Below are 57,356 nucleotides of genomic sequence, written 5' to 3'. Positions count from 1 at the left end.
GCCCGACTGGTAGACGCTGACACTAGCTCCAGGAAGCTTGAAAAAATGCTTCATATAGGGATTTTTACTAGGGGCCAAGTCTTTTTGATGTTTCTGAATAAAGGCCTCCAGCAAGTCTCTTGCTGGGCTTAAACTAATACTGTCCATGCTATCTATTGTACCATAAAAAGCCCAGACTGACTTAAATCATCTTTGCTTTAAAGGGCCAGCTCTAGAAAAAATCAGCTAGGTCAGTTGACATCTTGAGGGCTGACAGAAATCGGGACAGGAAAAAAGGAAAGCAGGATAGAGTTCTAAGTCGAGGGGAAGAAAGCTAGGAAAAATAGGCAGAAAGCCCTACTTTGTTAGCCCCTCTATCTCTTTTGGCCTGACAAAAATCTGGATTTTTGGTATAATATCATGAGGTGATTTTATGGCAAATTTGAATCGATATAAGTTTACATTCGGAAAAAAAACATTAACCCTGACTACAGGACATGATAATCTTTTTATGGAAGAGGTCGAAAAGGTGGCCAAGGAAAAATACCAGGCCATCAAGGAGCGTATGCCTAATGCAGATGATGAGACCCTGGCTATCCTTCTTGCTATCAATAGTCTGTCCACCCAGCTCAATCGTGAAATCGAGTTTGATGACAAGGAAAAAGAATTGGACCGCTTGCGGCAGAAGGCCTTGAGCGATTTGCGTGGAAAATCTATTAGCAAAGAGGGAAGAGCATGATTTCAATTCTCATATTGCTGATTTTGGCCTGGGCCTTTTATATCGGCTATTCAAGAGGTCTGGTCCTTCAGGTCTATTACAGCTTGGCGGCCCTTATTTCCATGCTTTTGGCTGGCCAATTTTACCAAGGTCTGGCTTCCTTTTTAAGTCTATGGGTCCCCTATGCTAGCGCAACACAAGGATCCTCCACCTATTTCTTTCCCAACAACCTACTCTTTCAATTGGACAAGGTTTTTTATGCTGGCCTAGCCTACCTACTTCTCTTTAGCTTCTTTTATAGTCTGGCCCGCTTTTTGGGAATCTTTATCCACCTCATTCCCAAGGGTTCAACTGAGTCCACGAGCTTGAATATTACAGGAGGAATCTTGGCTGTCCTAGTAGCCCTCTTTAGCCTTCAGATGTGCCTGACGATTTTGGCAACCATTCCCATGAGCCTGATTCAAGACCAGCTAAATGCTAGTGGTCTGGCTCGTTTTATTATTAACCATACCCCGCTTACATCAGGTCTCTTAAGGGACCTTTGGCTAACAAAAATAATTGGGTAAGAGCCTGGCTCTTGCTCTTTTTCGTAGGAGAATGATGAACAATAAGATTTTAGCAACCCTAGAGTTTGACAAGGTCAAGGCCTTGTTTAGCCCCTATTTACAAACCGAGCAGGGCCAACTAGAATTGGCCCAACTCCAACCAGCCAACCAGGCTTCAAGGATTGAGCAGGCCTTCTTGGAAGTCAAGGACTTGCAGCAGATTTTAATAGAGGAACCGCATTTTACTCTGGCGGCCATCAAGGACATAGCAGGGCCTGTCAAGCGCTTGGAACTTGAGACTGATCTCAATATCGAGGAGCTCTTGAAAATCAAGCAAGTATTAGCTGTTAGCCATCGGCTCAAGGATTTTTATGAGGAGCTCGAAAATGTTCGTCTACATAGCCTTGACCGCCTTTTTGAAAATCTGGTCAGCTTCCCCCAGCTCCAAGGGAGTTTGGAAGCGATTAGCAATCGAGGCTTGATTGAAGATTTTGCTAGTGAGGACTTGCTTAAGATTCGGCGCAAGATTCGGGAGAAGGAGAGCGAAGCCCGCCAGATTTTACAGGATATTTTAAAAAATCAAGGCCATCTCCTGGCTGACCAGGTCTTGGCCAGTCGCAATGGTCGCCAGGTTTTACCGGTGAAAAATACCTATCGCAATCGCTTTGCTGGGGTGGTCCACGATATTTCAGCCAGTGGAAATACCGTCTATATTGAGCCTAGAGCCCTGGTGGCTATCAATGAGCTAATCTCCAATTACAAGGCAGATGAAAGTTATGAGTGCCTGCGCATCTTGCAGGACTTGTCCAATCTCCTTAGGCCCCATGCAGCCATTTTGGCCAATAATGCTTGGATTATCGGTCATTTGGATTTGGTCTTAGCCAAAATCAGCTTTATGCGAGCCAAGGGAGGCCAGATTCCTGACCTAGCTCAGGAAGGAGACATCCAACTGCTCCAAGTCCGCCATCCCCTGATTGAGCAGGCAGTAGCCAATGACCTGCATTTTGATGCAGACTTGCAGGCTCTTTTGATTACCGGTCCCAATACGGGGGGGAAGACCATTATGCTCAAGACCCTGGGGCTGGCCCAGCTTATGGCCCAGTCTGGCCTACCAATCCTGGCAGAGGCTGGCAGTCGGGTTGGCCTCTTTCGAGAAATATTTGCGGACATCGGTGATGAGCAGTCGATTGAGCAAAGTCTGTCCACCTTTTCGGGTCACATGACCAATATTGTTTCCATTTTAGAAAGAGCAGGAGACCAAGATTTGGTCCTTCTGGATGAATTGGGGGCAGGGACAGATCCTCAAGAGGGGGCCAGTCTGGCCCTAGCAATCCTAGAGGACCTGCGCCTCCGGCAAATCAAGACTATGGCCACCACCCATTATCCTGAACTTAAGGCCTATGGGATAGAGACTGCCGGGGTGCAAAATGCTAGCATGGAATTTGATACAGCTAGTTTACGTCCGACCTATCGCTTTATGCAGGGAGTCCCTGGCCGCAGCAATGCCTTTGAAATTGCTCGGCGTCTGGGTCTGACTGCTTGGATTGTCAATCAGGCCCAAGACTTGATGACCACAGATAGTGATGTTAATCGGATTATCGAGCAGCTGGAGGAAGATAGTCTAGAAAGCCGAAAGCGCCTGGACAATATTCGCCAGGTTGAGCAGGAAAATCTCAAATTTAATCGTGCTTTGAAAAAGTTGTATAATGAGTTTAACCGCGAAAAGGAAAATGAGCTGGGCAAGGCCCGCAAGGAAGCCCAGGAAATTGTAGATTTGGCTCTAACAGAGAGTGAGAGCATTCTAAAAGAACTGCACGATAAGGCCAGTCTCAAACCCCATGAAATCATCGAGGCCAAGGGCCAGCTCAAGAAACTAGTACCCGCGGGCCCAGACTTGTCCCAAAACAAGGTCTTGAAACAGGCCAAGAAAAAACGGGCGCCAAAAATTGGCGATGAAATTATGGTCACTAGCTACGGCCAGCGTGGTAGCCTGACCAAGCAGCTCAAGGACGGCCGCTGGGAGGCCCAGGTTGGCTTGATTAAGATGACTCTGGCAGAAGATGAGTTTAACCTCCTTAAGGCTGAAAAAGAAGAGGCCCCTAAGAAGAAACAGGTCCATGTCGTCAAGCGGACCAATACTTCTGGTCCGCGGGCCCGCCTTGATTTACGAGGCAAGCGCTACGAAGAAGCCATGCGCGAGTTAGACGAGTTTATCGACCAAGCCCTGCTCAACAATCTAGCCCAAGTGGACATTATCCACGGAATTGGAACGGGTGTCATTCGCGAGGGCGTGACCAAGTATCTGCGTCGCAACAAGCAGGTCAAGTCTTTTGGCTATGCTCCCCAAAATGCTGGTGGCTCTGGTTGCACCATTGCGGTATTTAAGTAGCCATTTGCTTTTTGTAGATAGAGTGGAATGATTGGAGGACATATTATGGAATTTAAGGAACTAATCCCCGAATTATCTGTCTTTGATATTAGACAAACTCAGGATTTTTATGAAACATTAGGTTTTAAAGTAGAATATGAACGAAAGGCAGACAAGTTTGTTTTTATGTCTTTTCAAGGCAGCCAGTTTATGTTTGAGCAAATCCACGATGATGGCTGGAATATTGGTGAGTTAGAATATCCATTGGGGCGAGGCATTAACTTTTCCATTGCTGCCGATAATGTCGAAGAGCTCTATCAAACGGTTAAAAATGAACAAATAGAGATTTACAGAGAGTTGACCAGAACTTCTTATCAAGTCCAAGGTGGCGTAGAAGAACAAATCGAGTTTCTCATTCAAGACCCCAACGGTTATCTATTAAGATTTACAAATTGATAGGTCGTGGTTTGTGGCATACTAGAAAATAGAGGGACCTTAGATGAAACAATTAGATGAATTGCACGAAAATTTGCCTATCATATCATACGAAACAAGCGGTGAGTTACATGATTGGTTACTAGAAAATGAAAATAAATCCGACGGGATATGGGTGAGGATATATAAGACAAAAAGCAAGGTAAAATCTATCACTTTTCATGAAGTGCTGGAAGAAGGTTTGTGTTTTGGATGGAGTGAAAGTCTTAGGCATTCCTATGATGATTTGTCCTATTTGCAGAAATTTACACCGAGAAAAGGGAAGCAGACTCAATCAGAACGCAACTTAAATCTAGTTAAAAAATTAGAGAGTGAAAATAGAATGAGACCGTCAGGCTATCTTGCACTTGGATTGAAGAAGCCAATGTCGAAATAAAAAACAAGGGCAAACTGGGTTGATAAGGCGAAGCTTGTGCGGTACCCTCGTTTTTCGACATTTTCCAAGCAAAACGATCATTTTTGCTTGAAAAATTAGTGCAAACTGTAGAAAGAGCACGCTAATGACTTTCGTTTCAGAGCATTGCGTTTCGCAATAGCGATGAAGCAGTCTGCTAACGGGCTTTGTATCTTGTAATTGAATTCGAGCTAAAATCCTAGTAAAAAAGACTCGCTCTCCTTGCTTCATGGAAGAAGCATCAACCTCCCTATTTTTATAAGGATTTCTTGACGCCCTTAGTATCTTAGAAATTGAACACGCCCTAAAAACTTCGGAAAAATCACGAATGAAAGAGTTGTGACTTTAAAACGCAGTTGCTCGCAACTCCTGTTCGGCCTCCTATTTTTCTCTCGTTTTTCGACATTTTTCAAGCAAAACGATAATTTTTGCTTGAAAAATTAGTGCAGACTGTAGAAAGGGCACGCTAGTGGCTTTCGTTTCAGAGCATTGCGCCTAGCAATAGCGATGAAGCAGTCTGCTAACGGGCTTTGTATCTTAGCGTAGCACTAAAAGATTTGGAAAATTGCGGAGGGAGCTTGCGACCGTAGCAAATATTTTGCAAATTGCTTCTTTTGGTGTAGAATATTGTCATAAAACTAATAGAAGGTTAGATTCTTTGGGAATCTAATAAAGGAGATGAATTTATGGTAGTAGCTGTTACTGATGCAAATTTTGTTGAAGAAACAAAAGAAGGTTTGGTCTTGATTGACTTTTGGGCAACCTGGTGTGGTCCATGTCGCATGCAGGCACCTATCTTGGAGCAACTAGCTGATGAGCTTTCTGAAGATGAACTAAAAATCGTTAAGCTTGATGTGGATGAAAACCCCAATACTGCGCGTGAATTTGGCATTATGTCAATTCCAACCCTTATCTTTAAAAAAGATGGCCAAGTGGTCAAGCAAGTAGCCGGTGTTCATACCAAGGAGCAACTTAAGGCCCTAGTCACTGAATTAAGCTAAATATAAATAAAATAAAAACTCTCGCTGTATCGGGAGTTTTTGCTTGTCCTAGATTATGGTATAATAAGGGAGAGTTGCGGTTTTAAGATACCTAGTCGCAAAGAGTCAGATGCTCGGAAAATCCAGACCCTAAATAATAGATGCTTGAAGGCTAATCACAAGCAGTTTAACTAGGGATTTCTTTTTCTCGCCAAACTGGCCGTTAACTTTTATATTTTACTAAAGAAGGAGCTAGCTTTGATTTTACTAGCAAGTAATGTTTTTCTCAGATATTTTGAACGAATTGATTGGACCAAAATCGTCGATGAACTATTTTCTAAGACCATTTCCCTGGTCTTATTGATGTTGGTTTTTTATATTGCCAAGAAATTGGTCCACCTAGCCGTCAATAAGATTATTGCACCATCTTTGAAATTATCCAATCAAGGAGCGGCCCGGCAGCGGACCATTTCGCGCCTGATTGAAAATCTGCTCAACTATGCCCTTTATTTTTTTCTCATCTACTGGCTCTTGTCCATCCTGGGTCTGCCCGTTTCCAGCCTTCTTGCTGGTGCGGGAATTGCCGGGGTAGCTATTGGGATGGGAGCCCAAGGTTTTCTTTCAGATTTGGTCAATGGCTTTTTCATTCTCCTTGAGCGTCAGCTAGATGTGGGAGATAATGTTAAGCTGACCAATGGCTCTATCAATATCGCAGGAACAGTGGTTAGTGTTGGGATTCGGACCACTCAGGTGCGTGATGCAGACGGGACCTTGCACTTCGTACCTAACCGTAACATTACTGTTGTCAGCAATCTCTCTCGTGGGAATATGCGGGTCTTGATTGATATTCCCCTCTATGCCCAGACCGATTTGGATCGGGTTTACCAGCTGATTAACCAGGTCAATCAGGAAAAGGTTAGCCAGCATCCTGAAATTCTCAAGGAACCCTCTATCCTAGGTCCTCAAAGGAACCAGCAGGGGCAATTTTCCTTTCGAGTCAGCCTGACTGTTCAGGCAGGTATGCAAACAACCATCTACCATCTCTTTTACGGTTTTTATCATGAAGCCTTACTCAAGGCCGGGATTGAACTACCGACTCTTTTCAGTCATACTTAGTTTGCCAGTTAATATAAGGAGGAATAATGGGACAAGCTATCGCCAAAGAAATTACCAGTCCAGACGGTCGCATCTATCGTCTAAAAAAGCCCCTCTACAAGCAGGGCCTCTTTTGGGCCAGTTTAATCGGCTTTGTCTTAGCCTTTATCCTGCTTCTTTTGGTCCTGGGCCTAGTCATTGTAAATGGGAGTTTATCTGAGGAAAATGCCAAGTTAGGTGGACGTTCCCAGTCTAGCCTCTATTATAATGACTACCAGCAAAAGTTAGACAGCTATCAGCTAGGGGAGAGTGTAACCTTTAAAGATGGGGCCAAGGTTACTGTCAAGTCAATCGAGACCAGCAAGCAGCGTAAGATGAGCGATGAAGCCACAGGTGAAGCAATCGTGGTTCAACTAGAGGTAGAAAATACCTCCAATCACCGCCTCTTGATTAACCCCTATGCCTTCAATCTCTATGATGAAGATGGGAGTTTCTATGTTTTGGACGGGTCAACCTTTGATAAGGCCCAAATCGGGACCAATCTAGGTCCAGCCAAGCGCATGGAGCTAGAGCTAATCTTCGATGGAGAAAATAACGATTATGATATCTATCACCTGGCCTACGACCGGGCAGAATGGAGTAAAAGAGGAGCATCTTCGACTTCTTCTGATGATAGGGATTAAAGAAGCAGAAAAAAGCTTCTTTTTTTAATCCCTTGACTATCACCTAAGGTTATAGTTTATAATAAGAGATGAAAGGAAAGTGAAACAATGAAAATAGAAATGATTCGTTCGGATAAGGCCTATCAAGACTTACTAACTCTACCGCTGGAAGAAAGGGAGCGAGTTTTCCGCGAACAGGTGCTCCAGCCTTTTAAACAAAAGTTCTATCTGCAAAAAATTCCCTTTGAGGCCAAGAAACCCGGCGGTTTTGACATCATGATGTTACTTAGCTGGATGAACCGGATGCCCAAGGATTTTACAGAGGCAGACCGAGCGGCGATTGAAGCGATTAGCTCTGACAAGCTGTGGCAGGAAAGTAAGGCTACGATTGAGAGGAGTTTTTCACTCTTTGAACAAGCAGGAATAAAACTTCCTGTTGAAGAATATATGTTTACCATTTTGCTGGGAAATCCTGCCAGTCCGATGCTTCAACTCAACAAGGGTTACAGTGGCGACGGTGGTATTCCAGGCTACATCATGGCTTCGCTCACGCCCAATGACTATACCTTACCACGCTTGCAGGCAGCTCTGGCTCATGAGTGCAACCACAATGTCCGCTTCCAGTTTATCAAGTGGGGGGAGGATACCAACCTAGCTGATTGGCTTGTGAGCGAAGGCTTGGCAGAATCTTTTGCGGCGGCCTTGTTCGGCCAAGACTTGATTGGGCCCTGGGTCAGTGAGACAAGTAGAGAGGATTTAGAGGGCTTTAAATCTCAGATTAGCCAGCATTTCTCCCTAACTGGTATGGCAAAGATGTCACCCTATCTTTATGGGGATGAAATTGCTCAGATACAAGGACAGAGGCCTGTAGGGCTGCCCTATGCAGCAGGCTATGCTTATGGCTATCATTTGGTTCAAGCCTACCTCAAAAATACAGGGAAGACAATTGTCCAAGCGACTCTTACCCCGACTCAAGAAATTTTACAGGAGACAGAAGATTTTTGGAAATGAACTATTCAGTAGCTGATTTGGTCAAGATTACAGGAATCACTAGGCGAACTTTGCACTACTATGATAAAATAGGTCTGTTATCGCCCCAGCGCAATCCGGACAATGATTATCGTTTTTACGGGCAGGAGGATTTGCTGCGCTTACAAGAAATCTTATTTTTGAAAGCGGTCGGTTTGTCCTTGGCTGAAATCAAAGATTTTTTGGAAAGGGGGCGAAGCGAGCAGCAGGAATTGCTTAAAGGTTATCAGGTGCGTTTAAAGGACAAAATTGCTTATCTGCAAAAATTGGCCTGTGGTGTAGAAAATTATTTGGACGGCCAGCCAATTCTCGAACTGGATTTAGAATTGACACGTCCTCTTAAGGAGCAGTATCAGAGTGAGGCGGAGTACCGTTTTGGTCAGACAGCGGCCTTTCAGTCTTTTAAGAAAAAGCAGGAAAATCTGAGCCTAGAGGAAAAAGACCAGCAAGGTCAGGACATAGAAAGAGAGCTATCAGCTATTTTTGAGCGACTCTACCAGCAGCGCCATTTACCGGTGTCTGCTGACAGTATCCAAGCAGAAATTGCCCAGTGGCGAACTTCTTTGGCCAAGGTTATGGAAGTAGACCAGGCAGTCTTGCAGGGGATTGCCCTCTCCTACCAAAAAGATGCCCGCTTTCACGATTATTTTGATCGCAAGTATGGAGCAGGCTTTGCCGACTATCTAAGCCAAGCGATTTACTTTTATTTGGACACTCACTGAATGCTTTTATGTTTTGCGTAGTAAATCTCTTGCAGTTAAAACTTGGATAAAAAAGTAATTCTGCCAAAAAAAGACCACTAAAAAGTGGCCCCAGATAAAAGATAGACCAGCTACTCTTGCTGGCCTATCTTTTTACTATATGCTTGAATCTCTAGAATAGGAAAGGGTTTATTAGGCCTCTAGCCAGATTTTTCTTGAATAAATCATGGCTAGCTAGGCTTAGATAAAAGTCCTTGACCCTAGGGCTCAATTTTCTTTCTTTTTGGATATTTTGTACAGCTAGTTGCCGCAAGTCCTCAACAAGCTTGGCAAGTTCTCCCTCAAAATCCTGCTTCTTATCCATGGCTTTTTTAAAGGTCAGAAAAATACGGCGTTCATTTTCTAAAATGTCAGTATCTGAGATGAGTTGGTCAATCTGTTGCAGAATGTCTTCCTCTTTAATCTTTTTAGTCATGAGCGCGCTCCTTTAAATGACGGAAAAACTCATAAATCAAAGAAATTTATGAGTTTTTGATAGTTTAAACGATTCCTTGGGCAATCATAGCGTCTGCCACATTTTCAAAGGCTGCAATATTGGCACCCGCCAAGTAGTCCTTACCGAGGTCATACTTTTCAGCAGTTGTCTTAGCAGTATTGAAGATGTTAGTCATGATACCTTGCAAGCGAGTGTCTACCTCTTCACGTGTCCATGAGAGACGGAGGCTATTTTGGCTCATTTCAAGGGCAGATACGGCTACACCACCGGCATTAGCAGCCTTGGCAGGTCCGTAGTAGACACCGTTTTCCTTGTAGACAGCGATTGCTTCAAGGTCACTTGGCATGTTGGCACCCTCAGAGACACAGAAGACTCCTTGAGCGACCAAGCGTTTAGCAGCAGCGCCATCGATTTCATTTTGAGTGGCACATGGTAGGGCAATGTCGTATTTTTCAGCGTAAGTCCAGACAGAACCTTCATGGTAAGTAGCAGTTGGCTTTTCAGCTGCATATTCGGTCAAGCGAGCGCGACGTTTTTCCTTGATATCTTGAAGGAGGTCAAAGTCAATTCCGTTTTCGTCGATGACATAACCGTTAGAGTCAGAAACAGAGATGACAGTAGCTCCTAGTTCAGTCGCTTTTTGCAGAGCGTATTGGGCAACGTTACCAGAACCAGAGACCACAACCTTCTTACCAGCAAAGCTTTCGCCATTAGCCTTGAGCATTTCTTGGGTATAGTAAACCAGACCATAACCAGTTGCTTCTGGACGGATAAGGCTTCCACCAAAACCAAGAGGCTTACCAGTCAAGACTCCAGCATCAAATTGATTGAGGCGTTTGTATTGGCCGTAGAGGTAGCCAATTTCGCGACCACCAACCCCGATATCACCAGCTGGGACGTCTTGAGAAGGGCCGATATATTTTTGCAATTCAGTCATGAAACTTTGACAGAAACGCATGACCTCAGCATCTGTCTTGCCCTTAGGATCAAAGTCAGATCCTCCTTTACCTCCACCGATAGGTAGACCAGTCAAGACATTCTTAAAGATTTGCTCGAAACCGAGGAATTTAAGGATTGATTGGTTAACGGTTGGGTGGAAACGAAGTCCGCCCTTGTAAGGACCAACTGCTGAGTTAAATTGAACCCGGTAACCACGGTTAACCTGCACCTTGCCCTCGCGGTCAACCCAAGGGACGCGGAAGGAAATCACGCGCTCAGGTTCTGTGATGCGAGCCAAGATATTTTCTTCGATGTATTCAGGGTGTTGTTCAAAGACTGGTTCGAGAGTGCTGAGAAATTCTTCAGCCGCTTGGAGGAATTCTGCTTCGTGCCCGTTACGAGCTTTTAAGGTTTCAAAAGTAGCTTGGATATATGCTTTAGCAGTTGTCATAGTGTTCTCCTTGTCAATGTTATATTTTATTACATGTGCTATTATAGCAGAAGCCTTTTAAAAAGTAAAGGGAAAAGTTGAAATTTTCTAAAAATTTGCACAACTCCTTTCATCGTCCCCAGTTAGTCCCTTTTCTAGCCAGCCTACTTTTTAAAATCATAGGCAAAAGCCTGACTTAGGACTAGCTAAGCTGGCTTGCTGGAATTTGGCTGAAAAATTTCGACCAAGTCTAGGTAAATAGTCGCTTTCAGGTCCTTTTTTTGCTAGAATGAATGTGGTTATTATTTATTCATGATTAAGGAGAAAAAGATGCCCTCAACACAAACACAAATCGCTGATTTTACTTTTGACAACTGTCTGATGAATGCGGCTGGAGTAGCCTGCATGACCATTGGTGAATTAGAAGAAGTCAAGCATTCGGCTGCCGGGACCTTTGTCACCAAGACAGCGACCCTAGAAGCTAGAGCAGGTAACCCAGAGCCCCGCTACCATAATGTGCCTTTGGGCTCTATTAACTCTATGGGCCTGCCCAACCAGGGTCTAAACTACTACCTAGACTATCTCTTGGATTTGCAAGAAAAAGAGCCTAATCGTACCTTCTTTTTATCCCTAGTCGGTATGTCACCAGATGAAACCCATCAAATCTTGCATCAGGTAGAGGAGAGTGATTTCAAGGGATTGATTGAGCTGAATCTTTCTTGCCCCAATGTTCCAGGCAAGCCTCAAATTGCCTACGACTTCGACACAACCGAGCAGCTCCTGCGCCAGGTTTTCTCCTATTTTACCAAACCCTTGGGTATCAAACTTCCTCCTTATTTTGATATTGTCCATTTCGATCAGGCGGCAGAGATTTTCAATCAATTTCCCCTGCGCTTTGTCAACTGCGTCAATTCAGTCGGCAACGGCCTTTATATCGAGGACGAAAAGGTGGTCATCAAGCCTAAGAACGGTTTTGGAGGCATTGGGGGAGAATATATCAAACCAACAGCCCTAGCCAATGTTCACGCCTTTTACCAAAGACTAAAACCAGAAATCCAAATCATCGGAACCGGTGGAGTTCTGACTGGACGCGATGCCTTTGAACATATCCTTTGTGGAGCCAGCATGGTCCAGGTCGGAACAACCCTCCAAAAAGAAGGAGTAGCCGCCTTTGAACGCATCACTAAGGAACTCCAGGCCATCATGGCTGAAAAAGGCTATGAAAGACTAGAGGACTTTCGTGGGAAGTTGCAATACCTAAATTAGGAATCTTCTTCTATTATATATAACAAAAAAGCCAGTTTTTCTGGCTTTTTTCTTTAAAAAAACTTGCATGATAGAGTCTTGCTTTGTTATAATAAGAAAAATCATTGAGAGCATATAATCCCCTTAATAGGGTAGGGGAGTTTCTACCGTCTTACCGTAAATAAGCGAGGCTTGTCCTGGAGTTATGTTGTCAAAAAGTAAAGGAGACAAAAAATGAAGGCTTATCAGCATGCCAATATTGTGACCTGTGATGAGGAATTTCATATTTATCGGGACGGCCTCTTGCTAGTAGACGGTGAGAGAATTGCCTATTGTGGGGAATTTTCTGAGGAATGGTTGGCCCGGAGTCAGGAGCAGGTGGATTGTAAGGGGGCTTGGATTATGCCTGGTTTGGTCAACTGCCACACCCATACAGCTATGACTCTCCTAAGAGGGATTCGAGATGATAGCAATCTCCATGAGTGGTTGGAGGATTATATCTGGCCAGCTGAGAGTCAATTTACGGCCCAAGAAACGACCAAGGCGGTGAAATTAGCCCTGATTGAGATGCTCCAGTCTGGGACAACTACCTTTAATGATATGTATAATCCTCAAGGGGTGGATATTGATCAGATTCATGAGCTGGTCCAAGAGTCTCAGATGCGTTGTTATTTCTCTCCTACCCTCTTTAGCTCAGACCGGGAAAGTACAGCTGAGACCCTGGGGCGGACCCGCCAGATTATTGAGAAAATCCTGGCTTATCAAGATAGTCGCTTTGGGGTCATGGTTGCTCCCCATTCTCCCTATACTTGTAGTCGAGAGCTGCTGGAAGGCAGCCGGGATTTGGCGCGTGAATTGCAGCTGATGCTCCATATCCATGTGGCGGAAACCCAGGAAGAAAATCGTCTGATTTTAGAGCGGTATGGTAAGCGACCAGTGGCCTATCTAAAGGAATTGGGCTATTTAGATGGTCCGGCTATTTTTGCCCATGGGGTCGAGCTCAATCAAGGTGAGATTGCAGACTTAGCCCAAGCCCCAGTCAGCATTGCCCACAATCCCATCAGCAACCTAAAGCTAGCCTCAGGAATTGCTCCTGTAACCGACCTCTTGGCCAGTGGTGTCAAGGTTGGTTTAGCGACCGATTCGGTTGCCTCCAATAATAATCTGGACTTGTTTGAGGAGGCAAGGACGGCAGCCCTCTTGCAGAAGATGAGAACGGGAGATGCTAGCCAGTTCAAGATTGAAGAGGTCCTCAAGATGATGACTCTGGAAGGGGCCAAGGCTCTGGGCTTGGAGCAAGAAATCGGTAGCTTGGAGGTCGGCAAGCAGGCTGACTTCCTAATGATTGACCCCAAGGCTAGGGTCCATCTCCAGCCGGTTGAAAATATGCTTTCTCACCTAGTCTATGCTGTCAAGGCTAGCGATGTGGACCAGGTCTATATTGCCGGCCAGCAGGTCCTCAAGGACGGCCAGGTTCTGACGCTAAATCTGACCAATCTAGCCTGAGTCTAGGACTAGCGAGGCCCGCCAAAGCCCTATTTATAGGCTTTTTCAGTCCTAAATATAGAGAAAACTCCCCCGAAAAGGGAGTTTTTTTCTTAGGTTTAACTCGTTTTTATATGCAAAAAAATTGGACATTTTTTAGGTAAATGTTTTGACATGCCTTTGTAAAACAAGTATAATGTTTTGTATAGGAGGGTAGTTGATTAGAAAATAGACAATAATGGTGGATGTCAGTGGATACCACTTATTATTATGCCTAGGTATTTGCGATACTTTTTCCAAAAGCCTATAGAAAACACTGGAGGAAAAAATGAAAAAATTAAGTCACTATCTTGGTTTGTTGACGATACTTTCTTCATTTCTTGTTGCCCCATTGAGTGTTGTTGCCGAGACCGAGGATAGTCAACCAGCGACTTCCCAAGTCAGCAATAGCCAAGAGAAGAGTCAAGAAAATGATAGTAGCGCCGACAGCCAATCATCAGAACCAGCACCGGTCCAAGCCGCTTCTACCGTTACAACTGGTCAAGCCAAAGAATTGAGCAATGTCATTACTCATGCCATTCTTTGGGACAAGGTAAACGGTCGTGAAGTTACGAAGAACGATGATGTTTACAAGTTATCTGCTGATGTTGACTATGCTTATCAAATGCAATTCGACTTGTCAGACTACAATGGTTCTTTTAATAATGGTGATTATTTTACAACAGAGATCAGTGCGCCAATGACGGTTGCCAGTGAAACCTTTGACTTGACCGATGCGACAACAGGAGTTGTGGTCGGTGAAGCTGCAGTTACTTCTAATGGTGCTGCACAAGGTGGATCGGTCAAAATTACCTTGAAGAATTTAGAAGAGTACTTGGCTAAAAAAGGTGGCCAAGAGGTCTCTGGTATTAAGGGAACTTTCTATGCTCAAGTTCGTTCAAGTAAGACCAACGGTGTAACCACAACCACAGTTACCAACGTCAAAAATGTGGGTACCAAAGAAATTAAGATTCAAGTAGATGCTAGGAAGCGGTCAAAACGTTCGCTAGATCCAGGAATCGGTGAAGAAAATTTCTATAAGTATGCCAACGTTGCTACTGAAAAGCACTATGACTCAGCAGCTCTCGGTCAAAGCGGTGATTACGTTCACCCATGGCGGGCTCGGGTCAATGCTTCTAAAAAATACTACGACTCTTTGGTTATTCACGATGTGATTGCTAGCCAAAGTGCTACAACAAAGTTTATTCCGGAAAATATCGAGGTCTTCTCTTCAGAAGAAGGATATAACCGGGACAATGAGTTGGAAAATCGTCAAAGAATGAGAGAAGGACGCGACTATACAGTCACTTTCAACGACTCTTATACAGAGATGACCATTACACTCATCAAACCAGGCAGTCGGGCCTACTATATCAACTACGATACAACAGCTCCGCTGGACGGTTCTGAAATTGCTAATACTATGGATGTAAAAGGGGACGAAAAAGCATTACCAGTTACAGAATCAAATGAAGAGACAACAAGTCGCTTCACAATCAACAGCTTCTTAACGGCTGGTGGAACCATTGACCTCAATACAAGAAGGGCTACAACTCCTATTGGGCCAGGAACACCACCAAGCTCATCAGACAACCAAAACTCATCAAGCTCAAGTTCTGATAATAACTCTAGCTCCAACACAAGCTCAAGCTCATCTCAAGCCCTAGCACCTGGCGATCAGTCTGGTTCAAACCAGCAAGATCAAAATGGTGGTAATGTTAAACTTAACCTAGGAAATCAAGCAGGAGATAGCAGAGAGCAGGCTGCTGGATCTAAGAGGGTTCTACCAAATACCGGAGAACAAATCAGTATGACCTTGGTCTTGCTTGGTCTTGTTCTGATGGGAGGAGTAGGATTCTACTTTTACCGTAAAAAAGCACATCATTAATCATCATAACCCTCTTTACTAGATAGACTGGAAATTTTCCAGTCTATTTTTTATGACTTGGCCTTGGCTAGAGGGTTACAACTTCTCCTAATCAAGATAGGAGCTGTCCTGATGGTCTGTTTATAAGGCTTGGCTTAGAGTAGGTTTGTCTGTTGCACCTTTCCGTTACTTATTTCTTTTTCCACTTGCCGGCTGATTTTGACCACTTGCTAGAGCTAGTTAGCCGCTTGCTGAAAAGGTCTTGTTTTGTCGGGACAACTTGCTATAATAGAGAAAAAGGCCACTTGAGGGCCAGATAAGAAGGAGAAAAAGATGAAAGCAGAAATTCAAACAAAATTAAAAGCCGCCGCTCAAGCAAGTATTAAGGAGGAGAAAAAAGGGATTTTATCCTATATGAATCCTGCCTATCTGGCTGGAGACAATCAAAAATATATGACCATGTATAATAAGCTAGCTCCCTGGTACGATTTTGGGGAAAAGTGGATTGGTCGGATAAAATACGGTCGTTCGATTGAGGAGATGCGGGCCTATCTGATGAGTCAGCTAGAATGGAAGGACCAAGTCTCCGTTCTCTATGTATCAATTGGGACAGGGGCGGACCTCCATTTTCTTCCTCAAACAGTCGATATAGCTTCTCTGGATTTGGTTGGTCTAGATATTTCCCTGGGGATGCTGGAAAAATGCCACAAGACCTGGGCGAAAAAGACCAATTTGACCCTGGTCCATGCCTGTGCCGAAGATCTACCGTTTGCTGATAATACTTTTGATATTGTCCTCCATGTAGGCGGAATTAACTTCTTTTCTGACCGCCAAAAGGCCTTGGAGGAGATGATTCGAGTGGCCAAGCCTGGGACCAAGCTCCTAGTAGCGGATGAAACAGCGGATTATGTGGATAGTCAATACAAGAAGAATGTCCTATCCAAGCAATATTTTGAGGATGCAAGTTTCAATCTCAAGGAATTGGAGGAGTTGCTACCGGCAGAAGTGATTGATAAGAAGCTGGAGTTTATCTGGGAAAATCGTTTTTATGCCCTTACTTTCAGAAAGCCTCTTTAGTAGGGAGGATTTAGTCCTTTGCTTTTACCTGGTAGGAGTTTGAGAAATCAATAAAAATTTAACGAAACATTTGTATTTTAGGTCCTTCTGTGCTATGCTAGAGCTAGGAAGGGAGGGAGTGCTATGATTGATTTGGCAGAACTAGTAAGTCGGCTCAATCCCCAGCAGAAGGTCAACTACGATCGCCTACTAGAAAAGATGATTAAGTCCTGGCAGGAGGAAAAATACCGACCCAGTATCTTGCTCCATACCTGCTGCGCCCCTTGTTTGACCTATAGTCTCTCATATCTCAGCCAATATGCAGATGTGACGGTTTATTTCGCTAATCCTAATATTCATCCCAAGGCTGAGTATCAGCGTCGGGCCCTAGTGACCCAGCGGTTTATCAGGGACTTTAATGGAACCAGCCCCTATCAGGTCCAGTATATAGAAGCCCCCTATGAGCCAGAAAAATTCTTTAGCTTGGTCCATGGTTGGGAGCAGGAAGAAGAAGGGGGCAGGCGGTGCCAGCTTTGTTTTCATTATCGTTTAGAGCAAACAGCTAGCCTGGCCTTGGATTTGGGCTTTGATTATTTCGCCAGTGTTCTGACGCTCAGCCCCCATAAGGATGCCCAGCTCATCAATCGGCTTGGTCTAGAGATTCAAGAGCTCTACCAGACCCGCTATCTGCCCAGTGATTTTAAGAAAAGGCAGGGCTATCAGCGCTCGATTGAACTCTGCAAAGACTATGACATTTATCGTCAGTGCTATTGCGGTTGTATTTTTGGGGCGCGTGATCAGGGAGTCAATCTAGCCCAGATTAAAAGAGATGCCCAGGCCTTTCTCAAGGAGCAGGAGGGGCAGACAGACTTTCCAGACATCCAGTTTAAACTCATTCATTAGCTAGCAAAAGAGGCTGGGACAGGTGTCGCCAGCCTTTAAAATTGTTTAGGTTTAGCCTGTCTTTAGCATTGATTTTTACCTTCCTCTAGTTTTGGCTTAGAAATCTTTATTTTTATCAAGAAAAATAGTAAAAATACAGACAAAAATAAGCATTCTGTCCATTTTTTTGTTAGAATATAGGAGGAAGAAGGTGAACAATAATGACAAGGAAAAAATATATTTTTCTGACAGCCCTGGCTAGCGGCTTGTTGGCTAGCCATTTATTAGGCCCAGCTCAATCAGCCTTGGGCAACACGGTAAGCGAACAGCAAAGACAAGGCCTAGTAGCTAAGTATCATTTGACTACAGCTGATAGCTGGTCCAATGACCTCCAGACTATCGTTTGGAATGAGGCGGGTCGCTATTATGATATTTATTTTTTGCATTCGGCTGATGGGGCAGATGAGCCGTTTGGCGACCAAGGCCAGGACTGGTATCATACAACAACAACAGATTTTATCCACTTTACAGAGCAAAATTCAGCTGTTTCTAGTCATGGTGGGGATGACAAGGAAGGCTGGAAGTCAGCTTGGACCGGGGGAGTGATTGAAAACAAGGGACAGATAAAGGGGGCAGCAGTCGGTGAGAAGGTTGCCTATATTTCAGGCCTGCGCAAGGATAATGGGAAGCAGGCTATCTGGGCTCTAGCTTCAAAAGATGGGGGGCGGACTTTTAGTCAGGTCCTCAATAACGGCAAACCCTTACTAGATGGAGATTGGAGCTGGGCTAGTCCCAACCATATCGATGAGCGAGATCCCTATGTCTTTAGCTGGAATAATAAACTTTATATGTATGTAGCTGAAGGTGATGTCCTAGGAGTTTATCAATCAGAAAATGGGATTGACTGGAGCAAGGCTGATCCAGCAGGTAAGTCTAAGGTTGAAGCATCTACCTTCTTTAAAGGTCGCTCTTGGCAAGGCAATGACCCGGTTGAGTGCCCAGTTCTAAAAACCATGACCCTGCCTAACGGTCAGACCAAACAGGTCCTCTTTTTTGGAGCCAAGGACGCTAGAAGTGGTGAAACAACAGGTACCTACTATACGGTTGGCCACATGGATGGCAACGGCCTCTTTGTAGCTGAAAGAGATGTCAAACGTTTGGATCAGGGTTCAGACTACTATGGTGCCAACTTTACAGGCAGCATGGACTTGGGTCAAAGCAACTCAGAGCTTATTTCCATGGGTTGGGTTGGAAATTGGAACTATAGCGCCAATGGTGTTCATGCCGATTCAGAAGCAAGCGGCTCTTATATTGAGCGTTTGGGCTCCTATAGTCTGGCTAGACGTTTAACCTTGGATGCCGATTGGACGATTAGACAAAACTTTATCTATGAAGCTGGACTTGGAGCTAGTGAAACCTTTACAAATATTAGTAAAGATAGGCCCAAGTCAGTTGAGGGTAAGACTTGGGTAGACCGCAAGGATACCAATGGCAATGTCTACGGTCTTTATGATTTACCTAACCAAGCGGTTAACAAGATCTATAAATTGCGCTTTTCAAGTAAGGAAGGGAACTATATCGGCCGAATTTACTTTGACATCTGGCAGGGCAAGGACTATGTCTTCTTTAACTATGATCCTTCAAACGGCATGTACAATGTTAAGCAATATGCAGGGGAACTAGACCGCGGAATCAATGGCGAATTTGGTTCATCCTACTATTATGATGGTTTGTTGGGACATGGCAATGGTTACTTGGCCCAATCAGGCTTGCAGGACCAAAAGGAAATCGAATTGCTGGTCTTCACCGATAAGACCTCTATCGAATTTGTCTTTCCAAATGGCCAAAGCTATACAGTCGCCCGCTATTCAAATTCAGATCAACAGGACTTTAAGGTCTTTACCGAGGATCCCCACAACCGCAACCAGTTGGATATGACAGTAACAGAAATGAAACCATAAGAAGGCCCCCTTGGCAAGTGAATGCCAAGGGGGTTACTTTTCTGGCTAAAGAGTTTTCTAGCAACCAGACTAAGATATTGTTTGAGGATTCCTTCAAAAATATGAATGAAAAACTGGCGGGCAAAGTATAAATAACAAGCAAAAAAGCCTATTGGAATAGGCTTTTTAGAGGTTTTTATAAATGCCCCCTGCAGGGATCGAACCTGCGACCCACGGATTAAGAGTCCGCTGCTCTGCCAGCTGAGCTAAGGAGGCAATAGAAAAAGCTGTATTGGTGCCGGACCCTCACGATTTGTATTGAACCCGCGCAATTAAGCAGGTGGGCAACTCGCTCTAACTGAAGCTGTTTCCGCGCGATACGGCCTACATGCTGTTAGAAGTCTTTTGTTTCCCTAGTAATACAAAAAATAGTCGGTCAACACTTAAGTGTGAAGTCGAACACCACAGCGTTTCTATAATTATAATACCATAATTTGAAAAAATTTCAAGAGAAAAATTTGATTTTTTGCAAACGATGTCACATTTTTTTCAAATGTTCAATTTTTTCCTGGGTATTTGCCAGGGCTCTTTCATATTTTCCGGTTTCATTTGGCTTGAAATAATTGGCGTTTTTGAGCTTGTCGGGTAGGTAGTCCTGCTTGACCCATTTTTCTGGATAATTGTGGGGGTAGAGATAGTCCTGGGCATTGCCCAGCTCCTTACTGCCGGCATAATGGCCATCTCGGAGGTGTCTAGGAATGGGCAAGTTACCGCTTTTTCTTAAATCGGCTAGCGCCGCATCCATGGCTAGATAGGCAGAGTTGGACTTGGGAGAGAGGGCCAAGTCAATCACGATATTGGCAATCAGGATGCGGGCTTCTGGGAAACCAATTTTTTGTGCCGCGTCTAGGGCTGCTAGAGTGTGCATTTGGGCCTCAGGATTGGCCAGACCGATGTCCTCGTAGGCGATGACGGTCAAGCGCCTAGCCAGACTAGGAAGGTCTCCGGCCTCAATCAAGCGGGCCGCATAATGGAGGCTGGCATTGACATCAGAGCCCCGAATGGACTTTTGCAGGGCAGAGAGAACATCGTAATGGCTGTCTCCGTCCTTATCCATACTAATATAGCTTTTTTGTAGGCTGTTTTCCATGATGTCGAGGGTGATGTGGCGGCTCCCCTCGTCATCTGCTGGAGTTGACAGGACCGCTAAATCTAAGGAATTAAAGGCTGAGCGCAAGTCACCATTGGTTGAGTTAGCGATGAAGTCCAGGGCCTCCGCGTCCAGCTCGACAGGAAAGTCAAAGCCCCGTTTAGAATCAGCCAGGGCAGTTTCAAGGGCTGCCTTGATGTCCTGATTGGTCAGGGGCTCAAGCTCGAAAATCTGTACTCGACTGCGAATAGCTGGGGTAACAGAAAAGAAAGGATTTTCAGTGGTTGCCCCAATCATGACAATCAGCCCATTTTCCAGAAGCGGTAGGAGGAAGTCTTGCTTGGTCTTGTCCAGGCGGTGAATTTCATCTAGTAGTAAGATGAGACCGCCAGAAAATTTAGCCTCTTCAGCGATTTCTTGCAGCCGTTTTTTGGAGTCGACGGTGGCATTGAAGGTCCGAAAGGCATACTTGGTGGTTCCAGCGATAGCAGAGGCAATAGAAGTTTTGCCAATACCTGGCGGCCCGTATAAAATCATGGATGAAAGGCGATTGGCTTCAACCATGCGGCGGATAATTTTTCCTGGACCGACCAGGTGTTCTTGGCCGATTACTTGTTCAATCGTTTGTGGCCGCATGCGCAGGGCCAGGCTGTCTAACATAGGGGCTCCTTTTCTAGCAGTTCTTTCCAGGCTAAACCTTGCCTCCTGCTTGCTTTTTGTGATACACTGTTAAGAGATAAGAGGACTAAGAGGCTCTCCTCCTTTTTAACTATAACTGGCTAGGTTTTTGCTCATTTAGATGAGTATCCCTTGCTTTTTGAGTTTCTAGCAGTTTGGATGGGAGTTTTTAGTAGGCCTTTAGTCATGGTCTATCTTTTATTCTAACATATTTTAAGGCAGGACAGTAGTGTGGGAAAATACGGTTTTTTAGATGTTTTGGACCAGGAGCTGAGTCAGAATTTTCCATTTGACTATGAGATTAACTGGGATAAGAAAAATCATGCGGTACAGGTCGCTTTTTTATTGGAAGTGGAGAATCAAGCAGGAATTGAGTTGACAGATGAGACAGGCACTCAATCAGCAGAGGATATTCTTTTTGAGGAAGCAGTCATTTTTTATAATCCGGCCAAGTCTCGTTTTAAGAGCGAGGATTATTTAACGGCGGTGGCCTACGAGCCTAAAAAGGGGCTGTCTGGTGAATTTTTGGCTTACTTTGTCGACTTTTTGGCTCAGACAGCAGAGGCTGGACTGGATGCCTTGATTGATTTTTTAGCAGACCCAGAAGCCCAGGATTTTGAAATAGTCTGGAATGAAGTGGTTTTTGAAGCAGGTAAGGAAAAGTTGCAGGAAACAACTTTTTATCCTTACCCTAGGTACTAGGAGGAAATATGGATACATGGCAGGAATTGACCGTTGAGGTCAAACGCGAGGCGCAAGAAGCCGTTAGTAATATCTTAATTGAGACGGGTAGTCAAGGGGTGGCCATTGATGATAGTGCCGATTATCTCAATCGTGAGAATTGGTATGGGGAAGTCTTGCCCCAGGTCTTGCAGGAAGAAAGGGTTCTTATCAGGGCCTACTATCCCGATACCATGGATATTGAGCTCATTAAAAAAGAAATCCAGCAAAGGATTCAGGAACTTGGCCAGTTTGGTTTTGATACAGAAGCGATTGCTCTTTCCAGTCAGGCCTTGGCTGAGGAGGATTGGGCAGATAGTTGGAAGCAATATTATGAGCCAACTCGGATTAGTCATGATTTAACCATTGTCCCTTCTTGGACCGACTATGAGCCAGGCCCTGGCGAAAAGATTATCAAACTTGATCCCGGAATGGCCTTTGGTACCGGGACTCACCCGACAACTAAGATGAGCCTCTTTGCCCTGGAGCAGGTCCTGCGTGGCGGTGAAAGGGTACTTGATGTGGGAACGGGAAGCGGTGTTCTCTCTATTGCTAGCTCGCTCCTCGGTGCTAAGGAGATTTATGCCTATGATTTAGATGAAGTAGCGGTGCGCGTGGCCAAGGAAAATATCCAACTCAATGCCAATATGGACAATATCAAGGTGACAACAGGTGACCTACTGCGCGGTGTCAAGCAGCAAGCCCAGGTCATCGTTGCCAATATTCTGGCGGATATCTTGCTTGAGCTGACCGAGGATGCCTACCGTTTGTTAGATGATGAAGGCTATCTGATTATGAGCGGGATTATTGCGGACAAGTGGTCTCAGGTCAAAGAGGCTGCTGAAAAGGCTGGTTTTTTCTTGGAGACTCAGATGATTCAGGGAGAATGGATTGCCTGTATTTTCAAAAAGACTGAGGATGTTTCAGGGGTTATAGGTGGTTAGATGCAGCAGTATTTTATAAAGGGGCCGGCCCAATCGCCTGTGACAGTGGAGGATAAGGACACTCTTAAACACATGTTTTCAGTCCTGCGCCTGCTTGAGGGAGACCAGGTCTTACTGGTTTTTGATGATGGAATCAAGCGCTTAGCCCGAGTCTTGGATAGGGAGGCCCATCAGTTTGAGCTTTTGGAGGAGCTGGATGATTGGCTAGAATTGCCCTTGCAGGTGACCATTGCTTCAGGCTTTCCCAAGGGAGATAAACTAGAATTTATCAGCCAGAAAGCAACGGAGTTAGGCGCTCACAAGATTTGGGCCTTTCCGGCAGACTGGTCGGTTGTCAAGTGGGATAGGAAAAAGCTGCTTAAGAAAGCCGATAAACTAAGTAAGATTGCCCTAGGGGCTGCTGAGCAAAGCAAGCGAAATTTGATTCCTGAAATCGAGTTATTCGAGCAAAAGACCGATTTTCTGTCCCGTTTAGGTGATTTTGACTGTGTCTTGGTGGCTTATGAAGAGTCGGCCAAAGCTGGCGAAACTAAAAGCCTAGTCCAAAGAGTGCAGCAGCTAGAAGCCGGTCAGAAGGTCTTATTTATCTTTGGTCCAGAAGGAGGCCTTTCCCCAGCCGAGATTGAAACTTTTGAAAACTTAGGAGCCCAGACAGTTGGTCTAGGCCCTAGAATTCTGCGAACAGAAACGGCTCCGCTTTATGCCTTGTCAGCCATTTCTGTCTTAAAAGAGTTACTTGTAAGCGATAAGGCATAAGTTCTCTGTATATTAGAAGAACTGCTTTTGGGGAGCATGCGTGCTCCCGTTTTAAAAGTCCAAAAATTTACTAGTCGTGAGATTAAAAAAACGCCTAAAATCACTATTTGACCCACCCCATAAATAAACTTTGGGACGGGGCTTGCTAGTGATTTTAGGTGTTTTTTGTGAGGGAAGGGATAAGAACTAATCCTGAACTGGTAGGTCTTCCTTGTACCAGCACTTGGGAAAGTTTGAACATCCTAAGAATTGTTGGCCGGCCTTGGCTCCCTTATTAGCTGTTCGTAGGATGAGTTGGCCTTGGCAACGAGGGCAGTTTCTTTCCTGCCCTTCCTTGTTTTCCTCTTCTTGCTGGGCTTGTTGTCGGGCTTGTTCTCGCTCAAAAGCCTCTTCTTGTTCGAGACTGGCCTTTAGTAGGGCGACAAGGTCCGGGACTTCTGGCTTTTCTTCTGCCGGGGGCGCAGGGTTTTCTTCTTCTCTTATTTCCTTGTCTATCTGGTCCGACTTCTCCAAGACAGGAGTTTGAGAGGAACTGTCAAGCTCACTTTTCATTTGTGGAGGAGTGGCGGGAGTTGATTGAGCTTGGGCTATTTCTTCCTTAGAGATAGGTTTTTCTAGGGGGCTAATAGGCTCAATAGGCTCTAGTTTTCTGTATTCTTCACTTTTTACCTTGGTCCGAACCTGCTGAATATGTTCTTGTTTCAGTTTTTCAGGTCTTTGGGTTAGGGGACGGAGGCTCCGGTAGAGACGGTCTATTTCTTGGGGAGTTAAAAGCCTTCCTCTTGTTTTTGCTGCCTCGATTTGCATTGAAAGGGAGTGGAGCAAATCTTCCCTCTTAATGACTTGGTGTTGATTGGATTTTAATGAAATTTGTTTTAGGCTAGCCCGGTTGCCAAAGACGATATAGGAATAGACGTCAGGGCAGTTCTCGGCCAAGTAATATTGCAGGGCTTTGATATGCACCTTATTTTGTATAATGGGATTAAAGAAGCTTTGTTTTGATACGCCACCTCTACCCTTGGAGAGGGTTTGGGTCCACTTCTTTTGGTACTCACTCCCAAAAATCCAGCCGCTATAATTTTTTGATTCAAAAACATAGATACCGCTTGGGTGAAGGAGGAGCAGGTCCATTTCAGTAATATCTCCATTTTCTTTGATGAAATAGAGATTTCTTAAAATTTTAAAGTAGCCTTCTAATTTTAATAAGTCTTGATAAATCTCTTCTTCTCCTTGCCGGCCTTTGACTATATGGGGGGCGGTAGGAGAGTTTTTGACCTGTTGGGAGGGACTAGAGGGGTGGTTGCTAGGGCTCCCTTTTTCTTTAAAATATTTTAAAGAGACCCTTAAGGCAAGGAGTAGTAGTAAAAAAACCACGGTCATTTCTACTGTTGTCATTTTTCTTCTCCATAAACGATTCTTTTTTCTTCTCTAGTATAGCATAGGATAGGCCTATTTTTAGATAAATTGGACAAAAAATATAAAATGTCCAAAAATATCTGCTGGATAAGCTTTTTTAAATATTCTTTTGAGACGCTTTTAAATCCGCTAAAAACTTGATATAATAGTCACATCAAACTTTTTTGGAGACGAGTATGACTTATTACAATCATAAAGAGATTGAGCCTAAATGGCAGAAATTTTGGGCTCAGAATAAGACTTTTAAGACAGGAACGAATCCTGACAAACCTAATTTTTATGCCCTAGACATGTTTCCCTATCCTAGTGGAGCGGGGCTTCATGTGGGTCACCCAGAAGGCTATACAGCAACAGATATCCTGAGTCGCTATAAGCGGGCCCAAGGCTACAATGTCCTCCACCCTATGGGCTGGGACGCTTTTGGTCTGCCAGCAGAGCAGTATGCCATGGATACGGGGAATGACCCAGCAGAATTTACGGCAGAAAACATCGCCAATTTCAAGCGGCAGATTAACGCCTTAGGTTTTTCCTATGATTGGGAGCGAGAAGTCAATACCACTGATCCTAATTATTACAAATGGACCCAGTGGATCTTTACCAAGTTGTATGAAAAAGGTTTGGCCTATGAGGCAGAAGTGCCGGTCAACTGGGTAGAAGAGCTGGGAACGGCCATTGCCAACGAAGAGGTCCTGCCCGACGGGACTTCTGAGCGGGGAGGCTATCCGGTTGTTCGTAAGCCTATGCGGCAATGGATGCTGAAAATCACAGCCTATGCAGAACGTCTCCTCAATGACTTGGAAGAAGTGGACTGGCCAGAGTCCATCAAGGATATGCAACGAAACTGGATTGGTAAGTCCAGTGGAGCCAATGTAACCTTCAAGGTCAAGGGAAGCGATAAAGAGTTTACGGTCTTTACCACTAGGCCGGACACTCTTTTTGGAGCTAGCTTTACAGTCCTTGCTCCTGAACACGAATTAGTAGATGAGATTACCAGTCCAGAGCAGGCAGGAGCTGTTGCTGACTACAAACATCAGGCCAGTCTCAAATCTGATTTGGCGCGGACAGACTTGGCCAAGGACAAGACAGGTGTCTTTACCGGGGCTTATGCCATCAATCCTGCCAACGGTCAGGAAATTCCGATTTGGATTGCTGATTATGTCCTAGCTAGCTATGGGACTGGTGCGGTCATGGCTGTCCCAGCCCATGATGAACGGGACTGGGAATTTGCCCAAACCTTTGGTTTGCCCCTGCTTCCTGTGCTAGAGGGTGGTGATGTTAGCCAGGCTGCCTATACTGAGGACGGTCCCCATATCAATTCTGACTTCTTAAATGGTCTGACCACCAAGGAGGCCATCAGCAAGATGATTGCCTGGTTGGAGGAAGAAGGAGCTGGTCAAGAGAAAATCACCTACCGCTTGCGCGACTGGCTCTTTAGTCGTCAACGTTACTGGGGTGAGCCGATTCCGATTATCCATTGGGAGGACGGAACTTCAACAGCCCTACCTGAGGAGCAGCTACCCCTGGTCCTGCCTAAGACTAATAACATCAAGCCTTCTGGTACAGGAGAAAGTCCTTTGGCCAATCTTAAAGATTGGTTGGAGGTGACCAGGGCTGATGGAGTCAAGGGGCGGCGTGAGACCAACACCATGCCTCAGTGGGCAGGTTCCAGCTGGTATTATCTTCGCTATATTGATCCCCATAATGATAAAAAATTGGCTGATGAGGATCTGCTCAAGGCTTGGCTACCGGTTGATATCTATATCGGTGGGGCTGAGCATGCGGTCTTGCACTTGCTCTATGCCCGTTTCTGGCATAAATTCCTCTATGACCTAGGTGTCGTTTCAACCAAGGAACCCTTCCAAAAGCTCTTTAATCAGGGTATGATTTTGGGAACCAGCTACCGTGATAGTCGTGGAGCTTTGGTTGCGACTGATAAAGTTGAAAAGCGTGACGGTTCTTACTTTAATATCGAGACCGGCGAGGAGTTGGAGCAGGCGCCAGCTAAGATGTCCAAGTCCTTGAAAAATGTGGTCAATCCAGATGATGTCATCGACCAGTACGGGGCAGATACCTTGCGGGTCTACGAGATGTTTATGGGGCCACTGGATGCTTCCATTGCTTGGAGCGAGGAAGGTTTAGAAGGAAGTCGCAAGTTCTTGGATCGGGTCTATCGTCTCTTGACCAGCAAGGAAATGGTTGCAGAAAATGATGGCAAGTTGGACAAGGTCTACCATGAGACAGTCAAGACTGTGACTGAGCAGATTGAAAGTCTCAAGTTTAATACCGCTATCGCTCAGCTCATGGTCTTTGTCAATGCGGCCAATAAGGAAGACAAGCTCTATCTAGACTATGCCAAGGGCTTTGTTCAACTCCTAGCACCTTTTGCCCCTCACCTAGCTGAGGAACTTTGGCAGGATTTGGCAGCTACTGGAGAAAGCATTTCTTATGTGGCTTGGCCAAGCTATGATGAGAGCAAGCTCATTGAAAACGAGGTCGAAATCGTTGTTCAAATCAAGGGTAAGGTAAGGGCCAAGTTAGTGGTGGCTAAGGATTTGAGTCGGGAAGAGCTAGAAAAGCAGGCCCTGGCCAATGAAAAGATCCAGGCTGAAATCGCTGGGAAGGAAGTCATCAAGGTGATTGCTGTACCAAATAAATTGGTCAATATTGTTATTAAATAAGAAAGCTCCCTTTAAACAGTGTCCCTAGTCTAATTAAGTTGAGGCTAGCCATAAAGGTTTTGGGCTCCAGATAAGGGCCTAAGAGGGCAGATTTTCATCCTATCTAAGACAAAATTAGACATCTAAATTCCAAATGTAAAATACGGTCAAAAGTCCTTAAAATGACGATTTTTGACTGTATTTTTTTGTCTCAAAACTTTTATTTTTGGACAAAATGTTGGGCTTTGTCCTTGTCTTGAGTGGGAAATAAAAGGAGGTTCAAACCTACTTTTTCCCAGGATATAAACTGAGGAAAAGCCTCTCTTTCCAGTCCCGTCAAAGCCTGGCCTCTTTTTTCTATGTTTTTGGGGTTTTCCATTTTTATCTAGCCCTTTGTTTATGCATAGAAAGCTTAAAGAAACCTATACCAATTTTCCTATTGACAAGTGGAAAGCAAAAAGGTAGAATGATTTCGCTGGTTTAAATAGTCCTTTATTAGACTATACCAATTTTTAAAAATAGAATGGAGGAAGTAAACTTCTCTAAGGAGTTTACTGCTAGAAGGAATATGTGTGGAATTGTCGGAGTTGTTGGAAACTCAAATGCAACAGATATCTTAATTCAAGGTCTTGAAAAGTTAGAATATCGTGGTTATGATTCGGCTGGTATTTTTGTGGCCAATGCAGGTGATGCTAGCCTGGTGAAGTCTGTCGGCCGGATTGCAGATTTGAGTGCCAAGATTGATGAGAATGTCCAAGGGACAGCCGGAATCGGTCACACACGTTGGGCAACCCATGGGAAACCAACTGAAAACAATGCTCACCCCCATCGTTCAGAAACAGGTCGTTTTGTCCTAGTTCACAACGGGGTGATTGAAAACTATTTAGAAATTAAGGAAAACTATCTAGAGGGCCACCATCTACTGGGGCAAACGGATACTGAAATTGCGGTCCACTTGATTGGTAAGTTTGTAGAAGAAGAGGGCTTGTCAGTCCTAGAAGCTTTTAAGAAAGCCCTTCACATTATCGAGGGTTCTTATGCCTTTGCCCTCTTAGATTCAGAAAATCCTGATTTGATTTATGTTGCCAAGAATAAGTCACCACTCTTGGTCGGTCTGGGTGAGGGCTACAATATGGTCTGCTCAGATGCTATGGCCATGATTCGCGAAACCAACCAATTTATGGAAATCCATGATAAGGAATTGGTCTTGGTAGCCAAAGATAGCATTGAAGTGCAAGACTATGAGGGTAATCCGGTCGAGCGCGAAAGCTATACAGCAGAGCTTGACCTATCTGATATCGGTAAAGGAACCTATCCTTACTATATGTTGAAGGAAATCGACGAGCAACCAACGGTTATGCGTAAGTTGATTCAGGCCTATACCGATGAAAATAATCAAGTGGTAGTGGATCCTGAAATCATCAAGGCCGTGCAAGAGGCAGACCGTCTTTATATCCTTGCGGCAGGAACTTCTTATCACGCTGGTTTTGCTACCAAGCGGATGTTAGAAGAATTGACTGATACTCCAGTAGAGCTTGGCATTTCTTCTGAATGGGGTTATAAGATGCCTCTGCTTAGCAAGAAACCAATGTTCATTTTAATCAGTCAATCAGGTGAAACAGCAGATAGCCGTCAAGTCTTGGTTAAGGCCAATGCGATGGGTATTCCAAGTCTTACTGTGACCAACGTTCCAGGGTCAACCCTGTCTCGGGAGGCTAGCTACACCATGTTGCTCCATGCTGGACCAGAAATTGCGGTTGCTTCAACTAAGGCTTATACAGCCCAGATTGCTACCCTGGCCTTTCTTGCAAAAGCAGTCGGCCAAGCAAATGGAAATGAAGCGGCTAAAAACTTTGACCTTGTTCATGAGCTGTCCATCGTTGCTCAAAATATCGAGTCAACCTTGTCTGAAAAAGACCTGATTGATGACAAGGTGCGTGGTCTCTTAGAAACGACTCGCAATGCCTTTTATATCGGTCGTGGTCAGGACTACTATGTCGCTATGGAAGCTAGTTTGAAGCTGAAAGAAATTTCTTATATTCAATGTGAAGGCTTTGCAGCTGGGGAATTGAAGCATGGAACAATCTCCCTTATCGAAGATGGAACTCCAGTCATTGCCCTCTTGTCATCTGATGAAGTCTTGGCTAGCCACACTCGGGGAAATATTTCTGAGGTGATTGCTCGTGGTGCCAAGGTATTGACTATTGTTGAGGAAAATGTAGCCAAGGAAGATGATGATATTGTCTTGACCCAGGTTCACCCTTATCTATCACCAATCTCAATGGTCGTTCCAACCCAGCTGATTGCCTACTTTGCAACCCTGCATCGTGGTTTGGACGTTGATAAGCCAAGAAATCTAGCCAAGTCTGTTACGGTCGAATAAGAGCCTAGCCCAACAATCCTCTATACTTTAATCATTTAATAAAGCCAAAGTCGGAAGTTTCTTCCGGCTTTTTTGTTAAAATCAATCGGTAGGTTGGCGGGGGTGGAAACATTAAAAAGAGGTCTTGATTTGAGGCTTCTTTTTTGACCTAGATAAGGATTTTCAAAGCTGGTGATAAAAAATATATATTGGTCAGCTTTTAGTTCTCATGGTATGATAGGACAAATCCCAAGGGAAAGGAAGTCTGTCATGTCAAGTAAGAAAGAATTGCTTTTAAAGGCCTTTCGGGGCGAGGAGTTGGAGCGGGTACCGGTCGGTTTTTGGTTCCACTTTGTGAGGCCGGAGGAAAAGACGCAGGGCCTAGATAATCCGGAGATTTTCCAGAAAAATCTAGCCGGTCATCGCAAGTTTATCCAGGAAGCTCGACCGGACTTTATCAAAATCATGAGTGATGGTTTTTTTAAATATCCCAGTTCCTATTATTCGGATCAGATTCAGTCTATAAGGGAACTGGAAAAAATCGAGCCCCTAGGCCCCAATCATCCCTGGATTGAGCAGCAGCTGGATTTGGTCAGGGAAATTCGGGCGAGCTTTCCTGAAGAGCTGGCTTCTTTTTATAATATCTTTGCTCCTGTTTCCTATTTGAAACGTTGGTTCCGCAAGGACCAGAGCCGGGGGGATAGGGAATTGGCCGATTTTTTAGCCGAGGATCCGCTCCTTCTTAGTCGGGTTTTAGGGGTTATTGCCCAGGATATTGCTAGTTTGAGTCAGCGTTTGATTCTCGAAGCAGGGATTGAGGGGATTTATCTATCAACCCAGACCATTCAGGACCAGCGGGTAAGTGGCCAGGCTTATCAAGCCTACATTGAGCCTAGTAACTTAGCTGTTTTGGAGGCGGCCAATCAGGTCGGGGGACAAAATATCCTCCATATCTGTGGTTTTGAAGGAGCCAGTAATGACCTGGACTTGTTTAAGGACTATCCGGCTCAAGTGTTTAACTGGGCTAGTCGGCATGAAGGGCTTTCTCTGGCCCAGGGACGGCAGCTCTTTAAGGGGCGGACTGTCTTGGGTGGTTTTGAAAATGGTCCAGATGGTCTCTTGCATCGAGGCAGTCGTGAGGAGTTGGAAGAGGAAACCAAACGTCTCCTAGCAGAAAATGGGACTAGGGGGCTGATTTTAGGGGCTGATTGTACGGTGGCAGCTGATTTTGAGCTGGAAAGGCTGGACTGGATTCGTCAGGCAGCTAGATTATAGGAGGAGCTGATGAAGGAAAGAGTATTTCTGGGCCTAGCCTTGTTTCTACTGGGCCTGATATTTATAGCTAATTTCAATCGGCTCTATCCTCGGACTAAGCTAGAGATAGTTCAGGAGCAGTTCAAAAGCTTGCAGGCTCTTCCCCACAAGTCCTTGCAGCTGATGCAGACCAAGGACCTGGCTATTTTCTTGTTGGGTCATCAATGATAGGGAAAGCCAATAGAATTGATAAAAAATATATATTAGTCAGTTGAGCTTGGTCGTGTTATGATATAACAAATCTAAAAAAGGAAAGGAAGTCCTATATGTCAGGAAAGAGAGAGCTAGTTTTAAAGGTCTTGCAGGGAGAGGCTACAGAGCGGGTACCGGTTGGTTTTTGGTACCATTTTACTCAGGAAAATGAGTGGTTAAAAGGTTTTGGCAACCAGGAGATTATCCAAAAGAATTTGCAGGGTCATCAGAAATTTTTGAAAGATGTGGAGCCAGACTTTATCAAATTGATGAGTGACGGTTACTTTGCCTATCCTCATGAGCAATTACAGGGCCTGACTTCAATCAAGGATTTAGCGGACTTGGAGCCTCTGGGTGCGGAGCATCCCTGGATAGAAGAACAGCTGGATTTGGTCCGCAAGATTAAGGCCAGCTTTACCGAGGATATCTTTGCCTTCTACAATGTTTTTGCTCCGGCTACCTATTTTAAGTGGCTCTTGGTTGGAGTCGGTCAAGGGGATAAGGAGTTGACTGACCTTTTGGAGGAGGACGCTGAGGCTGTTCAAAAGGTATTGGCTACCATCGCTCAAGATTTGGCCAGTCTTAGTCAAAGACTGATAGAGGAGGTCGGCCTTGACGGGATTTATCTCAGCGTTCAGACTATCCAGGACGAGCGCCTGACCAAGGAGCTCTACCAGACCTTTATTGCACCGAGCGAGCTTGCGGTTCTGGCCGCAGCTAATCAGGCTCAAGGTCTCAATATTCTGCATATCTGTGGTTATGAAGGGGCCAAAAATAATCTCAGTCTCTTTCAAGCCTATCCAGCCCAGGTCTTTAACTGGGCGGTTGGGGCGGAAGGGGTCAGCTTAGCTCAAGGACGAAAACTGTTCCAAGGAAAAACAGTTCTGGGTGGTTTTGCTAACGCTAAGTCGGGTCTCCTTTATGGAGGTAGCCAGACAGAGGTGGAGCAGGAGACCAGGCGCTTGATTGCTGAGGCCGGCCAGACCGGTCTTATCCTAGGAGCAGACTGTACCCTGCCTAGTGATATTGACCCCAAGAGAATCGACTGGGTCCGTCAAGCGGCCCGAATTTAGCCAGTTAGAAACAGAGGAGAATAAAGATGAGTAAAAAAAGATGGATTGTTGGTGGTTTGTTGGTAGTGGCCCTGGTTGGGGCGACCTATCTGGGGCGTCACCTGACAGGTGCTAGCTCAAACAAGGCAGCTACTACTAAAAAAGTAACCACCCTCAAGGTGGCCCATACCCAGAACTATGTTCCCTACGATTTTGTCGATGAAAAGGGACAGTCTGATGGCTATGAGGTAGCAGTCTTGAAGGCCATTGATGAAAAATTGGCCGACTATAAGTTTGAATACACTGGGACTAGTGATGATGACCTCTTGATTGGTCTTGAGTCGGGTAAGTACGATATTGGGACCAAGGGGGCCTGGTATACAGAGGAGCGGGCCAAGAAGTTTATTATCCCAAGTAAGCCAATCGGAGCCAGCATTATCGGTTTCACCATTCGCAAGGAAGATGCGGCCAAGTACAAGGATATTGATAGCTTTGCCAAGGAGGCTGGAAAGCTGGTTCCCATCTCTCCTCAAAATGCCCAGTGGTCAGTTATCGAAGATTATAATAAGAAGCATAAGGACAGCCAGATTGAATTGACAGCGGCCGAATCCTTTAAGGTGGCTGATGCCTATGCCTGGGTCTTGGAGGGGCGCTACGATGCCTTCTTTGACATCAAACTCTCCTTTGAAAAGGCGGTAACGGCTGAAGATGGCTCTTATCACCAATATGCAGACAAGTTGAGCTGGTTCCCCTACAAGGGTATTCCAACCTATCCACTGATTCATAAGGACGAGAAAAATCAAGCCTTTGCCAAGGCCTATGAAAAGGCCATCAAGGAGCTGGAAAAGGATGGAACTCTGGCTAAACTCTCCCAAAAATACTTTGGTGAAGATGTCTTTAGCTATGTGGATAAATAGGTCTGCCTGTTTAAAATGAGGAACTTTGCCTGAGAAAACTTCTTGCTAGGGGCTAGAAGTCATCAGGGTTTTTAAAGGAAACTATTACTCAAGGCCTTGGGCCACTTTCAAACTAGAAGGGAGGAAGAATGGTTACTTATGATTTTGCGCGTGTCTTGAAATTTCTGCCAGATTTATGGAGGGCCCTTCCCATGACCCTCTGGATTATGATTTTGACCGGTCTGATTGGCTCTGGTCTGGGCCTACTTTTAGCCTGGGCTCAGCTGGCTGAGGAAAAAACCTTTGCAGGCCTGGCCAAGGGCTACATCTTTGTTTTGAGGTGTACGCCTCCCATTGTCCTGCTCTTTCTGGTCTTTTATGGCCTGCCCAAGCTCTTGGAGTGGTGGCTGGGTCTAGACATCAATGCTTGGTCGCGCAGTATCTTTGTCCTCATTACCATGGTCTTGCTCTTTGCAGCCCTGATTGCCGAAGTGTTCAAATCGGCCTATGAGGCTGTGCCAAAGGGCCAGTTGGAGGCAGGTCTCAGTATCGGTCTAAGGCCCGGCCAGGTCTTTTATCGGATTATCTTTCCCCAGGCCTTTAGGCTGGCTCTGCCCAATATGACAACGGCCATTTTAAATCTAATGCGGGATGCAGCCCTGGCCTATACGGTTGGTCTGGTCGATGTGATGGGAGCGGGAAATCTTTTGATTAGTCGTAATCTAGGAAATTATTCGCTGGAAACCTATACGGCTGTTGCCCTGATTTACTGGGCTTTGGCCCTCCTCATCTCGCTTTTATCCCAACTGCTAGAAAAATCTTTAACGATTAAGGAGAGGTCTTGATGGATATAAACTATATAGTCAAAAGCTTTTTCTCGGCCCTCCAAGGGGTCCCCGTCACGCTCTTAATCATGCTGGTTGCCCTTTTACTCAGTTTTTTTCCCGCCCTCTTTTTGGCCCTGGGCCAGATTTATAAGGTCAAGGGAGTTAGAGCTTTTTCTCTAGTCTACCTAGCCTTTATCCGGGCGACTCCACCCATCCTGTTAATCCTCTTTTTCTACAGTCTTTTTCCCAGTCTGCTCAATCAGTTTTTTAAAAGTATAGGTAGCTCTATCGATGTTTTTAAGTTCAATCCGATTTACTATGCCTTTATCATTTATAGCTTAATGACGACGGGTAGCCTATCAGAGATTCTCCGTTCGGCCATCCTTGCGGTGGATAAGGGCCAGCTAGAGGCAGCTCAGGCTATCGGTTTGACTAATTATCAGGCCTATCAGCGCATCGTCTTTCCTCAGGCCTTGAGGTCGGCTCTGCCCAATCTTTGTAACCTGGTTATCAATCTGGTCAAGGGGACCTCGCTGGTCTTTGTTATGACTATCAAGGATATTACAGCCATTGCTCGGGTGGAGGCTTCTTATGGTTACCAGTATTTCGAGTCCTACCTGGTCATTTTTCTCCTTTATATTATTATTTGTGGCTTGATTCAATGGCTATTTAGTCATTTGGAGCAGCGCTTTAAGGAGCCAGTCAGTCTTTAACTGCTAGAAAGGATAGACATGTTAGAAGTAAAGCAACTTTCAAAGAGTTTTGGCCAACGCCAGGTCTTGACAGACCTTAATCTCAAGGTCAATCAAGGGGATGTGGTCGTTATCTTAGGTCCGTCTGGCTCAGGCAAGACCACCTTTTTACGCTGCCTCAATCATCTAGAAAAGGCCGACAGTGGCCAGTTAAGCTTGGCAGATGAGACCTATGATTTGGCTAAATTAAATAAGAAGGAAATTCTTGATATTCGCAAGAAAACCGCCTTCGTTTTCCAGCACTACAACCTTTTTGCCAATAAGACGGCCCTGGAAAATATTCTAGAGGGCCTAGTGGTAGCTCGTAAAATTCCTAAGGAGGAGGCCTTAAAAATTGCTCAAGAGGCCCTAAGCAAGGTGGGCCTACTCGATTATCAGGATTATTATCCTTCCCAACTATCGGGGGGCCAGCAACAGCGGATTGGGATTGCAAGAGCGATTGCGGTCAAGCCGGAGGTAATTCTTTTGGATGAGCCTACCTCGGCCTTGGATCCGGAATTGGTCGGTGATGTTCTGGGTTTACTAAAAGAGCTGGCAGAAGACGGGATTACCATGATTGTTGTGACCCATGAAATGAGCTTTGCCCGAGACGTAGCCAAGCACGTTGTCTTTATGGATGCTGGTCAGATTGTCGAGGAGGCCAGTCCCAAGGACTTTTTCCAGCAGCCCAAGGAAGAAAGAAGTCGGCAGTTTTTGGCTCGCATCCTATCAGACGCTACTTACAGCCTGGAGTATATGATTTAAAAGACGATTTTGCAGTCGTCTTTTTTGCTACCTTATTAAGTCAAGTCTAGCAGATGATGGAAATCAAACTAGTTACCTTGTCAAACCTAGAGGTCCCTGACTAGCCAGGCTTGGTGCTTTTTTCTTATGCCTGTCTCCTTTTAGAGACCTTAACTTTTGCCTCTCTTTTTGTCAGTATAAATTTATGTAAAATTTTAAAAAATTATGTAAAACAACTTGACTTACATTTGTAATCGTGTTATAATTACAAATGTAAACAAAAATAGTTTACCCGACCTTTCGCTTATACAAGGAAATAGAAGATAAACGAGGTAAGAAAATGAACAACAATTATAATGACTTTAACAATATGGATGACATTTTTAATCAACTGATGGGAGATATGCGTGGCTATCGCAGTGAAAATCGTCGCTATCTGATTAACGGTCGCGAAGTGACCCCTGAGGAATTTGCCCAATATCGGGCAACTGGCAGATTGCCAAGAAGTGCAGACCAGGCTCAAGGTCTTCAAGGCCAAGCTCAGGCGCCAAAAGAGGACAGTATCCTCGCTAAACTCGGTCGCAATCTAACAGCTGAAGCGCGTGAAGATATGCTGGACCCAGTGATTGGCCGTAATAAGGAAATCCAAGAAACCGCAGAAATCCTTTCCCGTCGGACCAAGAATAATCCGGTCCTGGTTGGAGATGCTGGGGTAGGAAAGACCGCGGTTGCCGAAGGCTTGGCCCAGGCCATTGTCAATGGAGACGTACCGGCAGCTATCAAGAACAAGGAGATTATCTCCATTGATATTTCCGGTCTGGAGGCCGGTACCCAATATCGGGGCAGTTTTGAAGAAAATATCCAAAACCTGATTTCTGAAGTCAAGGAAGCGGGAAATATTATCCTCTTCTTCGATGAAATTCATCAGATTTTAGGAGCAGGGAGCACAGGCGGTGACAGTGGTTCCAAGGGACTGGCAGATATTTTAAAACCAGCCCTTTCTCGTGGAGAATTGACCGTTATCGGAGCAACAACTCAAGACGAGTATCGAAATACTATTTTGAAGAATGCAGCCCTGGCTCGTCGTTTCAACGAAGTCAAGGTCAATGCCCCGTCTGCTGAGGATACTTACAAGATTCTCCAAGGCATTCGCGACCTCTACGAAAAGCACCACAATGTTATCTTGCCAGACGAGGTGCTAAAGGCAGCAGTGGACTATTCTGTCCAATACATTCCCCAAAGAAGTCTGCCAGACAAGGCTATTGACTTGATTGATGTCACAGCAGCCCACCTGGCAGCCCAGCACCCAGTGACCGATGTGCATGCGGTAGAACGGGAAATTGCAGAGCAAAAGGACAAGCAAGAAAAGGCTGTTGAGGCCGAGGACTTCGAGGCAGCCCTTCATGCTAAAACACGGATTGAGGAGTTAGAAAAGAAAATTGCCAACCATACTGAGGACATGAAGGTGACCGCTACAATCAATGATGTAGCAGAATCAGTAGAACGTCTGACTGGTATTCCAGTCTCTCAAATGGGCTCTAGCGACATTGAGCGCCTCAAGGAAATGAATGCCCGCCTCAAGACCAAGGTTATCGGTCAAGATGAGGCCGTTGCAGCCGTTGCTCGGGCCATTCGCCGTAATCGGGCCGGCTTTGATGAGGGCAATCGTCCTATTGGTAGCTTCCTCTTCGTTGGACCGACCGGAGTCGGCAAGACCGAGCTGGCTAAACAACTGGCCCTTGATATGTTTGGAACCAAGGAAGCTATTATCCGCTTAGACATGTCCGAGTATTCTGATCGGACCGCCGTTTCTAAACTTATCGGAACAACAGCAGGCTATGTCGGCTATGATGACAATAGCAATACCCTGACCGAGCGCATTCGCCGCAACCCTTACTCTATCATTTTGCTAGATGAAATTGAAAAGGCGGATCCACAGGTTATCACCCTGCTCCTGCAAGTGCTGGATGATGGACGTTTGACTGACGGACAAGGCAATACGGTCAACTTCAAGAATACCGTTATTATTGCAACTTCTAACGCTGGATTTGGTTATGAAAGTCTTACTGGTGATGAAGAAAAAGACACCAAAATCCTAGACCGCCTCAAACCCTTCTTCCGACCAGAATTTCTCAACCGTTTCAATGCAGTGATTGAATTTTCTCAACTAAACAAGGAAGATTTGGGTCAAATCGTTGATTTGATGCTGGCAGAGGTCAACCAAACCCTGGCGAAAAAAGACATTAAACTAGAAGTGTCTGATGCAGCCAAGGACTACCTCAAGGAAGAAGGCTATGATGAGGTCATGGGGGTTCGTCCGCTCCGCCGAGTTATCGAGCAAGAAATCCGGGACAAGGTGACCGACTACCACCTGGACCACCTAGAAGCCAAGGAACTCTTAGCTGATATGAAGGACGGCCAGCTGGTTATCACCGAGGCCCAAGCTCCAAAAGAGGAGGCAGAAAAAGAGAATAAATAAGCATAAGGCCGAGCTTTAGCCCCGGCCTTTTTTTAGTACCCAATCGTTAAAAACTATAGTATAATAAGGAAAAGTAAAAGGAGATAACCTTATGACGATTCAATCAAATCTAGGAAGTGCAGGCCTCCATGCCTCTGCTATCAAGGGAGGCCTTGCGCAAGTAGTAGGGGCAGGTCAAGTAACAGCCGATACTGTCAGTCTGCATGCGGCCAGTGATTTAGCCCTTAATCTTATCAATTAAGAGGAAGCTAAAGCCCAAGAAATAACTAGTTTTTTGCAGGAATTTGCCGGACACATCACAGGAACGGCAGCTAGTCTAGATGCTAAGGATAAGGAATTGAGTCGAGAGATTCAAGCTAGTAAGATTCCGCCTATCCGCTCTGGCTTAAATCCTTAGAGAGGAATCCTGATGACTGAAAGAAATTTAGCTCAAGTAGAAGAAGACCTGCGCCAAGTTGACAGACAGTTGGAAGAACTAGACCGCAAGGAGCGGGAGCTGTTAGAATTGGAGCAAGAAGTGAGCGATTTACAAAGGGCCAGCTTTGAGACTTGGGCTGATTTGGACCAAGTTCCGCTGTCTAAAAAGGGAGACCTTATTCGGCAGGACTTTCTCGCCCAACTGAGCCAGAATAATCACTTGCTGGCTGAGGACTTAGACCAGCGTTGGCAAAACTTAAAAAAGGCAAAGAAACAGGCAGAAGACCGCTTTGAGCATTTACAGATTGAGCGCAAGCGACTTTACCGTCTTGAAGATGAAAGAAATAAGGAGAATGCAAATGGGAATTAAGGTTGATATGGCTGCTTTAAGTAGTCAAGCTAGCACGGGGCAAACCGTTATGACGGCTAGAGCGAATGGCTATCAGAGCCTGATTACAGCGCTCCAAAGTTTTATCAATGCCGCAGACTTACAAGGGGCAGCCCATAATGCTGAAAAAGACTATGCCATGGGGCAGGTCCTTCCTCTGCTCAATGGGCTGATTTTACTGACAGAAGACGGAGCGGCTGACCTAGTTGAGCTCTCTAATAAGTATGCTAGTGAGGTCGGAGAGAGCCTTGATGAGGACGAATTAACCAGCCTCCTTGAAGCTTGTCAAAAGGTGAGGGGGAACCAAGAAGCCATCCTAGCAAATATGACAGCCTCTAATCCTAGTTCCACTCTAGTTATGGGCCCCGTGCTAGGTACGATTGAGGCTTTGAGGACAAAAGAAAAGGATATTCAGGACAAGCTAGACAAGCTTAGAAAGTTCAATGCCAGTGCAGCCAGTATCTTTACGGGGATTGATAACCTCACTCAAGCCGTCACCACAGCCCTCAACCAGCTACAAGGTTCCTATGACACAAGCACGGGGACCTATAAACTGTCAGCTGATCGGACTTGGATAGGCGAGATTGATATCTACCGAAATTCCAAGATGAAGCATGTAGAAAAACGGATTGAACAAATTAAAAATAGTAACTTGTCAGAAGAAGAAAAAGCCAATCAAATCGTCAAGGCTTACGAGGACTATCTCTATGCGACCAATAGGGAGGCTTTTGATGAGTACAGTAAAAAAAGAAAAGCAATAATAGAGGAGGAAAAAAGAAAAGGAATAGAAGAGAAAGATATAAAATTAAATGCCAAAAATCCAAAAGTCAAAAATATGGAAGACGAACTAGAGAAAAACTTACAAAAGTCGGGTGTAGATATAAAAGTACTACTTCAAGAAATAGGAGACCACATTTTAGAAATTGAGAAATTAAAATTGGTTAATTTTACCCCTATTGCAGGTACTAGTATTATAAAAAACTGGGATTTCGCTGACCTAGTCAATACTGGAAAGCCCTTAGATTTAAAGAACCGTGTATATGATGAAAAAAGTGGCTATTCAGTTTGGGCGCGACAATGGGCTAAGGGAATATCATCAGATTATACAGGAAATTACCTCTATGGTTATATTGGTAAAGGTTACTTAAATGCAGCTGATAGCTACCTGAAAAGTATGGCTGGCTTGGCACAAGTATTCTCTGACTTGGACATTATAAAATATGGCAAGAGTCTTTTTAAGGGAGAATACGGTGATAATTCAGGAGATGCTAAAGCTATTCAAGACGGTATAGATGCCTATAAAAGGAGAGAAAAATGACAAGAGAAATTCACAAGAAAAAAAGAAGTTGGAAATTTGGCTGTTTACTCACCTCCCTTTTCTTCCTCTACTTTATTATCTCCGTTTTGAATTATGGTGAATATACGTTAAAACCGGGAGAAAGTGTAAAACTCAAAGTAAATCCAAGAACAGATCAGCTAGAGTATTACTCTATCCTCATCTTTAAGAACCCTAGCGGAGGGAAATTAGAGTTATCGGGTGAGGACATATGGGCCGAGCACTTAGGCGATGTTTTTTATAAGATTAAGGAGCAGAGAATTACAGAACTTAAGGAAAAAGGGGATAAATATGAAGAAGTAGGCTTAACAGAAGCCCCAGTGAATGGGATTTATTTATCTAAAAATGGAATTATTGTTGAGTCGAAAAAGAAACATATTTTTGATGTGACTACTGCTACCAATAAAACTATCACTATAAAAAATCTTTCTAATAAAACAATTTCTTTTTCTGCGGAGGTAGAAAACCATTGAGAACCTTTTTTAAGGCGCCAATGGGAAAAAGGTATGAGCTCTGACTATCTGGGGAATTACCTCTATGGATATGTTGGGAAAGAATATTTGGGCATGCCTGACGGTTATTTAAAGTCTAGCGCGGGTCTGGCTCAAGTCATTTCTGATAAGAATATTTTTAAATATGGGGAAAATCTCCTTAAGGGTAACTATGGTGATAATGCGGGAGACGCTAAGTCTATCCAAGACGGTATCGATGCTTATAAAAGGAGAGAAAAATGAAAAAAATAATTCATAAAAAATTCAATAAATGGAATATAGGTTGTTTAGTCTGTTTGCTTGTTCTTGTGTTTTTCATAGCCTTTTTCATTATTGGTTCTTTGAATTATGGTAGATACAGTCTTAAACCAGGAGAAAGCGTTAAAATAGAGGTGAATTCTTTAACCAATCAACCTGATTTTAGTTCGGAATTGACTCTTGACAACTTAAGTGGAGCAAAACTTGAACTAACAGGAGATGATAGTCCAACTTGGGCAGAGTTAAAAGGGGAAAATAACAGTGAGAATGTGTACTATAATATAGAAACTCAAACGATACATACAAGAAGGAAAAATGAAGAAGGAAATTGGGAACGAGTAGAATTAGAAAATTCTCCGAAGCAAGATGTTTATTTAAAAGAGTCGGAATTTAATCATTCAAGCAAAAGGAGAAAGGGTTCTTGGAGTAACAGACTCTAAAAGATACTACCTTGTTATCAAAAATCTTTCTAATAAAACAGCTCATTTTAAAGCAACGGTTACAAATCGATAATAAGCTTATTCCAGAGGGTGTTGATGCTTATAAAAGGAGAAATAAATGACAAGAGAAATTTACAAGAAAAAATCGAGAACTTGCTTACATGTGTATTTTTCCTTCCCTCTCTTTTTGAGTTTCATTTATTGGTACTTTCTGGCTTAAGAAGTCCCTGCTAGTTTGACTAGTGGGGATTTTTGCTGTCCTCTTGGCGACTGAAATAAAGGTCTCAACTTTCTCCAACAATCTGGTTGTAACTATAAGACGGGGCAACTATTTGGCTTCTAGCCTGGCTTTTTAGGTAGACCTTCTATTTTCTCCTTACTATCTGTTTTTATTCTGTTTTTGATTTGTGGTTGGCGACAGTCCAAGAGTGAACAGTTGCTTGTGTAATTCTTGGTCTTTTTGTTTCCGCTTTCAAATATTATAATGAATTCATAGAAAGAAAATAAATCAGAAAAGAGGAGTTAAGATGAACATCCTTTTAAATATTTTAAACTGGTTCTCGCAAAATATTTTGCAGAATCCTGCCTTCTTCGTTGGTCTCTTGGTTTTGGTCGGCTATGCCCTCCTGAAGAAACCAGCTCATGAGGTCTTTGCGGGCTTTGTCAAGGCTACCGTGGGTTACATGATTTTAAATGTAGCGGCTGGGGGCTTGGTAACCACTTTCCGGCCCATCTTAGCAGCCTTAAACTATAAGTTTAAGATTGGAGCGGCTGTTATCGACCCTTATTTTGGTTTGACAGCGGCCAATACCAAAATTCAAGAAATGTTCCCTCAGTTTGTCGGAGCAGCAACAACAGCCCTCTTGATTGGTTTTGGGGTCAATATCCTACTGGTTGCTCTGCGAAAAATTACCAAGGTCCGGACCCTCTTTATCACAGGTCACATCATGGTCCAACAAGCAGCCACTGTATCGCTGATGGTCTTGTTCTTGATTCCTCAACTGCGGAATACTTGGGGAGTGATTGCTATTGGAGTGGTTTGTGGACTCTACTGGGCGGTCAGCTCCAATATGACTGTTGAAGCGACTCAAAGGCTTACAGGTGGTGGTGGCTTTGCCATCGGTCACCAACAACAGTTTGCTATCTGGTTTGTGGACAAGGTGGCTGGTAAGCTGGGTAAAAAAGAAGAAAACTTGGACAACCTCAAGTTACCGAAATTCTTATCTATTTTCCATGATACAGTGGTAGCTTCAGCAACCCTGATGTTAGTTTTCTTTGGAGCCATTCTTTTGGTCTTGGGTCCAGAAATCATGTCCAATGCCAAGGTGATTACATCGGGTACCCTCTATGCACCTGAAAAACAAGATTTCTACATGTATATCATTCAAACAGCCTTTACCTTCTCAGTTTATCTCTTTATCCTGATGCAGGGTGTGCGGATGTTTGTCTCTGAATTAACCAATGCCTTCCAAGGAATTTCAAGCAAACTCTTGCCAGGTTCCTTCCCAGCGGTGGACGTTGCGGCTTCTTATGGCTTTGGCTCTCCTAATGCGGTCCTATCAGGTTTTGCCTTCGGTTTAATCGGACAACTTTTAACTATCGTTCTCTTGATTGTCTTCAAAAATCCAGTCCTGATTATCACTGGTTTTGTTCCGGTCTTCTTTGACAATGCAGCCATTGCGGTTTATGCAGATAAACGGGGTGGCTGGAAGGCGGCACTCATCCTATCCTTTATTTCAGGTGTGCTTCAGGTAGCTTTAGGAGCTCTCTGTGTGGCCTTGCTAGATTTGGCTTCTTATGGAGGCTACCACGGAAATATCGACTTTGAATTCCCATGGCTTGGTTTTGCCTACGGCTTCAAATTCCTAGGTATTATCGGTTTTGTTTTGGTCTGCCTCTTCCTCTTGGCTATCCCTCAATTACAATTCATGAAGGCCAAGGATAAGGAAGCTTACTATCGGGGAGAAGCTCAAGAGTAGCAGATAGTAGCTAAGTTAAATGTTACAACTAAGATTATCAACTATTAGAAAGATTGGAGAAAAGAAATGGTCAAAGTATTAACAGCATGTGGCAATGGAATGGGTTCTTCCATGGTGATTAAGATGAAGGTTGAAAATGCCTTGCGTAATCTGGGACAAACCGATTTTACGGTCAACTCTTGTAGTGTTGGTGAAGCCAAGGGCTTGGCAGCGGGTTACGATATTGTGATTGCCTCCCTTCACTTAATTAAGGAGCTTGAGGGTCGGACCAATGGAAAACTGATCGGTTTAGACAACCTAATGGACGACAAGGAAATTACAGAAAAATTAAGCCAAGTCCTTTAGATTGACTGGTTTACTCGTACAAAAATAATTAGAGGGTGAGGGTCTGGAGCTTTGGTTTCAGACCTTCATCGTAAGAGAGGAAATTTTATGAATTTAAAACAAGCTTTAAGAGAGAATCACTCCATTCGTTTAGGCCTAGCGGCTAGCAGTTGGCAGGAGGCTGTCAAGTTAGCCGTAGACCCCTTGATTGAAAGCGGGGCGGTCAAGCCGGAATATTATGATGCCATTATTGAATCAACAGAAGAATATGGTCCCTATTATATTTTGATGCCGGGTATGGCTATGCCTCATGCTCGTCCCGAAGCAGGTGTTAATCGAGATGCCTTTTCTCTAGTGACACTCCAGGATTCGGTAACCTTTTCTGACGGAAAAGAAGTCAGCGTTCTATTGGCCCTTGCGGCGACAAGTTCACAGATTCACACCAGTGTAGCCATTCCTCAGATTATTGCCCTTTTTGAGCTGGAAAACTCTATTGCCCGCCTCGAGTCCTGCCAGTCAGAAGAGGAAGTATTGGCTATGATTGAAGAGTCAAAGGACAGTCCTTACCTAGAAGGGCTAGATCTTGATAGCTAATACTCTTTGAAAATGAAAATCATTCGTCGTTAACTCGTCTTGATAAACTTAAGTTTCATCTAGGACCTCGTTGCCTAGCCTGATTTTCATTTTCTTTGAGTATTGAAACCAATTATTCGTAAAGTAAGATATAGAAAGTGAGATAAAATGACCAAACATATTCCAAATTTGCAAGTTGCCCTAGACCATTCCGACCTGCAAGGAGCTATCAAAGCTGCTGTTTCTGTGGGAAATGAAGTAGATATTATTGAAGCAGGGACCGTCTGCCTCCTTCAAGTCGGTAGTGAATTGGTAGAGGTCTTACGCAGCCTCTTTCCAGAAAAGCTAATCGTTGCAGATACCAAGTGTGCCGATGCTGGAGGGACCGTTGCTAAAAACAATGCCCTGCGCGGTGCAGACTGGATGACCTGTATCTGCTGCGCAACCATTCCAACCATGAAGGCGGCCCTCAAGGCTATTCAGGAAGAAAGAGGAGAACGGGGAGAAATCCAAATCGAACTTTACGGCGACTGGACCTTTGAGCAGGCCCAACAATGGCTGGATGCAGGAATTTCTCAAGCTATTTATCACCAATCACGCGATGCCCTCTTAGCAGGGGAAACTTGGGGTGAAAAGGACCTTAATAAGGTTAAAAAACTAATCGATATGGGCTTTCGGGTTTCCGTTACAGGTGGCCTAAATGTAGAAACCTTAAAACTTTTTGCAGGTCTTGATGTCTTTACATTTATTGCAGGACGTGGTATAACTGAAGTAGCGGATCCTGCACAGGCAGCCCGTGAATTTAAGGAAGAAATTCGCCGAATTTGGGGGTAAAATATGGCTAGACCAATTGGTATTTACGAAAAGGCAACTCCAAAGCACTTTAGCTGGAAAGAACGTCTAGAGTTTGCTAAGGACTTGGGCTTTGATTTTGTCGAAATGTCAGTAGATGAATCAGATGATCGGCTGGCTAGACTGGACTGGACCAAGGAAGAACGCTTGGAAATTGTCAAGGCAATTTATGAGACAGGAGTTCGGATTCCTTCGATTTGTTTTTCTGGCCACCGTCGCTATCCTTTGGGCTCAAACGATCCCGTTCTAGAAGCCAAGTCTCTCCAAACTATGAGACAGTGTATCGAATTGGCTCAAGATTTGGGAGTGCGGGTCATTCAGCTGGCAGGTTACGATGTTTATTATGAGGAAAAATCACCGAAAACCAGGGAGCGTTTTATTAAAAACCTCCGCAAGTCTTGCGATTGGGCTGAACAAGCCCAGGTTATTCTAGCTATTGAGATTATGGACGATCCCTTTATCAATAGCATTGAAAAATACCTGGCAGTAGAAAAAGAGATAGCCTCTCCCTACCTCTTTGTTTATCCTGATACTGGTAATCTTTCGGCCTGGCACAATGATCTCTACTCCGAGTTCCTCTTGGGGCACCAAGCCCTAGCTGCCCTCCACTTAAAGGATACCTATCCGGTGACGGAGACCTCTAAGGGGCAATTTAGGGATGTTCCTTTTGGTCAAGGCTGTGTTGACTGGGAGCATGTCTTTGCTACTTTGAAAAAGACAAATTATCAAGGGCCGTTTTTGATTGAAATGTGGTCGGAAAACTGTCCAACGGTAGAGGAAACCAAGGCAGCCATTCAAGAAGCACAGAACTTCTTGTATCCTTTAATAGAGAAAGCGGGGTTAAACTAATGCTGTTACCAGAATTACGTGAGCGAGTGTACAAGGCCAACTGCGATTTACCCAAGCACGGTCTTGTCAAGTTTACTTGGGGAAATGTATCCGGAATTGATCGTGAAGCAGGCCTGATCGTTATTAAACCGAGCGGTGTGAACTACGATAAGCTCAGTCCAGAAAATATGGTGGTGACTGACTTGGACGGCAAGGTGGTTGAAGGAGACTTAAATCCATCTTCTGATTTAGATACTCATGTAGAGCTTTACAAGGCTTTTCCAGAAATCGGTGGAGTCGTTCACACCCATTCGACAGAGGCTGTCGGTTGGGCCCAGGCTGGGCGTGATATTCCCTTTTATGGTACAACCCATGCAGACTATTTTTATGGGCCCATTCCAGCAGCCCGCTCTCTGACTGAAACTGAAATCAATACAGCCTATGAAAAAGAGACAGGCACAGTGATTATCGAGACCTTCCGTAAGAGAGAGATTGACCCGATGGCTGTACCGGGCGTCACCGTCCGTAACCATGGTCCCTTCACCTGGGGCAAGACACCAGAAGCAGCAGTCTACCATAGTGTTGTCCTTGAGGAAGTGGCTAAAATGGCTCGTTTTACGGAGCAGATTAAACCAGATGTGGAGGAAGCACCTCAATATCTTATGGATAAGCATTACCTCCGCAAGCACGGCCCCAATGCCTATTACGGTCAGAAAAACAAGGAAAATTAGATTAAGAAAGAAGATGTGCCAACTAGCACACTTCTTTTTTTATTAGCTTTCTAGAAAAACCTTATTGAAAGTGCTATAATGATTCTTATAAACAAAAGTTATAATTTTTCCAATCGTAAAACTTGTTTAGAGAGAGAATTATGCCAAAAAAAGTAACAATTACCGATATAGCAAATTTAGTCGGAGTATCTAAAGCAACAATTTCTTATTACCTTAACGGGAATACTCATAAGATGTCTCTAGAAACCAGGGAGAAAATTAGACAAACGATTGAAGCGACAGGTTATCAGCCCAATAAAATTGCTCGTAGTTTAGTCACCAAAGATACAAAAACAATCGGGGTTGTGATTGCAGATATTACAAATCCCTTTATTTCTAGTGTTATTAAGGGAATAACCGATACTTGTACAAGCAAGGGTTACACGGTTACATTTACTAATTCAGATAATCAAGAAGAAATTGAACAGGAAAATATTGCAAGATTGAAACAGCAGAATGTATCGGGAATTATTATTGATACAGTAGATGCCAATTCGCCGAATATATCTCAATTAGCCTTTGATAAGACGGTAATGGTAGACCGCCAAGCTAAAAAACTGCGCTTGGACACTGTCGTTTCTAATAATCGTGAATCGACAGTGAACTTTTTAAGAGAGATGAAAAAGGCAGGCTATCAGGAAATTTATTTTGTGTCTTTTCCAATTGAAGGAATTTCTACTCGAGAAATGCGCTATCAAGGCTTTATGGAAGAGGTGACAGAAGATTCCAGTCATCTTTTAATATTGGAGGAACCTGGAGTTGAAAAAAGAATCTACGATTTGATTCAGAAAGCTAAGGATAAAATAGCTTTTTTCACCATGAATGGTCCGACTCTTCTAGCTTTTATGAAAATTGTTAACAAGACTTCCTTTAGATATCCAGAAGACTTTGGGCTAGGTTCTTATGAAGACTTGGCTTGGATGGATGTTTTAAATCCTAATGTTTCTTGCATTAGGCAGGATTCTTATCAAATAGGTGTATTGGCAGCTAGACACTTATTAGCTAAACTAAAAAAAGAAAAGAGTAGCTCCTCACCTAAATTACTAGTTGTTCCCAGTGAATCAGTTATTCGTAATTCTTTTTAAACGACCAGGCAAGCTAGTCATTTTATTTGACTGGCTTTTTTAAAATGGTAAAAAAATATTCTGGAAACGCTTGCAAAAAAATCAAAAATAGTTTAGAATAGAAAATGTAAAAAGTTAAACGTTTAACTTTAACTTTAACTTTAACTTTAACTTTAACTTTAACTTTAACTTTAACCTTCGGGTCGCTTATATTTTTTTGAAAATTAGTTAACCGTTTCACCTAAGAGGTGGAACTAGAAAGGAGGCAGTAGTGTTAGTAGAAAAGATTATTGAGGATGCTTTAGATTCTTGTTATGCAGTTGCTCGCTTGACTCATGACCAAGAAGACTACCTCTTGGTTGCTTCTGAAACAGAAAATCCTTGCTTTGCTTATGATTTAAACAGGGAGTTAAAAAGAAGCTTAGTCTGGGAAACTGTTGGAGGCACGATGTCCATTATCCAGATTCCTGGAAGTTTAGACTTTTTGGCGACTCAGGCCTTTTATCCAGGCTTTAACGCCAAAGAATGTCGTATTATTCGTGGTTTTTATCAGGGAAATGGGCAGTGGAGTATTGAAGAAGTAGCCACCTTCCCTTACCTACATCGCTTTGACTTGATTCAAGACGCAGATGGAAAGATTCTTTTTGTTGGTTGCACGATTGCTAATTCAAAAGCCTATGTTGAGGATTGGACGGATGATGGAAAGATTTTTGTGGCTTCCTTTAATCCGATATCTTCAAAACTGGAAGGCATGAAAGAATTGGAGCTACGCTTGAAAAAAAATCATGGATATTATGGCCGAGCAGAAAAAGGCTATTCCTTGATTACAGGTGTGGAAGGAATTTATAAACTTCACTATCCAGCCTACAGTCAGTCAGGCCAGTGGGAATTAGAGCAGCTTTTTTCTGAGGAGACTAGCGATATTGTCCAATATGATATGGACGGCGATGGCCAGATAGAAAATTGTATTATCCAGGGTTTTCATGGGGATCGTTTTCGGATTTTAAATGAGGACTTTACTAAGGAATTATTCCACTATCCAGAGCCAACTCCCTTTGGTCACGCTATTTGGTCAGGTGAACTCTTAGGAAGACCGACCTATTTATTTGGTTGGAGAGCTGGGGCAAAGCATTTTGTAGCCTTTACTTACCAAGACGGTCAATGGGTAGAGCAGATGATTGACAAAGGAGTTGCTTCAAGTAATTGTTTGGCCTTTGTTAAGGACGGGGATAGTTATATTTTTTCAGCTAATAATGGGCTAAACCAGGTTGCCCTATATAAATTAAAGGAGGAAGCAGATGTCTAAAAAGAAAGTTCTGGTAACAGGAATTGTACCCAAGGAAGGTTTGACTAGGCTCTTTGAGCTTTATGATGTAACCTATTCAGAAGGAGAGCCCTTCAGTCGGGATTACGTCCTAGAACATCTGAAGGAATATGATGCTTGGTTGTTAATGGGACAAAAGGGCGATCGTGAAATGTTGGATGCGGGAGAAAACTTGCAGATGATTTCATTGAATGCCGTAGGTTTCGATCATGTTGATATTGCCTACGCTAAAAGTAAAGGCATTCTTGTTTCTAATTCCCCTCAAGCTGTTCGAATACCAACTGCTGAGATGACACTAGCCTTAATCTTAGCGACTACAAAACGTTTGGCCTTTTATGACCAAGTAGTTCGTCGTGGTGATTGGTTGGATCCGAGTGAGCGTCGTTATCAGGGAATGAGCTTACATGGAGCTACTTTAGGAATCTATGGCATGGGACGCATTGGTTCGACTGTAGCTAGCTATGCCAAAACCTTTGGTATGGAGGTTCTCTATCATGATGTTCACCGACTACCAGCTGAAATTGAAAAAGAATTGAATGTGACCTATGTTGAATTTGACGACCTAGTTACTCAGGCTGATGTGATTACGATTCACGCCCCTTCCTTACCATCAACCAAACATAAGTTTAACAAAGATGTGTTTAAGAAGATGAAGAATCGCAGCTACTTGGTCAATGCAGCTAGAGGTCCGATTGTAGCGGAAGCTGATCTTGTGGAAGCCTTACAGACGGGAGAAATTGCTGGAGCGGGCTTGGATGTATTTGAATTTGAGCCAACTATTTCTGAAGAATTGAGAGCTTTGGATAATGTAATTATGGCACCTCATGCAGGTACTGGTACGATTGAAGCTCGCAGGATTCTGGCTGAGGAAGCTGCTGAAAATATTATTGCTTTCTTTGAGGGTGAGCCAGTCAATGTTGTAAACAAATAATAATTAAAGAAGGATTAAAGGTGGTTATATGCTAGAAGCATTGCAAAACTTTTTCAACGTTTTTGGTGCATCGATTGTTGTACCAATCATGATTTTCATTGTGAGCCTTTTTCTTAAAGTGGCTCCCAAACGTGCCTTTTTCAGTGCCTTGCGCGCTGGAGTTGGTTTGACTGGTTTTGGTTGGGTTATCTCGGCCTTTACTCCACTAGTGACCAAATATGTCCAACAAATGGTCGAATCTGCTGGCTTAAATTTGCCGATTGTTGATATCGGGTGGCAAACAGGTTCGCTGACAGCCTTCTCCTCTTCTATCGGTCTATCATTCTTTGTGTTTGGTTTGTTAATCGAATTGGTCCTCTTCCTTCTAGGAATTACTCGTGTCTTTGTACCTTCTAATTTGTGGAATAACTTTGGTTATATGATTTGGGGAACCATGGCCTATGCTGCAACTGGAAATTTTGTCTTATCCTTTGCTTTTATGGTCTTCGTACTGCTCTATTCACTGATTATGTCAGAAGTAGTAGCAGATCGTTGGTCAGATTACTATGGGGTTAAAAATGCTACGATTAACTCCATTCATAATATTGAAACACTCATTCCAGCCTTGGTCTTGGATCCTCTTTGGAATTTACTAGGTATTAACAAGGTTAAATTAAATCCAGAATCTCTTAAGACAAAGTTAGGAATCTTTGGAGAACCTATGACTCTAGGTTTTATTCTAGGTTTGATTATTGGTATTTTGGGTAGTCTTAAAGAGTTAGGAAAGATGGAAGCTTGGGGAGGAATTCTTGGCTTTGCAATGTCTCTAGCAGCCGTTATGACTATTTTCCCACTAATTACAGGAGTGTTTGCAAGCGCTTTCGGTCCCCTGGCTGAAGCTGTTGAACGCAATAAGAAGAAAGAAAGTGAAGCAGAAGCAGAAGTTGCCGCTAAAAAGCGCTGGTTTATCGCTGTTGATGATGGTGTTGGATTTGGAGAGCCTGCAACCATCATAGCTGGTCTTATTCTTGTGCCAATTATGGTAGCAGTATCCTTGTTATTACCAGGAAATCGTGCCTTACCAGTGGTAGACTTGATTGCCATTCCCTTCATGATTGAAGCTATGATTGCGGTCTCTAAGGGAAATATCCTTAAGGCTATCTTGAACGGAATTGTCTGGTTTTCACTAGGCCTTTACGCGGCAAGTGCACTTGGTCCAATCTACACAGATGCGGTTGTTAAATATGGTGCTGTTCTTCCTGCTGGTGTAGCTCTAATTATGAGTTTCAATCTTTTGGCTCATCCGCTAACAGCCTTGGTTTTCTTTGCTTGGATTTCAGGAAATCCACTATATATTGGAATTACCATTCTCATCTATCTGGCCTTCCTCTTCCTACTTCGTACTCGACGTGAATCCATCTTTGCTTATCTGCGTAAAATGGCTGATAAGAATAGTGGATTTGAAGGAAGTAAAGAAAAAATCTTTATTAGTGAAGACTAATTTTTATCACCAACTATCATTTTATTGGATTCATATAAATTGGAGGAATTAAACATGAAAAAAATTGACGGACACGCTCATATTGTTGATACTATTGCTGGTTTTAATGGAAAAGGTCGTTTGAATGCCTTGGGAAATGGCTATGCAGTTTGGGATGATGGTGAGCTCATCAAATTGATTCCAGATGGCTATGGAGATAAAGACTTTTCAGCAGAGGCCTTTTTGAAATTTTTAGATGCTCATGGTATTGAGAAGGCTGTTATTTTGCAGGGACATTTGAATGGTTATCAAAATTACTATACTCACCTAGCAATGAAACGTTATCCAGATCGTTTTACAGGGGCGTTTTCAGTGGATCCTTATGCTGATAATGCCATGCAAATTGTGCGTCGGCATGTAGAGGAACTCGGATTTAGAGCGATTAAGTTTGAAATTAGTCAAGGTGGGGGTATCCATGGTTATCGCGGCCAAAAAACACCTTTCCGCTTAGATACAGATCCCCATATCAGTTTAATTCTTAGCTACTTATTGGACTACCCAGGCTTTGTCGTAACAGTTGACTATGGAAATTATGATCAAATTAGCCATCAGCCAGACGCTATTGCAAATCTAGCTCGTCTATATTCCAGTTTAGATTTCGTTGTTTGTCATTTGTCTTTCCCTCACGCGGATACTCCAAACCGACTCCGTGCCGAGTTAAATATGTGGAAAGATTTGGATAATATTTATACAGATATTTCTGCTATTCAAGACATCGATCGACCAGATGCTTTTCCATTTCCTAAATCTGAACAAAATGTTCGGATTGCTAAGGAAATTCTTGGAGCTAAGCGTATTATTTGGGGAACCGACTCGCCATGGTCAGCAACCTTTAATACTTATGAAGAGTTGGCAACTTGGCTAGAACATGTAGACATCTTTACACAAGAAGAGTTAGAGGATGTCATGTATAATAACGCTGAGCGCGTATACTTCAAACCGTCAGCAGTCAAAGCTAATCGTGAAGCGGTAGATCCCGCAACAAAAGATTTAGGCTTGTATTAGTCTACTTTTTAGCTAGACTATCAATTCTTTAATATGTTAAAATGGGTGGGAGAAGGTAGCTAAACGACCGTTCTCCCTCTTTTATTATTAGAAAGGGATTTTATGCGTTATTTTTTAAGTATTGACTATGGTGGGACTAATACCAAGGTGATTTTATTTGATGAAGAAGGTCAGCAAAGGGCGGTATCTTCCTTTGGAACGATGAAGATTGAAGAAAAGCCAGGTTATCGAGAAGTTGACTTACAAAAGGCTTGGAGTGGAATCGCTCAAGGGATTCGTCAAGTTCTAGAAGAGTCTCAAGTTCCAGTTGGACAGGTCGCTGCTGTCGCTACCATTGGTCATGGAAAGGGCCTTTATCTGTTAGATAAAACAGGGAAAGAGTTTGTTAACGGGATTTTATCTACCGATGAGCGGGCTAGTCAATTAGCTAAAAAATTTGAAAGTCGTCTGGATGAAATTTGGCCTCTAACCAAACAGCATGTAGTAGGTGTTCAAAATCCTGTTTTATTAAGATGGCTGAAGGAAGAGCAGCCCCAAGTATATGAACAAATTGGAGCCGTTTTATCAGCAAAAGATTTTGTGCGTTTTAAATTAACGGGCCTCATTCATCAAGAAATAGGGGATGCTTCTGGCAACCATTGGATCAATTTTGAAACAGGGACTTACGACAGTCGCATTACAGACTTTTTCCAAATACCAGAAATATATGATATTCTGGCTCCCTTAGTTGACTATAAAGAGATTGTAGGAGGGGTCAGTGCTCAAGCAGCAGCTGAGACAGGCTTATTGGAAGGAACTCCTGTTATTGGTGGCCTTTTTGATATTGATGCCTGTGCAATTGGTTCGGGAGTCTTGAGCTCGGATACCTTTAGTATCATTTCAGGTACCTGGAACATCAATACTTATCCTAGTAAGAAAGCTGCTAGCAAAGAAAGTGGTTTAATGCATTCCTATTTTCCTAATCGTGACTTTTTAGTGGAAGCGGGAAGCCCAACATCGGCAGGAAATCTAGATGCTATGATTAAAATGTTGATGATGGAAGAAATTCAACATCTGAAACAAACAGGCGGTTCAATTTACGATTTGCTAGAAGTATTTTTGGCTGAGACTGATGCTCGTTTTAATAAAATTCTATTCTTCCCTTTCTTATATGGGAATAATATTGGACAAAATGCAGAAGCCTGCTTCTTTGGTTTAACGACCCAATCTAGTAAGTCAGAGATGATTCGAGCAGTCTATGAAGGGGTAGTTTTTGCTCATAAACAGCATATCGATCAACTGATAGCAGGTTTAGGTCAGGCTCCGAAGGTTCTCCGTCTTTCTGGAGGAGCTACAAATTCGCCTGGTTGGATGCAAATGTTTGCTGATATTTTAAATGTTTCCGTAGAAACAGTTGATGCCACAGAGCTAGGTGGACTAGGTGGAGCTATTTCCTGTTTACAGGCACTTGATCATTTAACTCTAGAGCAGGCTGTAAGCGCCATGGTCCGAGTCAAAGAACGTTTTGAACCACAAGCGTCAGAAACTATGATTTATAACCAAAAGTACCAGGTCTATCAAAACCTACTTTTAGCTATGGCCCCGGCTTGGAAAGAGCTTTGTCAATTAAGAAAGAATTTAGATTAAGGAGCCTATTGTGATGAAGAAAGAAGATTTAATCTTAAATACTATTGTTTTTAAAGAATATCTGGATCGCGGCTTAGTCCAAAAAGATTTGTTAGAGTTAGCCCATTCTTTAGGAGTTCGGAGAGTGGAGATTCGTCGTGAATTTATTCAAGATCTAGCTGGAGAGCTACAGAGCATTAGGGAAAAAGCTGACCAGTTGGGGATACAACTTTTTTATAGTGTTAATGAAGACTTTATCGTTGAAGCTGCTATAAATCCCCTATTGCCTCAGTTACGAGAAGAGGCCTCTATTTTAGGAGCCCCTTTTGTAAAATTAAATACGGGCGATGCCTCAAAAATATCCATTGAAACCTTGGCCAAGTTGCTACCAGACTTGCAGGAAGGAGTAGGAGTCAGGGTTGAAAATAATCAGACTCCAGGTCACGCTAGCCTAAAGAACTGTAGTCTAACCATGCAAAAGATTAAAGAGGCAAATCTGCCGCTTAGTTTTGTATTTGATACTGGAAACTGGGCTTGGTTGGGAGAATCTCCTTTAAGAGCAGAAGAGGTACTAGGAGACTACACTAGTTATTTACACTGTAAAAATTATCAAAAGACTGACCAAGGTATAGGAGTAACTAGCTTATTTAAAGGGGAAATCGACATTTTAGCCATGCTTACTAGGTTCAAGGATGTGGACTTGATTGCCCTAGAGTATCCATGCCCCATTGATACCCTCAAGGCTGATATTGCTAAGCTAGTAGGAGAGTTCTAGCATGATATTGATTCTCCTTGAAAGGATTGCCTCCCTCTTTTTAATTGTAGTCTGTGGATATTTTCTTGTAAAAAAAGGACTGGTTGACTATAAGTCAAGTAGGGTGCTTTCGGTTATCAGTATTTATTTGATTACACCAGCTGTGATTATTCATTCTTTCCAGATTGACTATAGTCCTGCAATTAGAGATAATTTTCTATTATCTATTTTTGCAGCCATCTTGATTCATGCCTTGATTATGCTTGTTACTGAAGTTCTTAAAAGGCTCTTCAACTACAATGTTGTTGAACAGGCGTCGATGATTTATACAAATGCAGCTAATTTGATTATTCCACTTATTGTTTCTTTGTTTGGACAAGAATGGGTCATTTATTCTTCAGCCTTTATCATGGTGCAATTATTTATTTTTTGGACTCATGGTCTGTCTCTATTTTCAGGAAAAAACCAATTTGATTTAAAATCCTTTCTGACCAATATCAATTTAGTATCAATTTTCATTGGTGCCAGTTTCTTTTTCTTGCGGATTAAGTTACCAACCTTTCTGAATGGGGCCTTGGCTAGCCTGTCGGCAACAATCGGCCCAGTAGCTATGATTTTATTGGGAATGATTATTGCGGGTAGTCATTATGGACGAAAATATTGGAACTTACGGACCTTGTTTTATGTCTTTACAAAAATGCTCTTTCTTCCATTACTTCTAACGCTTGCCCTTAAATGTTTAGATAGTTTTCAAATTCTTAAGGACAGCTCAACAATTTTGACCATTTCCTTGCTTGCTGCAGTAGCACCATCAGGAGTTGCTATCATTCAGATGGCACAATTATATAATAGGGATGTTGAAGAGGCGAGTTTGATTAACCTATTGACTACCATGTCGAGTATTATTACTCTTCCGATGATGGTTTGGATTTTCACATTATAAAAAATAGCATAGAATCCTTGCTTTAAAATGTGATTCTATGCTATTTTTATATATTTATTTTAAGTAAAATTGTCTAGCTAACTCTCTACTTCACCCCTGTTACTTAAGGTTGGTATCCAGTCCGATCATTTTCTGTGATTTGTCGAATGACTCGACAAGGAACCCCTGCCGCAACCACATTGTCAGGAATATCATGGGTAACAACACTACCAGAACCGATGACGCTATTTTTTCCAATAGTGACTCCTTGATTGACGTGTACCCCTGCCCCTAGCCAAACATTATCGCCAATTGTAATTGGTTTGGCATAGCAAGCTCCTTGGCTGCGTTCTTGAGCATCAATAGCATGATTGGAAGTATACAAACCTACTCGAGGTCCGAAGAGGACATTGTTTCCAATAGTGATTCCCCCACCATCTAATAAGACACAGTCAAAGTTAGCATAAAAATTATCACCAATTGAAGTATTGTAACCAAACTCGCATCGAAGGGTGGGCTCGAAGTGAACGTTGGAGCCGATGGAATGAAAAAGCTCTTTCAAGATAGCCTCACGCTCTTGGGCCGACTTGCCGAAACTTTCGTTATAGGCGTTAGTTAGAAAGACAACTTTTTCTCTTGCTTCAACCAGTTCAGGCGTGAGATCATTGTACATAGCACCAGACAGGATCTGGTTATTTTGTTCTTTAAGGTTCATAAGCATTCCTCCATTTCTAGTATACCATAGAAGTTAGAAAACGGTCTCAAAAAATCCGCTATCCGTGGCTGATATATGGTATACTAGATATATTCTGTATTTTATTAGAAAGGCTTCCGATGTTACTTAACAAAAATAGTTGTACCCTTCTTCGTTACTTATTGGAGCTAGAAGAACCAGAAACGATTATGGAGATTTCTCGTAACACGGGCCAGTCTCGACGAAAAATTTATTATCACTTGGATAAAATCAACGACGCTCTCCCCCAAGGAGTGGATAAGATTGTCAGCCGGCCTCGGGTTGGTCTCTTATTAACTGCCGGACAAAGGCTTGCCTGCCAGAGTTTACTAAATCAAATAGACTCATATAGCTATGTATTGAGCATGGAAGAGCGCATGCAGTTGATTATCCTCTTTGTTTGTGTGCTCAAGGAAAGGGTGACGATTGAGAAGTTAATCGAATTGACTGAGGTTTCCCGCAATACGGTTTTAAATGATTTGAATACCTTGCGTAATCAGTTAGCAGTGGAACAATATCAGGTGAGTTTGATTACAACCAAGTCGCAGGGCTATGTCTTGAAATGCCATCCCCTAAACAA

57 protein-coding genes, 1 tRNA gene and 1 riboswitch (2 of these 59 cut by a window edge) are annotated in these 57,356 nt (G+C 43.5%); of the genes, 51 read left to right on the top strand and 7 right to left on the bottom strand.

What is annotated here, in order from left to right:
* A protein-coding gene (rnhC, locus tag C4K46_RS07250) for a ribonuclease HIII (RefSeq protein WP_209628231.1) crosses the window boundary here: on the bottom strand, nt 1-147 show its start. 750 nt of this gene lie to the left of the window's left edge; only the first 147 of its 897 coding nucleotides appear in the window; its start codon is at nt 145-147; its stop codon lies off the left edge, out of view.
* A gap of 265 nt (nt 148-412) precedes the next feature.
* Here rnhC and C4K46_RS07245 point away from each other — a divergent pair, with 265 nt between their 5' ends.
* The 10 genes from C4K46_RS07245 (at nt 413) to C4K46_RS07200 (ending at nt 8,987) form a co-directional block, all read left to right on the top strand.
* Nucleotides 413-718, top strand: coding sequence for a hypothetical protein (locus C4K46_RS07245; protein ID WP_209628230.1), 306 nt, complete (start codon nt 413-415; stop codon nt 716-718).
* On the top strand, nt 715-1,263 hold the full coding sequence (locus tag C4K46_RS07240; RefSeq protein ID WP_209628229.1) for a CvpA family protein: 549 nt from the start codon (nt 715-717) through the stop codon (nt 1,261-1,263). Before C4K46_RS07245 ends, C4K46_RS07240 begins: the two co-directional genes overlap by 4 nt.
* Nucleotides 1,264-1,297: 34 nt before the next feature.
* The gene (locus C4K46_RS07235) at nt 1,298-3,631 is read left to right on the top strand and encodes an endonuclease MutS2 (protein ID WP_209628395.1); all 2,334 of its coding nucleotides are present in this window, start codon (nt 1,298-1,300) and stop codon (nt 3,629-3,631) included.
* A 45-nt stretch (nt 3,632-3,676) separates the two neighbouring features.
* A complete protein-coding gene (locus C4K46_RS07230) occupies nt 3,677-4,066 on the top strand; it encodes a bleomycin resistance protein (RefSeq protein WP_209628228.1) in 390 nt (129 codons plus the stop codon).
* A gap of 43 nt (nt 4,067-4,109) precedes the next feature.
* Entirely contained in the window at nt 4,110-4,481 is a 372-nt protein-coding gene (locus C4K46_RS07225; protein WP_209628227.1) for a YdeI/OmpD-associated family protein, read from the top strand.
* 704 nt (nt 4,482-5,185) lie between these two features.
* A complete protein-coding gene (gene trxA, locus C4K46_RS07220; RefSeq protein ID WP_209628226.1) occupies nt 5,186-5,500 on the top strand; it encodes a thioredoxin in 315 nt (104 codons plus the stop codon).
* Between the two features lie 240 nt (nt 5,501-5,740).
* Nucleotides 5,741-6,595 (top strand): mechanosensitive ion channel family protein, encoded by an 855-nt coding sequence (locus C4K46_RS07215; RefSeq protein ID WP_338059788.1) that lies wholly within the window; start codon nt 5,741-5,743, stop codon nt 6,593-6,595.
* 26 nt (nt 6,596-6,621) lie between these two features.
* On the top strand, nt 6,622-7,257 hold the full coding sequence (locus C4K46_RS07210; RefSeq protein WP_209628225.1) for a DUF4352 domain-containing protein: 636 nt from the start codon (nt 6,622-6,624) through the stop codon (nt 7,255-7,257).
* Nucleotides 7,258-7,344: 87 nt separating this feature from the next.
* Entirely contained in the window at nt 7,345-8,247 is a 903-nt protein-coding gene (locus tag C4K46_RS07205) for a DUF2268 domain-containing putative Zn-dependent protease (protein WP_209628224.1), read from the top strand.
* Entirely contained in the window at nt 8,244-8,987 is a 744-nt protein-coding gene (locus C4K46_RS07200; RefSeq protein ID WP_209628223.1) for a MerR family transcriptional regulator, read from the top strand. The genes C4K46_RS07205 and C4K46_RS07200 overlap by 4 nt, the downstream gene beginning before the upstream one ends.
* A 151-nt stretch (nt 8,988-9,138) precedes the next feature.
* On the opposite strand, the gene C4K46_RS07195 is transcribed toward C4K46_RS07200, so the two are convergent.
* A complete protein-coding gene (locus tag C4K46_RS07195) occupies nt 9,139-9,441 on the bottom strand; it encodes a bacteriocin immunity family protein (RefSeq protein WP_209628222.1) in 303 nt (100 codons plus the stop codon).
* A gap of 64 nt (nt 9,442-9,505) precedes the next feature.
* A complete protein-coding gene (gdhA, locus tag C4K46_RS07190; protein ID WP_209628221.1) occupies nt 9,506-10,852 on the bottom strand; it encodes an NADP-specific glutamate dehydrogenase in 1,347 nt (448 codons plus the stop codon).
* 309 nt (nt 10,853-11,161) lie between these two features.
* On the opposite strand from gdhA, the gene C4K46_RS07185 reads away from it, so the two are divergent.
* The 6 genes from C4K46_RS07185 (at nt 11,162) to C4K46_RS07160 (ending at nt 19,366) form a co-directional block, all read left to right on the top strand.
* Entirely contained in the window at nt 11,162-12,097 is a 936-nt protein-coding gene (locus C4K46_RS07185; protein ID WP_209628220.1) for a dihydroorotate oxidase, read from the top strand.
* A gap of 90 nt (nt 12,098-12,187) precedes the next feature.
* A riboswitch (purine riboswitch) is annotated at nt 12,188-12,289 on the top strand.
* A 21-nt stretch (nt 12,290-12,310) separates the two neighbouring features.
* Nucleotides 12,311-13,582, top strand: coding sequence for a TRZ/ATZ family protein (locus C4K46_RS07180; protein ID WP_209628219.1), 1,272 nt, complete (start codon nt 12,311-12,313; stop codon nt 13,580-13,582).
* Between the two features lie 307 nt (nt 13,583-13,889).
* Nucleotides 13,890-15,488, top strand: coding sequence for an LPXTG cell wall anchor domain-containing protein (locus tag C4K46_RS07175; RefSeq protein ID WP_209628218.1), 1,599 nt, complete (start codon nt 13,890-13,892; stop codon nt 15,486-15,488).
* Between the two features lie 312 nt (nt 15,489-15,800).
* Nucleotides 15,801-16,544, top strand: coding sequence for a class I SAM-dependent methyltransferase (locus C4K46_RS07170; RefSeq protein ID WP_209628217.1), 744 nt, complete (start codon nt 15,801-15,803; stop codon nt 16,542-16,544).
* A gap of 123 nt (nt 16,545-16,667) precedes the next feature.
* Nucleotides 16,668-17,426: an epoxyqueuosine reductase QueH gene (locus C4K46_RS07165; RefSeq protein WP_209628216.1), complete on the top strand. Its 759-nt coding sequence runs from the start codon at nt 16,668-16,670 to the stop codon at nt 17,424-17,426.
* A 200-nt stretch (nt 17,427-17,626) separates the two neighbouring features.
* The gene (locus tag C4K46_RS07160; protein ID WP_209628215.1) at nt 17,627-19,366 is read left to right on the top strand and encodes a glycoside hydrolase family protein; all 1,740 of its coding nucleotides are present in this window, start codon (nt 17,627-17,629) and stop codon (nt 19,364-19,366) included.
* Between the two features lie 182 nt (nt 19,367-19,548).
* On the opposite strand, the gene C4K46_RS07155 is transcribed toward C4K46_RS07160, so the two are convergent.
* Nucleotides 19,549-19,621 (bottom strand) — tRNA-Lys (locus C4K46_RS07155).
* Nucleotides 19,622-19,883: 262 nt separating this feature from the next.
* On the bottom strand, nt 19,884-21,155 hold the full coding sequence (locus C4K46_RS07145) for a replication-associated recombination protein A (RefSeq protein WP_209628214.1): 1,272 nt from the start codon (nt 21,153-21,155) through the stop codon (nt 19,884-19,886).
* Nucleotides 21,156-21,404: 249 nt separating this feature from the next.
* Between C4K46_RS07145 and C4K46_RS07140 the strand changes: the two genes are divergently transcribed.
* The 3 genes from C4K46_RS07140 to C4K46_RS07130 are packed head-to-tail and all read left to right on the top strand — an operon-like array spanning nt 21,405 to nt 23,593.
* Entirely contained in the window at nt 21,405-21,875 is a 471-nt protein-coding gene (locus C4K46_RS07140; RefSeq protein ID WP_209628213.1) for a DUF3013 family protein, read from the top strand.
* A gap of 8 nt (nt 21,876-21,883) precedes the next feature.
* Nucleotides 21,884-22,837: a 50S ribosomal protein L11 methyltransferase gene (gene prmA / locus C4K46_RS07135; RefSeq protein WP_209628212.1), complete on the top strand. Its 954-nt coding sequence runs from the start codon at nt 21,884-21,886 to the stop codon at nt 22,835-22,837.
* Complete coding sequence (locus tag C4K46_RS07130) at nt 22,838-23,593, top strand: 16S rRNA (uracil(1498)-N(3))-methyltransferase (protein ID WP_209628211.1); 756 nt, start codon at nt 22,838-22,840, stop codon at nt 23,591-23,593. It abuts the gene before it with no gap.
* 186 nt (nt 23,594-23,779) lie between these two features.
* Here C4K46_RS07130 and C4K46_RS07125 read toward each other — a convergent pair whose 3' ends face one another.
* Nucleotides 23,780-24,988, bottom strand: coding sequence for an NERD domain-containing protein (locus C4K46_RS07125; protein ID WP_209628210.1), 1,209 nt, complete (start codon nt 24,986-24,988; stop codon nt 23,780-23,782).
* A gap of 197 nt (nt 24,989-25,185) precedes the next feature.
* Between C4K46_RS07125 and leuS the strand changes: the two genes are divergently transcribed.
* From leuS to C4K46_RS06975, 31 genes are all read left to right on the top strand, one after another.
* Entirely contained in the window at nt 25,186-27,687 is a 2,502-nt protein-coding gene (gene leuS, locus C4K46_RS07120; protein WP_209628209.1) for a leucine--tRNA ligase, read from the top strand.
* A gap of 547 nt (nt 27,688-28,234) precedes the next feature.
* On the top strand, nt 28,235-30,049 hold the full coding sequence (gene glmS, locus C4K46_RS07115) for a glutamine--fructose-6-phosphate transaminase (isomerizing) (protein ID WP_209628393.1): 1,815 nt from the start codon (nt 28,235-28,237) through the stop codon (nt 30,047-30,049).
* A gap of 213 nt (nt 30,050-30,262) precedes the next feature.
* Nucleotides 30,263-31,303 carry a uroporphyrinogen decarboxylase family protein gene (locus C4K46_RS07110; protein WP_245335159.1) on the top strand — a complete coding sequence of 347 codons (1,041 nt, stop codon included), beginning with the start codon at nt 30,263-30,265 and terminating at the stop codon, nt 31,301-31,303.
* Between the two features lie 9 nt (nt 31,304-31,312).
* Entirely contained in the window at nt 31,313-31,510 is a 198-nt protein-coding gene (locus C4K46_RS07105) for a hypothetical protein (protein ID WP_209628207.1), read from the top strand.
* A 98-nt stretch (nt 31,511-31,608) separates the two neighbouring features.
* Entirely contained in the window at nt 31,609-32,607 is a 999-nt protein-coding gene (locus C4K46_RS07100; protein WP_209628206.1) for a uroporphyrinogen decarboxylase family protein, read from the top strand.
* A 26-nt stretch (nt 32,608-32,633) separates the two neighbouring features.
* The gene (locus tag C4K46_RS07095; RefSeq protein ID WP_209628205.1) at nt 32,634-33,503 is read left to right on the top strand and encodes a transporter substrate-binding domain-containing protein; all 870 of its coding nucleotides are present in this window, start codon (nt 32,634-32,636) and stop codon (nt 33,501-33,503) included.
* A gap of 128 nt (nt 33,504-33,631) precedes the next feature.
* The gene (locus tag C4K46_RS07090) at nt 33,632-34,327 is read left to right on the top strand and encodes an amino acid ABC transporter permease (RefSeq protein ID WP_209628204.1); all 696 of its coding nucleotides are present in this window, start codon (nt 33,632-33,634) and stop codon (nt 34,325-34,327) included.
* Nucleotides 34,327-35,022: an amino acid ABC transporter permease gene (locus C4K46_RS07085; RefSeq protein ID WP_209628203.1), complete on the top strand. Its 696-nt coding sequence runs from the start codon at nt 34,327-34,329 to the stop codon at nt 35,020-35,022. The genes C4K46_RS07090 and C4K46_RS07085 overlap by 1 nt, the downstream gene beginning before the upstream one ends.
* Nucleotides 35,023-35,040: 18 nt before the next feature.
* The gene (locus C4K46_RS07080; RefSeq protein WP_209628202.1) at nt 35,041-35,805 is read left to right on the top strand and encodes an amino acid ABC transporter ATP-binding protein; all 765 of its coding nucleotides are present in this window, start codon (nt 35,041-35,043) and stop codon (nt 35,803-35,805) included.
* Nucleotides 35,806-36,124: 319 nt separating this feature from the next.
* Nucleotides 36,125-38,263 (top strand): AAA family ATPase, encoded by a 2,139-nt coding sequence (locus C4K46_RS07075; protein WP_209628201.1) that lies wholly within the window; start codon nt 36,125-36,127, stop codon nt 38,261-38,263.
* A 91-nt stretch (nt 38,264-38,354) separates the two neighbouring features.
* On the top strand, nt 38,355-38,504 hold the full coding sequence (locus C4K46_RS07070) for a hypothetical protein (RefSeq protein ID WP_209628200.1): 150 nt from the start codon (nt 38,355-38,357) through the stop codon (nt 38,502-38,504).
* 33 nt (nt 38,505-38,537) lie between these two features.
* Entirely contained in the window at nt 38,538-38,660 is a 123-nt protein-coding gene (locus tag C4K46_RS10610) for a hypothetical protein (protein ID WP_275946377.1), read from the top strand.
* Between the two features lie 12 nt (nt 38,661-38,672).
* Complete coding sequence (locus C4K46_RS07065; protein ID WP_209628199.1) at nt 38,673-39,050, top strand: hypothetical protein; 378 nt, start codon at nt 38,673-38,675, stop codon at nt 39,048-39,050.
* Complete coding sequence (locus tag C4K46_RS07060; protein ID WP_209628198.1) at nt 39,040-40,386, top strand: polymorphic toxin type 44 domain-containing protein; 1,347 nt, start codon at nt 39,040-39,042, stop codon at nt 40,384-40,386. The genes C4K46_RS07065 and C4K46_RS07060 overlap by 11 nt, the downstream gene beginning before the upstream one ends.
* The gene (locus C4K46_RS07055) at nt 40,383-40,877 is read left to right on the top strand and encodes a hypothetical protein (protein ID WP_209628197.1); all 495 of its coding nucleotides are present in this window, start codon (nt 40,383-40,385) and stop codon (nt 40,875-40,877) included. The genes C4K46_RS07060 and C4K46_RS07055 overlap by 4 nt, the downstream gene beginning before the upstream one ends.
* A 33-nt stretch (nt 40,878-40,910) precedes the next feature.
* Nucleotides 40,911-41,138 carry a polymorphic toxin type 44 domain-containing protein gene (locus C4K46_RS07050; protein WP_209628196.1) on the top strand — a complete coding sequence of 76 codons (228 nt, stop codon included), beginning with the start codon at nt 40,911-40,913 and terminating at the stop codon, nt 41,136-41,138.
* Nucleotides 41,135-41,593 (top strand): hypothetical protein, encoded by a 459-nt coding sequence (locus C4K46_RS07045; protein ID WP_209628195.1) that lies wholly within the window; start codon nt 41,135-41,137, stop codon nt 41,591-41,593. Before C4K46_RS07050 ends, C4K46_RS07045 begins: the two co-directional genes overlap by 4 nt.
* A gap of 527 nt (nt 41,594-42,120) precedes the next feature.
* A complete protein-coding gene (locus C4K46_RS07040) occupies nt 42,121-43,572 on the top strand; it encodes a PTS ascorbate transporter subunit IIC (RefSeq protein WP_209628194.1) in 1,452 nt (483 codons plus the stop codon).
* A gap of 66 nt (nt 43,573-43,638) precedes the next feature.
* Entirely contained in the window at nt 43,639-43,917 is a 279-nt protein-coding gene (locus C4K46_RS07035) for a PTS sugar transporter subunit IIB (RefSeq protein ID WP_209628193.1), read from the top strand.
* Between the two features lie 87 nt (nt 43,918-44,004).
* Nucleotides 44,005-44,490, top strand: coding sequence for a PTS sugar transporter subunit IIA (locus C4K46_RS07030; RefSeq protein ID WP_209628192.1), 486 nt, complete (start codon nt 44,005-44,007; stop codon nt 44,488-44,490).
* Nucleotides 44,491-44,637: 147 nt separating this feature from the next.
* The gene (locus C4K46_RS07025) at nt 44,638-45,303 is read left to right on the top strand and encodes a 3-keto-L-gulonate-6-phosphate decarboxylase UlaD (RefSeq protein WP_209628191.1); all 666 of its coding nucleotides are present in this window, start codon (nt 44,638-44,640) and stop codon (nt 45,301-45,303) included.
* Between the two features lie 3 nt (nt 45,304-45,306).
* Nucleotides 45,307-46,170: an L-ribulose-5-phosphate 3-epimerase gene (locus tag C4K46_RS07020; protein ID WP_209628190.1), complete on the top strand. Its 864-nt coding sequence runs from the start codon at nt 45,307-45,309 to the stop codon at nt 46,168-46,170.
* Nucleotides 46,170-46,880, top strand: coding sequence for an L-ribulose-5-phosphate 4-epimerase (locus tag C4K46_RS07015; RefSeq protein ID WP_209628189.1), 711 nt, complete (start codon nt 46,170-46,172; stop codon nt 46,878-46,880). The genes C4K46_RS07020 and C4K46_RS07015 overlap by 1 nt, the downstream gene beginning before the upstream one ends.
* A gap of 140 nt (nt 46,881-47,020) precedes the next feature.
* Nucleotides 47,021-48,004, top strand: a complete 984-nt coding sequence (locus tag C4K46_RS07010) for a LacI family DNA-binding transcriptional regulator (RefSeq protein ID WP_209628188.1) — start codon at nt 47,021-47,023, stop codon at nt 48,002-48,004.
* A 250-nt stretch (nt 48,005-48,254) separates the two neighbouring features.
* Complete coding sequence (locus C4K46_RS07005) at nt 48,255-49,289, top strand: hypothetical protein (protein WP_209628187.1); 1,035 nt, start codon at nt 48,255-48,257, stop codon at nt 49,287-49,289.
* Nucleotides 49,282-50,238 (top strand): NAD(P)-dependent oxidoreductase, encoded by a 957-nt coding sequence (locus tag C4K46_RS07000; protein ID WP_209628186.1) that lies wholly within the window; start codon nt 49,282-49,284, stop codon nt 50,236-50,238. The genes C4K46_RS07005 and C4K46_RS07000 overlap by 8 nt, the downstream gene beginning before the upstream one ends.
* Nucleotides 50,239-50,266: 28 nt before the next feature.
* Nucleotides 50,267-51,718, top strand: a complete 1,452-nt coding sequence (locus C4K46_RS06995) for a PTS transporter subunit IIC (protein WP_209628185.1) — start codon at nt 50,267-50,269, stop codon at nt 51,716-51,718.
* Nucleotides 51,719-51,772: 54 nt separating this feature from the next.
* Nucleotides 51,773-52,762, top strand: coding sequence for an amidohydrolase family protein (locus tag C4K46_RS06990; RefSeq protein ID WP_209628184.1), 990 nt, complete (start codon nt 51,773-51,775; stop codon nt 52,760-52,762).
* Nucleotides 52,763-52,864: 102 nt separating this feature from the next.
* Nucleotides 52,865-54,388, top strand: a complete 1,524-nt coding sequence (locus C4K46_RS06985) for an FGGY-family carbohydrate kinase (RefSeq protein WP_209628183.1) — start codon at nt 52,865-52,867, stop codon at nt 54,386-54,388.
* A gap of 13 nt (nt 54,389-54,401) precedes the next feature.
* Nucleotides 54,402-55,142, top strand: coding sequence for a sugar phosphate isomerase/epimerase family protein (locus C4K46_RS06980; protein ID WP_245335158.1), 741 nt, complete (start codon nt 54,402-54,404; stop codon nt 55,140-55,142).
* A 1-nt stretch (nt 55,143) separates the two neighbouring features.
* Nucleotides 55,144-56,064: an AEC family transporter gene (locus C4K46_RS06975; protein WP_209628182.1), complete on the top strand. Its 921-nt coding sequence runs from the start codon at nt 55,144-55,146 to the stop codon at nt 56,062-56,064.
* A gap of 103 nt (nt 56,065-56,167) precedes the next feature.
* Here C4K46_RS06975 and C4K46_RS06970 read toward each other — a convergent pair whose 3' ends face one another.
* A complete protein-coding gene (locus C4K46_RS06970; RefSeq protein ID WP_209628391.1) occupies nt 56,168-56,758 on the bottom strand; it encodes a sugar O-acetyltransferase in 591 nt (196 codons plus the stop codon).
* 119 nt (nt 56,759-56,877) lie between these two features.
* Here C4K46_RS06970 and C4K46_RS06965 point away from each other — a divergent pair, with 119 nt between their 5' ends.
* Nucleotides 56,878-57,356, top strand: partial view of a BglG family transcription antiterminator gene (locus C4K46_RS06965; protein ID WP_209628181.1) — the 5' portion only. The gene runs 1,180 nt beyond the window's last position; only the first 479 of its 1,659 coding nucleotides appear in the window; the start codon lies at nt 56,878-56,880; the stop codon falls past the right edge of the window.

Origin of the sequence: Streptococcus oricebi, from assembly GCF_017883985.1 — a bacterium.
Taxonomy (GTDB): domain Bacteria; phylum Bacillota; class Bacilli; order Lactobacillales; family Streptococcaceae; genus Streptococcus; species Streptococcus oricebi.
This window is presented reverse-complemented; position numbering and strand designations above follow the sequence as displayed.

What these genes read in the sequence shown, in the direction of transcription:
- glmS (WP_209628393.1), top strand. Translation starts at nt 28,235, where the DNA reads ATGTGTGGAATTGTCGGAGTTGTTGGAAACTCAAATGCAACAGATATC.
- leuS (WP_209628209.1), top strand. Translation starts at nt 25,186, where the DNA reads ATGACTTATTACAATCATAAAGAGATTGAGCCTAAATGGCAGAAATTT.
- C4K46_RS07210 (WP_209628225.1), top strand. Translation starts at nt 6,622, where the DNA reads ATGGGACAAGCTATCGCCAAAGAAATTACCAGTCCAGACGGTCGCATC.
- C4K46_RS07165 (WP_209628216.1), top strand. Translation starts at nt 16,668, where the DNA reads ATGATTGATTTGGCAGAACTAGTAAGTCGGCTCAATCCCCAGCAGAAG.
- C4K46_RS07070 (WP_209628200.1), top strand. Translation starts at nt 38,355, where the DNA reads ATGACGATTCAATCAAATCTAGGAAGTGCAGGCCTCCATGCCTCTGCT.
- C4K46_RS07170 (WP_209628217.1), top strand. Translation starts at nt 15,801, where the DNA reads ATGAAAGCAGAAATTCAAACAAAATTAAAAGCCGCCGCTCAAGCAAGT.
- C4K46_RS07200 (WP_209628223.1), top strand. Translation starts at nt 8,244, where the DNA reads ATGAACTATTCAGTAGCTGATTTGGTCAAGATTACAGGAATCACTAGG.
- C4K46_RS06975 (WP_209628182.1), top strand. Translation starts at nt 55,144, where the DNA reads ATGATATTGATTCTCCTTGAAAGGATTGCCTCCCTCTTTTTAATTGTA.
- C4K46_RS07000 (WP_209628186.1), top strand. Translation starts at nt 49,282, where the DNA reads ATGTCTAAAAAGAAAGTTCTGGTAACAGGAATTGTACCCAAGGAAGGT.
- C4K46_RS07225 (WP_209628227.1), top strand. Translation starts at nt 4,110, where the DNA reads ATGAAACAATTAGATGAATTGCACGAAAATTTGCCTATCATATCATAC.
- C4K46_RS06990 (WP_209628184.1), top strand. Translation starts at nt 51,773, where the DNA reads ATGAAAAAAATTGACGGACACGCTCATATTGTTGATACTATTGCTGGT.
- C4K46_RS07100 (WP_209628206.1), top strand. Translation starts at nt 31,609, where the DNA reads ATGTCAGGAAAGAGAGAGCTAGTTTTAAAGGTCTTGCAGGGAGAGGCT.
- C4K46_RS07185 (WP_209628220.1), top strand. Translation starts at nt 11,162, where the DNA reads ATGCCCTCAACACAAACACAAATCGCTGATTTTACTTTTGACAACTGT.
- C4K46_RS06985 (WP_209628183.1), top strand. Translation starts at nt 52,865, where the DNA reads ATGCGTTATTTTTTAAGTATTGACTATGGTGGGACTAATACCAAGGTG.
- C4K46_RS07025 (WP_209628191.1), top strand. Translation starts at nt 44,638, where the DNA reads ATGACCAAACATATTCCAAATTTGCAAGTTGCCCTAGACCATTCCGAC.
- C4K46_RS07125 (WP_209628210.1), bottom strand. Translation starts at nt 24,988, where the DNA reads ATGACAACAGTAGAAATGACCGTGGTTTTTTTACTACTACTCCTTGCC.
- C4K46_RS07085 (WP_209628203.1), top strand. Translation starts at nt 34,327, where the DNA reads ATGGATATAAACTATATAGTCAAAAGCTTTTTCTCGGCCCTCCAAGGG.
- prmA (WP_209628212.1), top strand. Translation starts at nt 21,884, where the DNA reads ATGGATACATGGCAGGAATTGACCGTTGAGGTCAAACGCGAGGCGCAA.
- C4K46_RS07065 (WP_209628199.1), top strand. Translation starts at nt 38,673, where the DNA reads ATGACTGAAAGAAATTTAGCTCAAGTAGAAGAAGACCTGCGCCAAGTT.
- C4K46_RS07175 (WP_209628218.1), top strand. Translation starts at nt 13,890, where the DNA reads ATGAAAAAATTAAGTCACTATCTTGGTTTGTTGACGATACTTTCTTCA.
- C4K46_RS07235 (WP_209628395.1), top strand. Translation starts at nt 1,298, where the DNA reads ATGAACAATAAGATTTTAGCAACCCTAGAGTTTGACAAGGTCAAGGCC.
- C4K46_RS07020 (WP_209628190.1), top strand. Translation starts at nt 45,307, where the DNA reads ATGGCTAGACCAATTGGTATTTACGAAAAGGCAACTCCAAAGCACTTT.
- C4K46_RS07090 (WP_209628204.1), top strand. Translation starts at nt 33,632, where the DNA reads ATGGTTACTTATGATTTTGCGCGTGTCTTGAAATTTCTGCCAGATTTA.
- C4K46_RS07010 (WP_209628188.1), top strand. Translation starts at nt 47,021, where the DNA reads ATGCCAAAAAAAGTAACAATTACCGATATAGCAAATTTAGTCGGAGTA.
- C4K46_RS07040 (WP_209628194.1), top strand. Translation starts at nt 42,121, where the DNA reads ATGAACATCCTTTTAAATATTTTAAACTGGTTCTCGCAAAATATTTTG.
- C4K46_RS07240 (WP_209628229.1), top strand. Translation starts at nt 715, where the DNA reads ATGATTTCAATTCTCATATTGCTGATTTTGGCCTGGGCCTTTTATATC.
- gdhA (WP_209628221.1), bottom strand. Translation starts at nt 10,852, where the DNA reads ATGACAACTGCTAAAGCATATATCCAAGCTACTTTTGAAACCTTAAAA.
- C4K46_RS07030 (WP_209628192.1), top strand. Translation starts at nt 44,005, where the DNA reads ATGAATTTAAAACAAGCTTTAAGAGAGAATCACTCCATTCGTTTAGGC.
- C4K46_RS07050 (WP_209628196.1), top strand. Translation starts at nt 40,911, where the DNA reads ATGAGCTCTGACTATCTGGGGAATTACCTCTATGGATATGTTGGGAAA.
- C4K46_RS07105 (WP_209628207.1), top strand. Translation starts at nt 31,313, where the DNA reads ATGAAGGAAAGAGTATTTCTGGGCCTAGCCTTGTTTCTACTGGGCCTG.
- C4K46_RS07045 (WP_209628195.1), top strand. Translation starts at nt 41,135, where the DNA reads ATGAAAAAAATAATTCATAAAAAATTCAATAAATGGAATATAGGTTGT.
- C4K46_RS06995 (WP_209628185.1), top strand. Translation starts at nt 50,267, where the DNA reads ATGCTAGAAGCATTGCAAAACTTTTTCAACGTTTTTGGTGCATCGATT.
- trxA (WP_209628226.1), top strand. Translation starts at nt 5,186, where the DNA reads ATGGTAGTAGCTGTTACTGATGCAAATTTTGTTGAAGAAACAAAAGAA.
- C4K46_RS07195 (WP_209628222.1), bottom strand. Translation starts at nt 9,441, where the DNA reads ATGACTAAAAAGATTAAAGAGGAAGACATTCTGCAACAGATTGACCAA.
- C4K46_RS07230 (WP_209628228.1), top strand. Translation starts at nt 3,677, where the DNA reads ATGGAATTTAAGGAACTAATCCCCGAATTATCTGTCTTTGATATTAGA.
- C4K46_RS07110 (WP_245335159.1), top strand. Translation starts at nt 30,263, where the DNA reads ATGATAGGACAAATCCCAAGGGAAAGGAAGTCTGTCATGTCAAGTAAG.
- C4K46_RS07095 (WP_209628205.1), top strand. Translation starts at nt 32,634, where the DNA reads ATGAGTAAAAAAAGATGGATTGTTGGTGGTTTGTTGGTAGTGGCCCTG.
- C4K46_RS06970 (WP_209628391.1), bottom strand. Translation starts at nt 56,758, where the DNA reads ATGAACCTTAAAGAACAAAATAACCAGATCCTGTCTGGTGCTATGTAC.
- C4K46_RS06980 (WP_245335158.1), top strand. Translation starts at nt 54,402, where the DNA reads ATGAAGAAAGAAGATTTAATCTTAAATACTATTGTTTTTAAAGAATAT.
- C4K46_RS07075 (WP_209628201.1), top strand. Translation starts at nt 36,125, where the DNA reads ATGAACAACAATTATAATGACTTTAACAATATGGATGACATTTTTAAT.
- C4K46_RS07060 (WP_209628198.1), top strand. Translation starts at nt 39,040, where the DNA reads ATGGGAATTAAGGTTGATATGGCTGCTTTAAGTAGTCAAGCTAGCACG.
- C4K46_RS07130 (WP_209628211.1), top strand. Translation starts at nt 22,838, where the DNA reads ATGCAGCAGTATTTTATAAAGGGGCCGGCCCAATCGCCTGTGACAGTG.
- C4K46_RS07245 (WP_209628230.1), top strand. Translation starts at nt 413, where the DNA reads ATGGCAAATTTGAATCGATATAAGTTTACATTCGGAAAAAAAACATTA.
- C4K46_RS07015 (WP_209628189.1), top strand. Translation starts at nt 46,170, where the DNA reads ATGCTGTTACCAGAATTACGTGAGCGAGTGTACAAGGCCAACTGCGAT.
- C4K46_RS07180 (WP_209628219.1), top strand. Translation starts at nt 12,311, where the DNA reads ATGAAGGCTTATCAGCATGCCAATATTGTGACCTGTGATGAGGAATTT.
- C4K46_RS07055 (WP_209628197.1), top strand. Translation starts at nt 40,383, where the DNA reads ATGACAAGAGAAATTCACAAGAAAAAAAGAAGTTGGAAATTTGGCTGT.
- C4K46_RS07160 (WP_209628215.1), top strand. Translation starts at nt 17,627, where the DNA reads ATGACAAGGAAAAAATATATTTTTCTGACAGCCCTGGCTAGCGGCTTG.
- C4K46_RS07205 (WP_209628224.1), top strand. Translation starts at nt 7,345, where the DNA reads ATGAAAATAGAAATGATTCGTTCGGATAAGGCCTATCAAGACTTACTA.
- C4K46_RS07035 (WP_209628193.1), top strand. Translation starts at nt 43,639, where the DNA reads ATGGTCAAAGTATTAACAGCATGTGGCAATGGAATGGGTTCTTCCATG.
- C4K46_RS07080 (WP_209628202.1), top strand. Translation starts at nt 35,041, where the DNA reads ATGTTAGAAGTAAAGCAACTTTCAAAGAGTTTTGGCCAACGCCAGGTC.
- C4K46_RS07145 (WP_209628214.1), bottom strand. Translation starts at nt 21,155, where the DNA reads ATGTTAGACAGCCTGGCCCTGCGCATGCGGCCACAAACGATTGAACAA.